Source organism: Sphingopyxis sp. H115 (assembly GCF_001468465.1).
Lineage (GTDB): Bacteria > Pseudomonadota > Alphaproteobacteria > Sphingomonadales > Sphingomonadaceae > Sphingopyxis.
On the sequence record NZ_LNSA01000004.1, the window covers coordinates 57,672 to 115,342 of the forward strand.

Annotated in this window: 45 protein-coding genes and 2 tRNA genes (2 of these 47 cut by a window edge); 18 read left to right on the forward strand and 29 right to left on the reverse strand. The window is 64.5% G+C overall.

The annotated features are described in order from the left end of the window. Positions 1–903: the 5' portion of an Eco57I restriction-modification methylase domain-containing protein gene (locus tag ATE71_RS04345; protein ID WP_235587912.1), read on the reverse strand. 696 nt of this gene lie to the left of the window's left edge; the window shows 903 of its 1,599 coding nt (coding positions 1–903); its start codon is at positions 901–903; the stop codon falls past the left edge of the window. On the opposite strand from ATE71_RS04345, the gene ATE71_RS22795 reads away from it, so the two are divergent. Further along, complete coding sequence (locus ATE71_RS22795; protein WP_235587914.1) at positions 811–1,098, forward strand: hypothetical protein; 288 nt, start codon at positions 811–813, stop codon at positions 1,096–1,098. The two genes, ATE71_RS04345 and ATE71_RS22795, sit on opposite strands and share 93 nt — an antisense overlap. 193 nt (positions 1,099–1,291) lie before the next feature. Here ATE71_RS22795 and ATE71_RS04350 read toward each other — a convergent pair whose 3' ends face one another. The 12 genes from ATE71_RS04350 to ATE71_RS04405 all read right to left on the reverse strand — a co-directional run bounded on the left by ATE71_RS04350 (position 1,292) and on the right by ATE71_RS04405 (position 12,533). Further along, positions 1,292–1,801 carry an RNA polymerase sigma factor gene (locus tag ATE71_RS04350; RefSeq protein ID WP_058802224.1) on the reverse strand — a complete coding sequence of 170 codons (510 nt, stop codon included), beginning with the start codon at positions 1,799–1,801 and terminating at the stop codon, positions 1,292–1,294. Beyond that, positions 1,798–2,289: a hypothetical protein gene (locus tag ATE71_RS04355; RefSeq protein WP_235587899.1), complete on the reverse strand. Its 492-nt coding sequence runs from the start codon at positions 2,287–2,289 to the stop codon at positions 1,798–1,800. Before ATE71_RS04355 ends, ATE71_RS04350 begins: the two co-directional genes overlap by 4 nt. Before the next feature lie 219 nt (positions 2,290–2,508). Continuing rightward, positions 2,509–3,429 (reverse strand): nucleotidyltransferase and HEPN domain-containing protein, encoded by a 921-nt coding sequence (locus ATE71_RS04360; RefSeq protein ID WP_058802225.1) that lies wholly within the window; start codon positions 3,427–3,429, stop codon positions 2,509–2,511. Positions 3,430–3,469: 40 nt separating this feature from the next. Further along, entirely contained in the window at positions 3,470–6,280 is a 2,811-nt protein-coding gene (gene mobF, locus ATE71_RS04365) for a MobF family relaxase (RefSeq protein WP_058802226.1), read from the reverse strand. Then, positions 6,280–8,178, reverse strand: coding sequence for a type IV secretion system DNA-binding domain-containing protein (locus tag ATE71_RS04370; protein ID WP_082665080.1), 1,899 nt, complete (start codon positions 8,176–8,178; stop codon positions 6,280–6,282). The genes mobF and ATE71_RS04370 overlap by 1 nt, the downstream gene beginning before the upstream one ends. Beyond that, positions 8,175–8,543, reverse strand: coding sequence for a hypothetical protein (locus ATE71_RS04375; RefSeq protein WP_058802227.1), 369 nt, complete (start codon positions 8,541–8,543; stop codon positions 8,175–8,177). The genes ATE71_RS04370 and ATE71_RS04375 overlap by 4 nt, the downstream gene beginning before the upstream one ends. Before the next feature lie 207 nt (positions 8,544–8,750). Beyond that, positions 8,751–9,278, reverse strand: a complete 528-nt coding sequence (locus ATE71_RS04380) for a hypothetical protein (protein WP_152998642.1) — start codon at positions 9,276–9,278, stop codon at positions 8,751–8,753. Between the two features lie 62 nt (positions 9,279–9,340). Then, positions 9,341–9,514, reverse strand: coding sequence for a helix-turn-helix domain-containing protein (locus tag ATE71_RS04385; RefSeq protein WP_058802229.1), 174 nt, complete (start codon positions 9,512–9,514; stop codon positions 9,341–9,343). 172 nt (positions 9,515–9,686) lie between these two features. Further along, positions 9,687–10,547 (reverse strand): hypothetical protein, encoded by an 861-nt coding sequence (locus tag ATE71_RS04390; RefSeq protein WP_058802230.1) that lies wholly within the window; start codon positions 10,545–10,547, stop codon positions 9,687–9,689. A 6-nt stretch (positions 10,548–10,553) separates the two neighbouring features. Further along, the gene (locus ATE71_RS04395; RefSeq protein ID WP_058802231.1) at positions 10,554–11,762 is read right to left on the reverse strand and encodes a tyrosine-type recombinase/integrase; all 1,209 of its coding nucleotides are present in this window, start codon (positions 11,760–11,762) and stop codon (positions 10,554–10,556) included. Between the two features lie 165 nt (positions 11,763–11,927). Beyond that, positions 11,928–12,001 (reverse strand) — tRNA-Gly (locus ATE71_RS04400). A 61-nt stretch (positions 12,002–12,062) separates the two neighbouring features. Beyond that, positions 12,063–12,533 (reverse strand): Lrp/AsnC family transcriptional regulator, encoded by a 471-nt coding sequence (locus tag ATE71_RS04405; RefSeq protein ID WP_058802232.1) that lies wholly within the window; start codon positions 12,531–12,533, stop codon positions 12,063–12,065. 97 nt (positions 12,534–12,630) lie between these two features. Between ATE71_RS04405 and putA the strand changes: the two genes are divergently transcribed. Continuing rightward, positions 12,631–15,726: a bifunctional proline dehydrogenase/L-glutamate gamma-semialdehyde dehydrogenase PutA gene (gene putA, locus ATE71_RS04410; RefSeq protein ID WP_235587900.1), complete on the forward strand. Its 3,096-nt coding sequence runs from the start codon at positions 12,631–12,633 to the stop codon at positions 15,724–15,726. A gap of 202 nt (positions 15,727–15,928) precedes the next feature. Here putA and ATE71_RS04415 read toward each other — a convergent pair whose 3' ends face one another. Next, positions 15,929–16,624, reverse strand: a complete 696-nt coding sequence (locus ATE71_RS04415; protein WP_058802234.1) for a hypothetical protein — start codon at positions 16,622–16,624, stop codon at positions 15,929–15,931. 21 nt (positions 16,625–16,645) lie between these two features. Further along, positions 16,646–17,572 (reverse strand): tetratricopeptide repeat protein, encoded by a 927-nt coding sequence (locus tag ATE71_RS04420; protein WP_058802235.1) that lies wholly within the window; start codon positions 17,570–17,572, stop codon positions 16,646–16,648. A gap of 157 nt (positions 17,573–17,729) precedes the next feature. Between ATE71_RS04420 and gdhA the strand changes: the two genes are divergently transcribed. From gdhA to ATE71_RS04445, 5 genes are read left to right on the forward strand one after another with little or no spacing between them, the layout of a single operon-like run. Continuing rightward, positions 17,730–19,085: an NADP-specific glutamate dehydrogenase gene (gdhA, locus tag ATE71_RS04425; RefSeq protein ID WP_058802236.1), complete on the forward strand. Its 1,356-nt coding sequence runs from the start codon at positions 17,730–17,732 to the stop codon at positions 19,083–19,085. A gap of 48 nt (positions 19,086–19,133) precedes the next feature. Then, positions 19,134–20,597: a multiheme c-type cytochrome gene (locus ATE71_RS04430; RefSeq protein ID WP_058802237.1), complete on the forward strand. Its 1,464-nt coding sequence runs from the start codon at positions 19,134–19,136 to the stop codon at positions 20,595–20,597. Positions 20,598–20,602: 5 nt separating this feature from the next. Beyond that, positions 20,603–22,576: a heme-binding protein gene (locus ATE71_RS04435; protein ID WP_058802238.1), complete on the forward strand. Its 1,974-nt coding sequence runs from the start codon at positions 20,603–20,605 to the stop codon at positions 22,574–22,576. Between the two features lie 3 nt (positions 22,577–22,579). Then, positions 22,580–24,511: a hypothetical protein gene (locus ATE71_RS04440; protein ID WP_235587901.1), complete on the forward strand. Its 1,932-nt coding sequence runs from the start codon at positions 22,580–22,582 to the stop codon at positions 24,509–24,511. Beyond that, positions 24,511–28,848 carry a hypothetical protein gene (locus ATE71_RS04445; RefSeq protein ID WP_058802239.1) on the forward strand — a complete coding sequence of 1,446 codons (4,338 nt, stop codon included), beginning with the start codon at positions 24,511–24,513 and terminating at the stop codon, positions 28,846–28,848. The genes ATE71_RS04440 and ATE71_RS04445 overlap by 1 nt, the downstream gene beginning before the upstream one ends. A gap of 46 nt (positions 28,849–28,894) precedes the next feature. Here the strand turns inward: ATE71_RS04445 and ATE71_RS04450 are convergent, their stop codons facing one another. Continuing rightward, positions 28,895–30,988 (reverse strand): RelA/SpoT family protein, encoded by a 2,094-nt coding sequence (locus ATE71_RS04450; RefSeq protein WP_058802240.1) that lies wholly within the window; start codon positions 30,986–30,988, stop codon positions 28,895–28,897. 127 nt (positions 30,989–31,115) lie between these two features. Here ATE71_RS04450 and ATE71_RS04455 point away from each other — a divergent pair, with 127 nt between their 5' ends. Next, positions 31,116–32,000, forward strand: coding sequence for a glycosyltransferase family 2 protein (locus ATE71_RS04455; protein WP_058802241.1), 885 nt, complete (start codon positions 31,116–31,118; stop codon positions 31,998–32,000). A gap of 83 nt (positions 32,001–32,083) precedes the next feature. Here ATE71_RS04455 and ATE71_RS04460 read toward each other — a convergent pair whose 3' ends face one another. Beyond that, on the reverse strand, positions 32,084–32,422 hold the full coding sequence (locus ATE71_RS04460) for a CC_3452 family protein (RefSeq protein ID WP_152998643.1): 339 nt from the start codon (positions 32,420–32,422) through the stop codon (positions 32,084–32,086). A gap of 125 nt (positions 32,423–32,547) precedes the next feature. Here ATE71_RS04460 and ATE71_RS04465 point away from each other — a divergent pair, with 125 nt between their 5' ends. Genes ATE71_RS04465 through ATE71_RS04475 form a run of 3 tightly spaced genes read left to right on the forward strand, consistent with a single transcriptional unit; the run spans position 32,548 to position 35,055 of the window. Continuing rightward, positions 32,548–33,069 (forward strand): winged helix-turn-helix transcriptional regulator, encoded by a 522-nt coding sequence (locus ATE71_RS04465; RefSeq protein ID WP_058802243.1) that lies wholly within the window; start codon positions 32,548–32,550, stop codon positions 33,067–33,069. A gap of 58 nt (positions 33,070–33,127) precedes the next feature. Continuing rightward, a complete protein-coding gene (locus ATE71_RS04470; protein WP_058802245.1) occupies positions 33,128–34,252 on the forward strand; it encodes a sensor histidine kinase in 1,125 nt (374 codons plus the stop codon). Continuing rightward, positions 34,249–35,055, forward strand: coding sequence for a LytR/AlgR family response regulator transcription factor (locus ATE71_RS04475; RefSeq protein WP_058802248.1), 807 nt, complete (start codon positions 34,249–34,251; stop codon positions 35,053–35,055). Before ATE71_RS04470 ends, ATE71_RS04475 begins: the two co-directional genes overlap by 4 nt. 48 nt (positions 35,056–35,103) lie before the next feature. On the opposite strand, the gene ribA is transcribed toward ATE71_RS04475, so the two are convergent. The 4 genes from ribA to ATE71_RS04495 all read right to left on the reverse strand — a co-directional run bounded on the left by ribA (position 35,104) and on the right by ATE71_RS04495 (position 40,499). Continuing rightward, positions 35,104–36,159 carry a GTP cyclohydrolase II gene (ribA, locus tag ATE71_RS04480; protein WP_058802250.1) on the reverse strand — a complete coding sequence of 352 codons (1,056 nt, stop codon included), beginning with the start codon at positions 36,157–36,159 and terminating at the stop codon, positions 35,104–35,106. After that, the gene (locus tag ATE71_RS04485; protein ID WP_058802251.1) at positions 36,156–36,950 is read right to left on the reverse strand and encodes an exodeoxyribonuclease III; all 795 of its coding nucleotides are present in this window, start codon (positions 36,948–36,950) and stop codon (positions 36,156–36,158) included. Before ATE71_RS04485 ends, ribA begins: the two co-directional genes overlap by 4 nt. Positions 36,951–37,417: 467 nt before the next feature. Then, positions 37,418–38,071 (reverse strand): LolA family protein, encoded by a 654-nt coding sequence (locus tag ATE71_RS04490; protein WP_058802253.1) that lies wholly within the window; start codon positions 38,069–38,071, stop codon positions 37,418–37,420. A 112-nt stretch (positions 38,072–38,183) separates the two neighbouring features. After that, a complete protein-coding gene (locus ATE71_RS04495) occupies positions 38,184–40,499 on the reverse strand; it encodes an FtsK/SpoIIIE family DNA translocase (protein ID WP_058802255.1) in 2,316 nt (771 codons plus the stop codon). A 122-nt stretch (positions 40,500–40,621) separates the two neighbouring features. Between ATE71_RS04495 and ATE71_RS04500 the strand changes: the two genes are divergently transcribed. Further along, the gene (locus tag ATE71_RS04500; protein WP_058802257.1) at positions 40,622–41,863 is read left to right on the forward strand and encodes an FAD-dependent monooxygenase; all 1,242 of its coding nucleotides are present in this window, start codon (positions 40,622–40,624) and stop codon (positions 41,861–41,863) included. Positions 41,864–41,958: 95 nt separating this feature from the next. Further along, complete coding sequence (locus ATE71_RS04505) at positions 41,959–42,657, forward strand: sigma factor (RefSeq protein WP_058802395.1); 699 nt, start codon at positions 41,959–41,961, stop codon at positions 42,655–42,657. Positions 42,658–42,661: 4 nt separating this feature from the next. Here the strand turns inward: ATE71_RS04505 and ATE71_RS04510 are convergent, their stop codons facing one another. Both ATE71_RS04510 and ATE71_RS04515 read right to left on the reverse strand, forming a co-directional pair. Then, positions 42,662–43,312: an LON peptidase substrate-binding domain-containing protein gene (locus ATE71_RS04510; RefSeq protein WP_058802259.1), complete on the reverse strand. Its 651-nt coding sequence runs from the start codon at positions 43,310–43,312 to the stop codon at positions 42,662–42,664. Next, entirely contained in the window at positions 43,312–44,223 is a 912-nt protein-coding gene (locus ATE71_RS04515) for a tetratricopeptide repeat protein (RefSeq protein ID WP_058802260.1), read from the reverse strand. Before ATE71_RS04515 ends, ATE71_RS04510 begins: the two co-directional genes overlap by 1 nt. A 191-nt stretch (positions 44,224–44,414) precedes the next feature. Between ATE71_RS04515 and ATE71_RS04520 the strand changes: the two genes are divergently transcribed. Next, positions 44,415–44,489 (forward strand) — tRNA-Gly (locus ATE71_RS04520). Between the two features lie 195 nt (positions 44,490–44,684). On the opposite strand, the gene ATE71_RS04525 is transcribed toward ATE71_RS04520, so the two are convergent. The 6 genes from ATE71_RS04525 to ATE71_RS04550 all read right to left on the reverse strand — a co-directional run bounded on the left by ATE71_RS04525 (position 44,685) and on the right by ATE71_RS04550 (position 51,900). Continuing rightward, positions 44,685–45,281: a cation transporter gene (locus ATE71_RS04525; RefSeq protein WP_058802262.1), complete on the reverse strand. Its 597-nt coding sequence runs from the start codon at positions 45,279–45,281 to the stop codon at positions 44,685–44,687. A gap of 117 nt (positions 45,282–45,398) precedes the next feature. After that, the gene (locus ATE71_RS04530; RefSeq protein ID WP_058802396.1) at positions 45,399–48,560 is read right to left on the reverse strand and encodes an efflux RND transporter permease subunit; all 3,162 of its coding nucleotides are present in this window, start codon (positions 48,558–48,560) and stop codon (positions 45,399–45,401) included. A gap of 17 nt (positions 48,561–48,577) precedes the next feature. Continuing rightward, positions 48,578–49,840, reverse strand: coding sequence for an efflux RND transporter periplasmic adaptor subunit (locus tag ATE71_RS04535; RefSeq protein WP_058802264.1), 1,263 nt, complete (start codon positions 49,838–49,840; stop codon positions 48,578–48,580). Beyond that, positions 49,837–51,072, reverse strand: a complete 1,236-nt coding sequence (locus ATE71_RS04540) for a TolC family protein (RefSeq protein WP_058802266.1) — start codon at positions 51,070–51,072, stop codon at positions 49,837–49,839. The genes ATE71_RS04535 and ATE71_RS04540 overlap by 4 nt, the downstream gene beginning before the upstream one ends. Positions 51,073–51,137: 65 nt before the next feature. Beyond that, entirely contained in the window at positions 51,138–51,476 is a 339-nt protein-coding gene (locus ATE71_RS04545; protein ID WP_058802268.1) for a hypothetical protein, read from the reverse strand. 49 nt (positions 51,477–51,525) lie between these two features. Next, positions 51,526–51,900: a DUF3703 domain-containing protein gene (locus ATE71_RS04550; protein ID WP_058802270.1), complete on the reverse strand. Its 375-nt coding sequence runs from the start codon at positions 51,898–51,900 to the stop codon at positions 51,526–51,528. 445 nt (positions 51,901–52,345) lie between these two features. Here ATE71_RS04550 and ATE71_RS04555 point away from each other — a divergent pair, with 445 nt between their 5' ends. The 4 genes from ATE71_RS04555 to ATE71_RS04570 form a co-directional block, all read left to right on the forward strand. Continuing rightward, complete coding sequence (locus ATE71_RS04555; RefSeq protein ID WP_058802272.1) at positions 52,346–52,708, forward strand: hypothetical protein; 363 nt, start codon at positions 52,346–52,348, stop codon at positions 52,706–52,708. 65 nt (positions 52,709–52,773) lie between these two features. After that, complete coding sequence (locus ATE71_RS04560; RefSeq protein ID WP_152998644.1) at positions 52,774–54,081, forward strand: TolC family protein; 1,308 nt, start codon at positions 52,774–52,776, stop codon at positions 54,079–54,081. A gap of 109 nt (positions 54,082–54,190) precedes the next feature. After that, positions 54,191–55,360 (forward strand): efflux RND transporter periplasmic adaptor subunit, encoded by a 1,170-nt coding sequence (locus ATE71_RS04565; protein ID WP_058802275.1) that lies wholly within the window; start codon positions 54,191–54,193, stop codon positions 55,358–55,360. 3 nt (positions 55,361–55,363) lie between these two features. After that, a protein-coding gene (locus ATE71_RS04570; protein WP_152998645.1) for an efflux RND transporter permease subunit crosses the window boundary here: on the forward strand, positions 55,364–57,671 show its 5' portion. Its footprint extends 935 nt past the window's final position; 2,308 of the gene's 3,243 nt are visible here — the first part of the coding sequence; the start codon lies at positions 55,364–55,366; its stop codon lies off the right edge, out of view.

Sequence of the window (57,671 nt, forward strand, 5' to 3'; positions counted from 1 at the left end):
GAGGCCATAGGTTTCGACGGTCTCGTCGGATACGAGGAAGAATTTGTTCGCACCGGTGACGATGCCGACGTCGACGCGCGCGATATCGTCGAAGCGATGAACGTCGGGATGGGCCTCGAGCTCGTCGAAAAGGTCTCGCGTTTCGAGATCGAGCAGCGCGCGGGTCCATTTACCTGCGACGGTCTTACCGTTAATCGCCTGCGGTGCGGCGAACAGCTCCGCCGGCGCGCGGCGAATGAACTCGCGGCCACGAACCGGCACCATGCCCAGCCCCTCGGCCTTGTCGCTAGGGCCGTGGCGCTTCTCAGCCATGAGAATCACGGCACCCTGGAGAGTGCCGTCGAACCAGAGCTCTTCGGGATCGATGATGACGAGGCGTCGGCACTCCTTGCCCAGATAGCTGCGCAGCGACTGGGCATGGGTGACGTGGATGATTTCGGCGGGGACAACCATCGCGAGCCGCCCGCCGGGGCGCAACAGCGACATCGACGCGAGGATGAACGGAACCCAGGCATTTGTGTGCTTCGTGAACTTGAGATCGAGCTCGTCAAAAATGCGTGCTGCGCGGGTCTGGAATGTCGGCGGAAGGAACTGGTACCGGACGAAGGGGGGATTACCGACGACCGCGTCGAAGCGCTTGCCACCTTTTCCCATATTGTCGATGGCCCAAGCTAGGAAGTCCTCGGACCGGATATCCGCATTGGGGAGGCCGAGGCTTTTCGCTCTCTGCGCGGCTTTGCGCGCTTCAGTCGGATCTAGTTCGAACCCCGTTATCTTAGCGCTTTTGAAACTTCCTACATCTGCCAAAGCTTGAAGGAACGCACCGTCGCCGCAGCTTGGTTCCAGAATATGATCGGGATCGAGATCCTTCACCCACCGCGAAATATACGCGGCAAGATCCAACGGTGTATAGTAACCGCCGCGCAGCTTTTGCTCGGTCTGATCTTCGATGAATTTCACGTTGCCTCCGATGGGAAGAACCTACCCCGTACCTCCGGAATCAGCAACGGAAATCGAGAAACTTCAGAGACTCAAGAGACTCTATTGCTACCTGTCGAGGAAGAACCTCTGGATGTGACGCCCGATTCTTTCCCGTGATCCATATCTTAGACAAGCGGTCCGGGTCCGGAAAGCGCCGCTGCGATTGATGGATAAAAATCATCCATCCCGGATGAGTTTCAATCGCTTTGAGCGGACCTTCCTCTGCCGCGCTCAACGTACATCTCAGGCTACCTTTTTTGTCTTCTTTTTGCCCAAACCCTCGAACCGAACCTTGGCACGACATTTAAGGTTAGTCCCACCGCGCAGTCGCCCGCCGGCACCGAGCCAAGGCTCGCATCATATGATACTCGACCCCCTTTTCGCCGACACCAATATGTTCCGAAATCTGCCGATAGGACATGCCCTTTAAACGATGCATCAGGAATATCCGCCGCGTCCGTCGCGGCAGGGCAAGTAGCGCGCGCCGATATGCCGCTCGAAGCTCCCGCCCCTCAATCTTCCATTCCTGTTCCGGCGGGAGAGGGGCATCGCGCGCTTCGTCGAGTGGATAAAGCACGCACCCTTTCCGGTGCCACGTCCGCGCCCGGTTGATCACCAGATTGCGAGCCGTCCGCGTCAAATAGCCATTGGGATTTTCGAGCCTATCGAAAGCCCCGCTTCGCAGCACACAGGTAAATGCCTCCTGCACGAGGTCCGGAGCTTCATCACGCCCAACTTTCCTCCGGAAGAAATGGAACATCCGATCGTGCTGCGCCCGGTAGAAGGCGTCGAATGTGGGGTAGGGTCCAGCGGTAGTCATAGCCGGTCTCCCCGGCGCTCACCCATGGGCAGCGACGCATCGCGCGACGCACGATAGAGGGCGATCCCGCCCTCGATCCGGTCGAGGATGAAAGTGTCGCGCTCCGCCTTCGCGGTACGAATGTCGGACTTCGAGTAAACCTCGATATCGACCGCGCAGCGATTGCCCAGCTCGCGGTCAATGGTTGCACGCGCGCGCCGCCAACAACGCTCGTCGGTGTAGAGCGGATGATTGATGACGACCCAGAATTCATAATCGGAAAATTCGATCGTCCGGCTGTCTTCGTACCAGGATCGCCGTGCGTAGGGACCGATGAGGATGATCCGCTTGATCCGTCCCGGCTCGGGCGCTTGGATCTGCGACGGGTCGAACAGGCCGCGCAGGATGCGCGTGATGCGCTCGATTTCGCGCTGCTTGCGCCGGATGAGATGGCCAACGCGCGCCATCACGACCTCGCGCGCGTAAACGTCGGTGGTTGGGGGTGTCATTTGCAGCTCGTACCGCGGCGGTCCGCGCGATTGCGCGCGGATGGGCAAGCGGTGTTCGCTGTGGTGCCGCCGAAGCGGCGATCAGCAACTGTCCGACACGCGGCCGGACCTACATGATGCCTGGCAGGATTATCCCCGGAATGGCCGCCAGTCGTTCCATTCCGTGCCGACGACTATACCAGAATCCGGGAGTCCCGGCAAGCGGCGGCACTCAAACGCCTATTGGCGCGCCGCCGTCTCGAGCTCGGCGATCTTGTCCAAGCAGACCTGGTGGACCACGCGGCCGAGTTCCTCGACGCGATCGGTAAGCCAGTACAGCTCTTCTTCGCTAATTTTGTAGTGCTTCGCGTATCTGGCCTTCGTGTAAGCTTCCTTCAGCTTCTGGAACATCGCTCGCTCGCGATGCGTCGCTTCGGGCCAGATGCCGTAGAGACGACGGTCAAGTCCTTCGGCGAGTGACCGCAGGAACGCGAGGTTATGATTGTACGGCGTGTAGAAGGTCAGGGTAAGCAATAAGCATCCGTAAAGACGTTCAGTCGCTTGGTGCAGTTGGAAAGCAGATTCCTTAAGTCTGCCGCGGCTACGCGCATATTTCGAGGTGTCGAGAAAACCGGCTGCGCTCGGCATCCATTCCTCAAAATATTCTCGTGCCGTTTCGAGCGCCTGTTCCGGCGTCTTTGGCTTCGGCGTAGCCAGCTCTCGGTCATCGGCTTCATAAAGTGCGATCCCGTCCTTCGCGACCTCCATGAAGAAGACGCGACCATGCGAGAGCCCGTCATTCACCTCATGCAGGCTGTGGACGATGAAGTTGACCGGCGTGTGGAGCGTCTTCTCGATCGTGTAGGCGCGAATGAGACGTTCCTCGGCGGTCGCCCAATAGGCGGCGCGGTCGGTCATCTCCTTCTGGCTGACGATGACGAGAATGTCATAGTCCGATTTATACTGGTTCGCCGACAGCGGCGCATCGACCCAGTCGCCGCGCGCGTGGCTGCCGAACAGGATAATCTTGAGGATACGCGCACCCTTGCGCGGTCCCGTCGCATTCTCGGTCGCGCCCCGAAACTCCTCGAAGATCGTCTCGACGATCCGTTCGAGTTCGCGCTGCTTGGCGGCGGGAAGATGGGTAAGATCGGTACGCATGTAGCGGAATCTTCGGGAAGATCGCATGCTTTGGCAAGAGCTAAAGCCCCATGCCGGGCAGCGAGGCCGCCGCTTGCGAGACCGCCGCGCTGATCGCCTTGTCGGCGGCGGGCGCGGCGATGGCGGCTTGCACCATGGCGGCCCCCGCCGCAGGTGCCTGTGAAAGTGCAGTCTGGACGACCCCGGCGCGTGCATTGATCGCCGATGTCAGTTTCGCGCGATCATCAGTAAGGATTGTCGCCGACTCCTTCGCGCGCGAAATGCCGACGTAGAAGCTTTTCTGGTCGACCAGATTGGTCGCCTTGCTGTCGGCGTGGATGATCACATGATCGGCGGTGCGCCCCTGCGCGGCGAAGGCGGTGTCGACATAGGCATGGGCGATATGCCGGTCGCGCGCCGCGTCGAGGTCGAGAGTCTGCACCTGACCGCGAGCGCTAAGCACCGTCGCCGTCCGCGCCTTCTCGTCGATCGCGGTGACTTCGCCGCGCGCCCCATTGATCCGCCCGGCCTCGCGATCATTGCGGGTAAAGCGGATGCTGTCGCCGGTCCTGACGTCCATATTCTGGGGCGCGAACACCTGCACCTTGCCGGCGCCCCATTGGCGAAGCCGCCAATCGACCTCACGTCCGTCTTCGGACCTCAGCGCAATGGCGGCCTTGGCTGGATCGACCGCCTCGACACGATAGGCTTCGCCCCGCGCGACACCCTTGTCGGCATAATCGCTGGTGAACCGCACAACGTCGCCCCGGTCGTAGCTGAGCGGGTCACGTGCCTCAGCGCGGGTGAGCCCCTTGTTGACGAGGCTTTCGATGGCGACGGCGGGACCGGAAAGCGCGCCCGACCTGACAAGCGCCGTGCGGATGTCGGCCGTCAGCACATCGCGGCCCTCGCGCGAGGGCTCGATGACAAGCGTGCGGGACCGCGCCGCCTTGTCGAGTTCGGCATAGCGTTCGGCGATGGCGGCGAAGCGGTCTGCGCGGTCGGCATGTTCGACGATCTGGCCGCCGCCGCGATCGAGCGCGGCGAGCGCCTTCCTCGCATCGCCCTCAATCGACGCGAGCACCGCTTCTTTGGTCGCCGCGTTGCTCTGCCGGACGATCTCGCCGAGCGTGGTGGTTTCCATGCCGGCGCCTTGGAGTTGCGCGAATGCCGCGCCGGCCTCGACCGATCCGAGCTGCTTAACATCACCCACAAGGATGACGCGCGCATCATGCTGCTCGGCCAGATCGAACAGACGCGCGGTATCGCGCGCCGACAAGAGCGAAGCCTCATCGACGATCCATGCGACCGGCTGACCGGGCGCCGAAACTTCCGGCACGAGCAAATGACGCGCCACAGTATCGCCGCGCGTGCCGAGCGCCTCGCCAAGCGTCATCGCCGCCGATGCGGTCGGCGCCAGCGCGACAACCGTTACGCCGCGTGCTTCGGCTTCGCGCGCGAAGGTGGCGAGCACGGTCGTGGTCTTCGCCGTTCCGGCATAACCCTGCACTGCGGTGACCCGATTGCGGCTGGTAAGGAGCTGTTCGGTCGCGGCCTTCTGGTCAGCATTCCAGCCAAAGCCGGACCGCTCCGCCTTTGCAGCCGCACCTGCTACTGCCTTGGCGGCGGCTAGCGGTGATGCGATGGGAGCGAACGCGCCGCGCCCGTGCGTTTCAATCCGAAGCAGTGTCTTCTCGGCGGCTATATTCTGCCGCGTCGTGAACCCGGCGAACGCGGCGCCGCGCCGATCGAGGAAAGTACGGTCGACCAACTCGCCCTCCTTTGCAGCCCGCCCTATCGCTTCGCCGATCTCGGCATAGCCGACCTTCCCAAGGCCAACCCGCCCGGCTTCCTCGTGGAGCGACGCGACCGAGAACACCGACTGCCGCTCGCCAAGCTTGTCGGCGGCATGAGCGACGGCGCGATCGGCGATCGATGGATAGGGAAGATGAATCCCGTCCGCCGCTCTGGCTTGGGCCTCGCGCACCAACGCCAGTCGGATCTCTGCATCGAATCCCGCCCGGTCGGCGGTCTCGCGCCAGTCGGCGACAAGCGCGCCATGATCGGTCGCGACCTTCACTTGCCGAGTATCGAGCGCGGCGACCTGCTTCTCAGCGGCGCTGGCTTCTTCGCGCGAAGTTCCGCGCTCGCCGAGTGCCGCTTCGATCTCGGCGCTGCGCGTGCTGAACGCCGCCATCACATCCGCCGACACGCCATTGATCTCGAACATCGATTCCTTGCCCGGTGCAATCTCATAGCCGAGCTCGCGGACCTTCAAGGCCAGCTCCTGCCGATAGATGGCGCCGATCTGCTTCTGGAGCTGATAGATCGCGCGTGGTTCGAGACTCCGCCACGAGCCATCCTCGCCCTGCGTCGCATTCATCATGACATTGTGCGTGTGTAGCTGCGGGTCCTGCGCTCGGCTCGTCCCGTGCTGAAAGCTCGCGATAACGAGATTGCCGGTGGCTTCGCGGGTCACGCTGCCGCCATGCCGAACGCGGGTCGCGGCCATATGCGCCTCAACATGCGCGAGCGCGGTCTTCACCGCTTGGCTATGCGCTCCGATCAACCGCCGGTCGCCCGCAACCTCGGCCATGATCGACACCGACTTGGGCGCACTCAGCGTCACATCCCAGCCGGGGCGATGTTCGAGATGACCGTCTCGGACCGTGCCGAGCTGCTGACCCGCGACCTTGCCATCGAGCAATTCCCGAAATCGGTCGCGATCGACATCGCCCGATAGTCCAAGTTCCTCGGCACCCTTGCCGTGCCATTCGGACGGCGACAGCCCGCCCTCGGCGTAATAATCGTCAGCCTCATAATAGCTGCTCGCCTGCGCTGAGTTCGTCAGCGCCGATACCGACGCGACCATCAGATCGGTCCACCGTCGTCTGCGGGCGGGGATGCCGGCGGCTTCTTCCTTGCCTTGGGCTTTTCGACGACCGGCTCCTCGGACGGTGATGGCACTGCGCTATCTGGCTCTTCTTTGGGTGCCACCTCCGACGGCCGGTGCCAGAGGCTCGTCTCGGGATTCGCCGCGACAAAGGCAGGCTGGCGCGGCTCGCCCCGCTTATCGATATGGTCGGCGGTGAGCGCGATACGCGCGACCGGCAATCCGTCGGGGAACAGCAAATAGCCCTCAAAGCGCGCGAGGCGGAGTTCGCTTTCGAACACGGCGGGACGGGTCTTGCGCTGGCGACCGAGCGTCATCCGTGGCTTGTCGTCGCTCTCGCCAAGCGCGCCGGTCATGGTCTGGATCTCGACCTCGCAGGTGCCGATCGTGTCGCTCGCCCAGCGCCGGGACTCGCCGTCGCCCATCTGGAGGAACAGCTTGGTATTGCAGCAACCGAGCATGGATTCGGCAAGGTCGTCGCCGTAGCGATGCCGCATCTGGCCGACGCCCTGGAAGGTCAGCACAACCGCTGCCCCGAACTTGCGGCCCTCGGGCAGCAGGCGCGTCAGATTGTCGACTCGGGGCAGGTCGGCAAGTTCGTCGAGAAGAAACCAGACGCGCCGATCCGATGACGGAGCAAGACCCAGCATGGCGCTAGCGGCGCACTCGAGCCAGCATGCGAGCAAGGGCTTGAGCGCCGCAAATTGCTCTTCCTTTCGCGGCACGAAGATCCAAGGCTTGCCGCCCTTCGTCTCGTCGAGGCCGGCGATGAACCCCCGGAAGGAAAAGGTCTTCTCGCCCTCTTCGGGCATCCGAAGAAACTGGATCAGGTTCGCGGCCTTCGCGAGCATGAAGAGTACGCTGCCGGTGGCGCGGTCGGCGTCGTCAGAGAAGGTGCGCGCTGACGAGGTGTCCTTGAGCCAGGCCTTGAGCTTGTCCTTGTCCATCTTTTGAAGCGCTTCGAGCAGGTCTGGCAGCGTGCATTTCTTCTCCTTCCACAGTTCCCGGATCATGTTGGCGACGAGGATGCGGCTTGTTTCCAGCCAGACGTCGTCGTCCTGCTTTCCGGTTTCAGTGACGAGTTGCTGCGCGATGCGATCAGCGTCGGCGGGGTGGGCGATCTCGGCGAAGGGCGACCAATAAACGCAGCGGGCGTCGAACGGATTGAGGATGATGTCGCCGCACTCGGGCCGGAAGTAATGGGCGATGAACTCGCCGCTGGTGTCATAGACCAGCGCCGCTTCCCCGCGCGCCGCGATCCCGTCGAGCATCTGGCGCAGCACCGTCGTCTTGCCGCTGCCGGTCGTGCCGACCATTGCCATGTGCCGGGTTTCGAGGCGGCGGGGAAAGGGGACGGGACCGATCGCCAGCGGATGTGAACCGGCTTCGGCTCGCGCCAGCTTCACAAGCTCCTTCTCGCTCGTAACCTTGGTGCCATCGATCACGCGATCCCGAAGCGCGCGTTCACGCCTGCGCGCGGCGACATCACGGAGCAGGAGCAGGCCGGACAGCCATGCAATGAATCCCAGCATGGCGCCGCGCATGACAAACGACTTGGCGATGCTCGCCCGACGAACAAAATAGGGATCGGTCGCGACCGTGCGGGCGGGGGTCAGATAGTCGGCTCCCTCGTAACGGATGACTATCCCGGGATCGCCGCCGTCGCCTGCAAACCATGACAGCATCTTCGCGTGATAATGGGTGCCGGTGTCCCGAAGGATGCTCGGGTCGAGCATCAGATAGGGCGCCGCCAAACCGCCCAGCGCGATCGACGAGACCATCATCGCGAACTGCCGTTTGAACCGCCGCGTCTGACTATAGCGAAGATGACGCCGCAGCGTCTCGGCATGGAGCCGGAGATCGTAAGGCTCGCTCATGACCGATCCTCCGCTGCCGCCCGTTGCCGGTCATAAGCCCGCTTCGTCTCGGCGGTTATGACCTCGTCGCTCTTGCCGCCTCCCATCGCGGCGCTGCGTGCATAGCAATAGGCGGCGCAGGCCGTGTGCAAGGTGCGGTCGAGCAGGCGTTCGACATCGGCGAGCCGCGTGCTCATCGATGCCACCTCGGCGATAAGTTCGCGGTCGCCTGAACTGATGACGATAGGGTTTTCCTGCCCGTCGATCCCTGTCTTCACGCAGCGGCGGAGCATCGCGTAAACCGTCTTGCCCTGCCGGTCGGCGAGCGCGCGAAGCGCCGTGTCCAGTGCTGCGGGCAGGCGGACGGAATGTTGAACGGTCTTCATCGCGCCGCCCCCCTGAGGGTGCGGATCGCACCCTCAAATTTTGGCGGAATAGCGTCACTTCGGCGAAGCAATTGCGGGGCGCACTCTGATCGCACCCTCAAAAAGTGGCGGAAAAGCTGGATGCACCCGTGCGTGAGGTGTGTATCCAAATTACGGGTCCGATGCGTAGCATCGCGGCCCTGCGACCTTGCTTGAAATACAGCCGTGTCAGACATGATCCGGGCCCTCCGTGACGGGGTGCTTCACTTCCCCGCGAGTAACCCAGTCAGCGATCATTGCCTTGGCTTCGAGGTCGGCTGTTTGGCGGTCATATGGATTTACGGCTGGCAAAAGTTTGCGGCGGCCATTGTCCGCAAGCCAGGCCAGGATCGCGCGTTCGATAGCTCCTCTCATATGATCACGAAGGTCGTTGGCCTCGAAAGGATCGAGATTAATCGTGACGCCGTTGCTGAAGATTTCTCCGCCCAAGGGAAGTGCAAAGTCACCGGCCAGTTGAAGCGGACCATCGATGTGGCAGTGGCTCACGTCGCCATCGTAGACTGCCAGCGGTGGCCGCTCGGCGTAACGCCAGAAATTGACTGCGGCGCGGTACGTGTCACCGTCCTCGCCGTTGGCGAGCAACTTTTCGATGATTGGCCACATGTAGACGGCGGTCTGGACATCGGCGTCGACGTGCATGTTGGGATTTCGGACCTGAGAAAAGAGACGAGCGAAGGCTTTGCGAAGAACGGACATGTCTTGTCCTCCTGAGTCGAAATGTGATCGGGATGCGCGGGCGGCAATTCGCCGCGTCGAAATCAAGTCTCGGGGCGAGCCTGGGTGAGCCGTGCGATGGATGCGGTCGTGATCAGCGTTCGCGTGCCGATCTTCAGCGCATCGACTTGGCCGGTCTTGATGAGCTTGTAGATTGTGCTCCGGCCGACGCCGAGCGCCTGGGCAGTGCGGTTTATCGAATATGCGAGTTCATCCATTGTCGCCTCCGTTGGAGTGCCGCGATGCGGCGGGCGACAGGACCATTTGCAGCTAAGCGCGGGCAGTTCCAACGGTGTGCGAATGTACCAGAAAACCGCCGTTCGTGGCCGTTCCCCGGTAATTGGTCCCGATTAGACACCGCGCAATTGCGTGGTTTCTCGGTAATTCAGGCTAGGGTTTAGACGAGCGATTTTTCGCAATCGTCTCCAAAATCTGCTTTGCATAAGAAGAAAGCTGAGTTCTGCTTGGGATTTCACGGCGGCGGCTGTCGTACCAATCTTCCAGCAGCTCGATAATCCGAGTCTGATTTCCGCGCTTCTTGGTGATGTCGATCGCCCGAACTTCGGGATGCTCGATCAATGAGATGACTGCGTCGGTGTAATCATATTTCTTGGGCGCTCCGGCGCGATTTGGCTCGGCTTTGGCGTCAGCAATGAGCTTGTCGATGTCTGCCTCAAGGAACAGCTCGCGGTCGAACCAGAGTCCGACTGGACCGAAGAGTGCGCTGCGGATCGTGTTGTCCTTGGCTACATGCGCGGCGCGAAGCTTCCCGAAGAAGTAGCGGTGGTCAACATATCGACGCGCGCCATTGCGGGAGTAGTAGAAAGGGCGTGGCGTCGATTCGAGCTGGAGAATGGCGAACAGGCGTTCCAGGTTGCGAACGGCCAAGTCAGACGGGTCCGCGTAAACGGGGCTCTGGGGCGATCTCGCTTTCATCCCGCCATACTGAAACACGCGCCACGACGCTCCAATCGCGATCATCAACGCGGCGCCGCCAAGTCCAAGCAGCGTGGCCAAATCCGCGCCCGGCGCCTTGCCAACCGTAAGGGCGCCACCAATGAGAACAGCGCCGGCTGTTACTACTGCCGTCGTCATAAACGAGGACGTCCAGATCCAATATCGCTTCTGGATGATGCGCCACGCTTCCGCCGTGATACGGTCGAGCTCGGCAAGTCCCGTTTGGTCATCCGTGCTAATGAATCGAGCCGCGACGATGCGGAGCGGCAACACTTCCTTCCGGTCGTCCACCATCTTCTCCTAGAGAGGGAAGGCCACATTGCCTCCATCACGGAGCTGACACAAATAATCACTCCACCACTGGGCCATCTCGACGCGTTCCGCCCAATAGGCCGACTGGTTATATATGCGCCTAATGCTCCCCGCGACCAAGTGAGCGAGCGCGCGTTCGATGGCATCGGGATTCCACTTGCCCGACTCGTTGAGCAGCGAGGAGGCGGAGGTTCGGAATCCGTGGGCCGTCATTTGCTCCTTGGAATAGCCAAGACGACGAAGCGCTGCGTTGATCGTATTGTCGCTGATCGGCCGCGCCCGTGTTCGTACCGAGGGGAACACATATTTGCCGTTACCAGAAAGCCCACGCATACTTTCCAAAATCGCGAGTGCTTGGCGTGACAGTGGCACCGCGTGCGGTTGACGCATCTTCATCTTGGAAGCGGGTAACGTCCATACCGCCTTCACGAAGTCGATTTCTGTCCATTCCATCTGGCGCAGTTCGCCGGGCCTCTGAAAGACATGCGGGGTCAGCTTTAGCGCATGCATCACTGCTGGATCGCCCACATATCCGTCAATCGCCCGGAGTAGGGCGCCAAACTCCGATGGGTCAGTGATCGCCGCGAAATGCTTTACGGTCGGTTGGATGAGCGCGCCGAGCAACATCTGCGCGGGATCGCACTCGGCTCGTGCCGTAGCGGCGGCGTAGCGGAAAACGCGGCTCGCGAAACCCCGGACCTGCTTGGCCGCCTCTAGCCGCCCGCGCCGTTCCTGCTTCTTCAACTCGTGAAGTAACTCCGCAGGCGTGATGTCGGCCACCGGCCGCCGCCCGAACTCTGTGCCTAGCAAACGTAAAAGCCAGCGATGCTTTTCTAGCGTCGCGGGTGCGACACCTTCCTTCTCGCGCTTCGCTATCAGCTCTTCGGCCACCGCCGCGAAGCTGTTGCCTGCGCTGATACTCGCAGCGATTCGAGCCTGCCGCTTGGCAGTGTTGGGATCGACGGCATGGGCGAGCTGCTTTTTCGCATCGTCCCTAGCCGCTCGCGCTTCGGCGAGCGTAATTGCGGGATAGGCGCCGAGCGCCAGTTTACGCTCCACTCCATGAAGGCGATACTTAACGCGCCAAAGCTTGCTGCCGATCGGATTGACCAAGAGATAAAGGCCGCCCGAATCCGAGACTTTATATGGCTTATCTTTTGGCTTCGCTTTGCGGATCGCGGTGTCGGTAAGCGCCATTTGGGGGCCTCGTAAATCAGGGGCTTTGGAAAGGCCCCCGGATATGCCCCCGAATCGTCTAGCTACGTGCGATCATGGGCAGTCACCGGAAGCCAGTGAATGCTCAAAAAATATCGGATTTTCAGGGTTTTTTCAACCATCAGCGGCTGCGCGTGGGCAGCAAGATGGAGCGGGTGAAGGGAATCGAACCCTCGTCGTAAGCTTGGGAAGCTTCTGCTCTACCATTGAGCTACACCCGCGTCGGAAGCGCGATTGGCACAGGCGCGGGCGGCGGTCAATCTCCCGCATCGCCGGCCTGCGTCAGCGCGCCGCCTCGCGGATCGTCTCCATCGCGACGAAGGTCGAGGTGCTCGCGACGTGCGGCAAGCTCGAGATTTTCTCGCCCAGCACGATACGATAACGACGGATATCGGGGGTGCGGACCTTGAGCAGATAATCGAAGCTGCTCGCGATCATATGGCATTCCTCGACCTCGGGAATCTGCCGCACGGCCCTATTGAACTGCTTGAGCGCCTCTTCGCGGGTGTCCGACAGCTTGACTTCGGTGAAGGCGACATGGTCGAGCCCCACCTTGGCGGGATCGACGATCGCGCGAAAACCGATGATCAACCCGCTGTCGACGAGGCGCTTCACGCGCTGCTGGCACGGCGTTTTCGAAAGACCGACCTGCAACGCGAGTTCGGTAAAGGTGATCCGCCCGTCACGCCCCAGAATCGCGAGGATCTTACGATCGAATTCATCAATTTGGGCTTCAAATGGGGAGTTTTTCATTCGGATTGACTAGTATTGATCATGAAATTGGTCAATTAATATAAATATCCGGTGAAAACAAGTCTGATCGACTTCGAGTGACATGGTATCAGGCGACATGATCCAAAGCCCCGACCGCGCCGCCGTCCGCGCCCTCGCCCGCCGCAGCGAATCCGACATTGTCGCCGAACTGCGCAGCGCCCTTGCAACGTCGCCCGCCAGTGTCCAAGCCGTGACACAGCGCGGTCTCGAACTGATCCGCAAGGCGAAGGCCGATGGCGAGCGCGAGACGCTCGTCGCGCAGCTGATGAACCGCTATCGCCTGTCGACCGAGGAAGGCGTCGTGCTTATGTGCCTTGCCGAGGCGCTGCTGCGTGTCCCCGACAATGCGACCGCCAATGCGCTGATCCGCGACAAGATCGCCGGGCGCCACTGGAAGGATGGCGAAGAGGAAGACAGCCCGCTGATCGTTGCGCTGTCGTCGCGCGGGCTGTCGCTCGGCTCGGCGACGCTAATGCTCGATGCGATGGGAAGCAAGGCGAACCCGCTGACGCTGATCAAGTCGATGGTCCGCCGTTCGGGCGAGCCGGTGATCCGGCAGGCCGCGCTCGCGGCGATGAAGATGCTCGGCCAGCAATTCGTGATGGGCGAGACGATCGATGCCGCGGTCAAGCGCGCCAACAGGGAGAAATCCGAACTCGCGAGCTTCGACATGCTCGGCGAGGCGGCGCGCACCGCCGAAGATGCGCGGCGCTATTGCGAAAGCTATGCGAATGCCATCGCGCGGATCGGCAGGGATGCGAAACCGGGCGACCCGCACGCCAACCACGGTATTTCGATCAAGCTGTCGGCGCTCCACCCCCGCTACGAATATCTGCAGGCCGCGCGCATCCAGCGCGAGTTGATCCCGCACGTCATCGAACTCGCCAAGGCGGCGCGCGCAGTGAACATCCCCCTGATGATCGACGCCGAAGAAAGCGACCGGCTCGAACCGCATATGGATGTGTTCGCGGCGCTGATCGACGCGGGCATCGCCGATGGCTGGACCGGGCTCGGCATCGTGATCCAGGCGTATCAGAAGCGCGCGCCCGCGGTGATCGACTGGCTGGCGAACCGCGCGCGGACGCGCGGCGTCAGGCTGTCGATGCGCCTCGTAAAAGGGGCCTATTGGGACACCGAGATCAAGCGCGCGCAGACGCTGGGGCTTGGCGACTTTCCGGTGTTCACCGCGAAGCTCCACACCGACCTCAACTATATGCGCTGCGCGCAGCTTTTGCGCGACTACCAGGATTGCATCTATCCGGCGTTCGCGAGCCATAATGCGATGACGCTGGCCTATGTGTCCGAGCTGTTCGCGGGCGCCGATTACGAGTTGCAGCGGCTGCACGGCATGGGCGAGGGCGCGCACGACGCGCTCGTCGCGCTGTTCCCGCCGCCGCGCCCGGTGCGCGTCTATGCGCCGGTCGGCACGCACCGCGACCTGCTGGCCTATCTCGTCCGCCGCCTGCTCGAAAATGGCGCGAACTCCAGCTTCGTCCACCAATTCTCCGACCCCGGCGTGACCGCCGAAGAGCTGGCGGTCGATCCGCGCAGCGTCGCGAGCGCGGCATCCTCCAACATCGCGACCGGCCTCGGCCTGTTCGATCCGGAGCGGCGCAATTCGCGCGGCTACGACCTTGGCGAGCCCGGCGTGCCCGAGGCGCTGGTTTCGGCGATCGGCGCGGCGCGGCGTAGCGATCTCGTCGCGGCGCCGATCGTCGGCGGCGTCGCGCGCAGCGGCGAGGCCGAGCCCGTGCGCAATCCCGCGACGGGCGCGGTCGTCGGACAGGTGATCGAGGCCGATGCGGCCGCGGTCGCCGATGCCGTCGCCGCGGCGCGCAAGGCGCAGGGCGACTGGAGCCTTGCCGGCGGGGCTTTCCGGGCCGAGCGGCTCGAACGCGCCGCCGATTTGCTCGAAGAACATGACGCGCTCTTCATCGGCCTCGCGATCGACGAGGCGGGCAAGACGCTCGTCGACGCCGTCGCCGAAGTGCGCGAGGCGGTCGATTTCCTGCGCTATTATGCGCGCCAAGCGCGCGCCGACTTCACCTATCCCGTCGCGCTGCCCGGCCCGACGGGTGAGCGCAACGAATTGATGCTCGAGGGCAAGGGCGTGTTCGTCGCGATCAGCCCGTGGAACTTCCCGCTCGCGATCTTCCTGGGGCAGGTGTCGGCGGCGCTCGCCGCAGGCAATGCGGTGCTCGCCAAGCCTGCCGAACAGACCCCGCTAATCGCGCACGCCGCGGTCGAGCTGCTGCTCGAAGCGGGCATTCCCGGCGACGTGCTCCATTATCTCCCCGGCCGCGGCGAAAGTGTCGGCGCGGCATTGACGAGCCATGACGACATCATCGGCGTCGCCTTCACCGGATCGACCGAGGTCGCACGGATGATCAACCGCAGCCTCGCCGGGCGCGACGGTCCGATCGCGACCTTGATTGCCGAAACCGGCGGTGCGAACGCGATGATCGTCGATTCGACCGCGCTGCCCGAACAGGTCGCACGCGATGCCGTTGCCTCGGCCTTCCAGTCGGCGGGGCAGCGTTGCTCGGCGCTGCGGCTGCTTTGCGTGCAGGAAGATGTCGCCGATACGATGATCGACATGGTCGCGGGCGCGATGGCCGAGCTCAACGTCGGCGATCCGTCGATCCTTGCGACCGATGTGGGCCCGATCATCGACGAGGAGGCGCGGGCGAACATCGCCGCCTATGTCGCCGAAGCGCGCGCTGCGGGCCGCCTTATCGCCGAAGCCGGGCGGACGAACCTGCCCCCGAACGGCCAATTCGTGCCGCCCACCCTGATCCGGCTCGACCATGTCACCGACCTGAAGCGCGAGATTTTCGGCCCTGTCCTGCACGTCGCAACATGGAAGGGCGGCGAGCTGGATGCGCTGATCGATGCAATCAACGCGTCGGGCTATGGGCTGACGCTCGGCGTCCACACGCGCATCGACGGCGTGGCGGCGCACATTGCGGCGCGGGCGGCAGTCGGCAACGTCTATGTCAACCGCAACCAGATCGGCGCAATCGTCGGCTCGCAGCCCTTTGGCGGCCGCGGCCTGTCGGGAACCGGCCCGAAGGCCGGCGGCCCGCATTATCTGCATCGCTTTGCAGAGGAAAAGTCGATCAGTACCGACATTACCGCCGCCGGCGGCAATGCGGCGCTGATGGCAGGCTAGGGCGAAGGAAAAGGCGCGGGTCGATGGCCCGCGCCGTCCGGTCCGGCTGACCGCGAGGCCCGATACAGAGTGGACGGCTGTCCCGGGCGATACGTCCGAAAGCGACTCGCGGCGCTTTTGCCGCGGCGACCTTATGTTCTGTCCCCCCGCAGCACCGCCATCATATCCTTTACCCGGGGATGTGCCAAGCGATTCGCGAGGCTCAATTGGCCCGGCCGTCGGTCGCTTTCAGCCGCTCGGCGATCCACCGCGTGCGTTGCAGCAGCGCCGCCCCGCTGTTCGGTTTCACCGGGTCGTCATAGGCATAAACGAACAGGATATGGCCCGCGACCACCGTCCCGCAGCCGCCGACCGCAATCGGATAGGATGCGAATTCGCTGCGAACCTCGAGTTCGCCGCCCATATAGATGCAAACCGTGTCGGCGCCGCGCGGCCGGATCTCGCCGCTAAGGTCCACCTTGGTACCCAGCGCGGTCGACAGATTATCGCCCGCCTTGCCAATCTCGGGCCGGGTCGCGTGGCCGCTCTGATAGGCCGGAAGCTTCAGTTCCTCGGTCATCAACGCGATAAATTCGGCCCGCTTCATCGCGGGCGACTGGGCATGCGGCGACTTGACCAGATAATAGTCATATTTGGTGCCGCCTACCTTGTTCCGCTGGTCGCAGCGGATCAGCATCGCGTGGGTCTGATTGTCCGGGTCGCCCTTCGCGAGCATATCCGCCGCCGCCTTGTCGGCGCCGGTCGGCAGGCAATAGCCGTCGGGAATGACACCCTTGACCGGCACATCGCCAAGACGGAGCGACAGCGGATCGGCGGCGTGACCGACCCCCGGCAATAGCGCCGGGCCGGCCGCGAGCATCGCCGCCGCCGCGGCGGCGCGCATCGTCTTCCTCTTCATTTCATTCCCCCCTCGATCAAGTCATGCCCCCGGCACGCCCAATAATTGCGCCTGCGCTTTCAGCCGCGCCGCCCCCGCCGGATTGGCGGCAATGCCGTCCTTCAGCGCCTGCGCGGCCTTCGCCGTTTCGCCAAGCGTCATACGGCTGCGCATCAGCATGATCCAGCGGTCGACGTCGGCCGGGTTGGCCTTCAGCTTGGCCTCAAGCCCGTTCACCATGCCCTCGATCATCGCGTCCTGCTGCCCCTTGGGCAGCTGCGACGCGGCCTCCATATCGGCGCGGCTCGGCCCCGGGATCGCGCGGGCCGCCACCGGCATTTCGTCGGAGGTCAGCGGGCGCGCCTGCGTCGCGGCTAGCCGGGCGGCAACGTCGATCTTGTGAATCTGTGCGACCTGTTCGATCGTGCGGCGCAGGTCGCCCTCCCACGGCGCGCCCTGCGGCGTGTCGGCAAGCAGCGCGAACCAATCGTCGATCGCGCCCTTGTGATCGCCGCCGATGTCCTTCTTCACCGCAAGGAAATAGCGTGCGCGCGGGTCCTTGGCGTCGAGCGCGATCGCCTTGTCGAAGGCTTGCGAAGCGGCGGACGGCATCGGATCGCCGTCGCTCGCCATCACCCGCGCTTCGCCGAGCGCCGACCAGAGCCCCGCCGAATCGGGCGACAAACCGACGGCTTTTTCATAGGCGGCGGCGGCGGCGGCAAAATCGCCGAGGTCGAATCGCGCCGCCCCGAGCGCGGTCCATGCGTCGGCGCTATCCGGTTCGCGGCGCGTCCGGGCTTCGAGTTCGGCGAGCTGATCGGTGGGGCCAGCGACATCCTGCGTCAGCGTATCGGCAGCGGAAGGCGAGGAATCGCGCCAGATTGCATAGCCCACCGCCGCCGCCAGCAGGATGAAGGCCGCAACCAGGATTGCGCGGTTGGTCCCCGTCATGCCCTTGCTCTCGCTCATTTTTGCCCCTCTTGCGCGCGCCACGAAAAAGTACGGCCTGTGCGCGCTGTCATATTGCCTTTGTTTCGCGATGGTGTAGCCTTTGGCATACGAGGTCGGTCAACGATAAAATCGTCAGGGGTCGCACCGGCTTTCCCAGTCATCAGGGGAGGGGTGCATGGCAGTTTCGGATCACGTCGATTTTGCGACGTTCATGGAAGGCGTGAAAAAACGGAACCCGGGTCAGCCCGAGTTCGTGCAGGCGGTGCAGGAAGTGTCCGAGGACATTTTCGATTTCATCGCCGACAAGGAAGAATATCACGCGCAGCAGATCCTGCGCCGCATCGCCGAACCCGACCGGGTCGTGTCTTTCCGCGTCTGCTGGGAGGACGACAATGGCAATATCCGCGTCCAGCGCGGCTGGCGCGTCCAGAACAATAATGCGATCGGGCCGTATAAGGGCGGTATCCGTTTCCACCCGAGCGTCACCGAAAGCGTGCTCAAGTTCCTGGCGTTCGAACAGACGTTCAAAAATGCGCTGACCGGCCTCCCGATGGGCGGCGGCAAGGGCGGGTCGAACTTCAACCCCAAGGGCAAGAGCGTGCGCGAGATCATGCGCTTTTGCCAGAGCTTCATGACCGAACTCTATCGCCATATCGGCGCCGACGTCGATGTCCCCGCCGGCGACATCGGCGTGGGCGGACGCGAAATCGGCTTCATGTTCGGCCAGTATAAGCGGATAACCAACGAATTCACCGGGGTGCTGACCGGCAAGGGGCTCGAATGGGGCGGATCGCTGATCCGCACCGAGGCGACGGGTTACGGCGCGGTCTATTTTCTCGCCAACATGCTCGCCGCGAAGGGGCAGGACCTTGTCGGCAAGACGGCCGTTATTTCGGGATCGGGCAATGTCGCGACCCACGCCGCCGAAAAGATCGTCCAGCTCGGCGGCAAGGTGCTGACGCTGTCCGATTCGGGCGGCTTCATCCACGATCCCGACGGCATCACGCAGGAAAAGATCGACTGGGTGAAGGCGCACAAGACGCATCGCCGCGGCCGGATCGAGGAATATTGCGAGGAGTATAAATCGGCGAGCTTCACCGCGGGCAAGACGCCGTGGGGTGTCCCCTGCGACGTCGCGCTGCCGTGCGCGACGCAGAACGAACTGCTTGGCGACGATGCCAAGGCCCTGGTCGCCAATGGCTGTATCGCGGTCAGCGAAGGCGCGAACATGCCGACGAACCTTGAAGGCGTGCATGTCTTCAAGGATGCTAAGATCATGTTCGCGCCCGGCAAGGCGGCAAATGCCGGCGGCGTCGCGGTCTCGGGCCTTGAAATGAGCCAGAACAGCGGCCGTCGCAGCTGGAACGAAAGCGAATTGCAGCAGATGCTCAAGGATATCATGGACGGCATCCACGCGCGCTGCCTGACCTATGGCGATCGCGGCGACGGCTATATCGACTATGTGCGGGGCGCGAACATCGCCGGTTTCAAGAAGGTGGCCGATGCGATGCTGGCATTCGGGGTGGTGTAAATCGATCCAAGGCGTAAAAGCGCCGGGTTGGGGAAAAGGGGTATTGCGATGACGGCGCACGCTGGAAAGGAGCGCGGCGATCGGCCTTGGGCGGCGTTTGCCGTCCCCGTGCCCGGACGTTCGGCATTTGCCGTCCTTGCCGCCATGCTGTGCGCGCTGGCGATCGCCGCCTTTGTCTATGCCCCCCCTGCGCAATCGCAGGGCGAAAGCGGCGCGCGCTACACCGGGGTCGCCTCGTGCGCGGGATCGACCTGCCATGGCCGGATGGAAGGCGACGGCACCGTCGTCCGTCAGGACGAGCTGATGCGCTGGCAGGAGCCCTCGACCCCCGGCGGCGCGCACAGCCGCGCGTGGGCCGTACTGAACAACAACCGAAGCCAGTTCATCGCGCGCAACCTGGGCATCGGCAATCCCGCCAAGGCGCAAATGTGCCTCGGCTGCCACAGTACCGCGGGCACCGCGCGCGCGGTTCCGGCCGAGGATGGCGTCGGATGCGAATCGTGCCACGGCGCAGCCGGCGGCTGGCTTGCGAGCCACTATGCCGGGGTGGGCACCAACGCCGATCCCGACCGCGAAATGCGGACCAAGCATCTCGCCAACCTGTCGGCGGGGCTGAAGAAGCTCGAGGATCCGGTCGTTCGCGCGGGCGTGTGCGTCGACTGCCATTTCGGTTCGGCCGCCGACGGCCAGTTCGTCACGCACCGGATCATGGCGGCGGGGCATCCGCGCATTTCGTTCGAGCTGGACCTTTTCTCGTCGCTCCAGGCGCATCATCAGGAGGATGCGGATTATGGCTGGCGCAAGTTCGGCGCGGCGGGCCGGCGCACCGACCATGTCCAGATGTGGGCGGTCGGACAGGCGACCGCGATCGAACGCAGCCTCGCGCTGTTCCAGTCGCGGCGCGGGACCGAGGGCATGTTCCCCGAATTTTACTTCCTCGACTGCCACAGCTGCCACCGGCGTATCTTCGACCAGGCAAAGCCGGTACGCACCGGCCTCGACAATCCGGGGCGCAACCTGCCCGAGGGCATGCCCCCCTATAATGACGAAAATCTGATCATGCTCGCCGCCGCGGCGCGGCTTGCCGCCCCCGCCCTCGCCGACCAGCTCGCCGCGCGCACCGCCGCATTCCACAGGGCAATGGCGACCGACCGCCACAGCGCGATCGCCGCGGCGGCGCAGCTGTCGCAGACGGTCGCGGCGCTCAAAGGCGCCTTCGCGTCGCGGAGCTTCTCGGGCGCCGACGCCTTTCAAATGGTCGAGGCGATTTCGGCAAAAGCGACCAGCGATCGCTACACCGACTATTCGGGATCGCAGCAGGCGGTGATGGGGGTCGATACCTTGCTCAACGCCATGGTGTCGTCGGGGCGGATCACCGTCGGCGCCGCCGCCGGTATCCGCGGCGATATCGACCGCGCCTATGCGGCTGTGAAGGACCCCAACGCATACAAGCCTTCGGAATTCCAGGCGTCGTTCGGCAGTGCGGTCCGCGCGATCGGGGCGCTGCGGTAGAGATCATGCGAAAAATGACCCCTCTTTCCCGCTCGGCCGCCCTTTCCGCGATGGGGGCGTTGTTGCTGACATCGTGCGGAGGCGGTGGCGGCGGCAGTACATCGACCCCGACGCCCACACCGACACCGACGCCGACCCCCACGCCGACATCGGTCTACACCCCGCCCCCCGCCGAAGCGCTGACCACGGCCGACGTCGAGCGCGTGCTGGCGCAGGCGATATCCGAAGCACAGGCGCGCGGCCTGCCGTCGGTGATTGCGGTGACCGACCGCGTCGGCAATGTGCTCGGAGTGTTTCGCATGACCGGCGCGCGCGCCACCGCGACGACTTCGGCGGCCCCCAATGGCATGAACATCGACGCGCAGAATGTCACCTTCCCGGCCGAGGGCGGTGCGATCGCGAAAGCAGTGACCGGCGCCTATCTCTCGAGCGGCGGGAACGCCTTTTCGACCCGCACCGCAAGCCAGATCGTCCAGGAACATTTCCCGCCGGCGCCGACCACCGTCGGGCTCGAAAGCGGGCCCCTGTTCGGCGTGCAGTTCAGCCAGCTGCCGTGCAGCGACCTGTCGGCGCGCTTCGGCGCGCCCGGCGCGGCCGCGCTCATCGGACCCAAACGCTCGCCGCTCGGCCTCGCCGCCGACCCCGGCGGGTTGCCGCTCTACAAGAATGGCGTGCTTGTCGGCGGCATCGGCGTCATGGGCGACGGCGTTTACGGCAGCGATCCCAACATCCTCGACATCGACAATGATGCCGAAGAGTTCATCGCGCTCGCGGGCACGCGCGGGTTCGAGGCACCGGACACGATCACCGCCGACAAAATCACGGTCGACGGAACGAGCCTGCGCTTTTCGGACGCGACCTTCGCCGGGGTGATGTCGAGCGGCGGCGCAAGCTTCGCCAGCCTCAACGGCAGCGCGGGCAATCTCGTCGCGGTGATCGGCTACGCCAATGCCGCGGTGACGGCGGGGATCGCCTATGGCACCGAAGCGTCGGGCATTCGCGCTTCGACCCCGGCCGAATTTGCAAACCGCGACGCCTTTGTCCTGACCGATGGCAGCGGGACGAACCGCTATCCGATCCGCGCCGGTACCGATGGCGCGACCAATTCGGCTCCGCTGACGCAGGCCGAAGCGCGCGCGGTGCTCGAAGAGGCCTTCGCCGTGATGAGCCGCGCGCGCGCGCAGATCCGCCGCCCGCTCGACAGCCGCGCGCAGGTGACGATCAGCATCGTCGACACGCACGGCGCGGTGCTCGGCATCGTGCGCTCGCCCGACGCGCCGATCTTCGGCACCGACGTCAGCTTGCAGAAAGCGCGGACCGCAGCCTTCTTCTCGGGCGCGCAGGCGGGCAGCGAACTCGGCGCCAACGCGAGCGCCGACGTCCGCCAGTTCGTGCCCGCCGTGCGGACCTTCCTGAACGACCCCGCCGCCCTGACGGGCACGATCGCCTTTGCCGATCGGTCGGGCGGCAACCTGTCGCGTCCCTATTTCCCCGACGGCGAGGTCGGCCGCCCGCACGGTCCGCTGTCGCGCCCGATCGAACAGTTCAACCCCTTCTCGACCGGACTGCAATCGGCGCTGATCATCGGCAATCTCGGCGCGCATCTGGGCTTCGTCTCGGGCGCGAGCGCGACCGACACGCCGGCGCGCTGCACGACCTTACCCGACGTCGCGCCGGGGCAGAACCGGCTACAGAACGGCATCCAGATCTTTCCCGGATCGGTCCCCATCTATCGCGGCAGCCAGCTGGTGGGCGCGATCGGCGTATCGGGCGACGGTATCGACCAGGACGATATGATCAGCTTTTTGGGCACCCACAATGGCGGCGCGCGCGTCGGCGGCATCGGCAATGCGCCCAAGGCGATTCGCGCCGATACCATCGTCGTGAATGTCGGTGCCGGGGTGCGCCTGCGCTATATCAGCTGCCCCTTTGCTCCGTTCCTCGACACGGCGCAGCAAAATGTCTGTGACGGGCTATAAGCGATGATGACGGGGGGCAGCCTTTGGCCGGTCATCGCGACGCTCGCAGCGCAGGGCGCGCCGGGGGCCGAAGCATTGCCGCCGCCCCCCGCGCCCGAGGGGCCGCCGGTCGCGGGCGACACGGCGCCGCCCGAACAGCCGGCCGAGGAATTGATCCCGCCACCGCCACCGGTCGACTGGCAGGACATGGTCAAGGACGACCTGGTCACCCAGATTATCGAGGGGCGCCGCCGCCCCGGCTATCGCCCCGACCTTCCCGACGCCTTGAGTCAGGACAATGTCGGCGCACTGCGCCCGCCGCCGCCGCAGGCCTTTCCGGGCATGGACGACCAACTGCCCGTCCCCGACCGCTGGCGCCTGATCGAGACGCTCGGCGTGGTCAAGGAACGCTGGTTCGATCCCTATCACCAGAATACGTACAAGGGCGACCGCGCAATCGACCGCAGCAAGGTTAAATGGCTGCCGATCAAGGGCGACGACTGGTTTTTCGTCGCCAATGCGGTGTCCGACACGGTGTTCGAACCGCGCACCTTCCCCATCCCCGTCGGCGTCCAGACGACCGAGCGGCCCGGCAGCCTCGACGTGTTCGGCAAGGACCGCAGCTTCGTCTTTGCGCAGACCTTCATCGCCGGCGCGGCGCTGATCAAGGGATCGACGGCGTTCAAGCCGCCCGATATCGAATATCGCGTCACGCTTGCGTACCAGGCCAATTATGTCGACGTGCCCGAGAGGCGCGTGCTTGACGTGCGTCCGTCGAAGGCGAGCCATCGCTATGACTCATTCCTCGGCGTGCAGGAATTGTTCGTCGACAAGCATCTCGGCAACACGTCGGATCGCTATGATTTTTACTCGATCCGCCTCGGCATCCAGCCGTTCCAGAGCGACTTCCGCGGTTTCCTGTTCAACGACAGCCAGCTCGGCATCCGCCTGTTCGGCAACCGCGACAACAACCGCTTCCAATATAATCTCGCGGCCTTCTGGCGGCTCGAAAAGGATACCAACAGCGGCCTCAACGATATCACGCAGACGCCGCGCAGCGACTTCATCTTTACCGGCAACCTCTATCGCCAGGATTTCCCGGTCGTCGGGCTGACCAGCCAGGTCAGCGTCACCTACAATATGAACCGCGAAAAGAACGACGTGCAGATCGACCATAATGGGTTCCCGGTGCGCCCCGCGCTGCTCGGCGACCTGCGCGGGCGCGAATATGACGTCGTCTACCTCGGCTACAGCGCCGACGGACGCATCGGACGGATCAACCTCACGGCGAGCTTCTATGCCGCGCTCGGCGAAGACCGGAACAGCTTTTTCACGAGCAAACCCGCCGAAATCCGCGCAGGATTCGGCGCGGTCGAACTCAGCTACGACCAGGACTGGATGCGCTTCCGCCTGTCGGGGCTCTATGCGACCGGCGACGGCGACCCCTATAACGACACCGAGGGCGGGTTCGACGCGATTTTCGAAAATCCGATCTTCGGGGGCGCCGACACCAGCTATTGGATCCGCCAGACGATCCCATTCGCCGGGGGCGGACGCGTCATCTCGATCAACGGCCGCAACGGCATATTGAATTCGCTGCGCTCGTCGAAAGAAGAGGGACAGTCGAACTTCAACAATCCGGGCACCGTCTTCATCGGTGCGGGCGCCGATTTCGACCTGACCCCCGAATTTCGTGTCAGCACCAATTTCAACCATCTGTGGTTCGAAAATACGTCGAGCCTGCAAGTCCTGCGCAGCGAAGGCTCGATTCCCAAGGATATCGGCTTCGACCTGTCGCTCGCGACAATATGGCGCCCGAAAGCGACGCAGAATATCGTCGGCCGCCTGAGCGCTGCGGTGTTGCTGCCCGGCAAGGGGTTCAAGGATCTGTTCGATAACAAGAAAAAGAATGACGCCTATGTCTCTATCCTCGCCAATGTGATCTTGAGCTTCTGATGCTGCTGCGCAAACTCTTCACCCTGCTCGCCTTCGTGACGATGTGCGCCGCGTTCGGTGCGAGCGTCGGCCGCGCCGCGGAGGAGGAGAAGCCGCTCAAGATCGAATATCGCTTCACCCCGCCCGCCCCGCGCGAGCAGAGCGACGCCGAGGTAAGCGCGAAATCGGAAGGCTGCTACAGCTGCCACACGCGCACCGACCAGCCCTCGATGCACGCGACCCCGGCGGTGAAGCTTGGCTGTACCGACTGTCATGGCGGCGACGCCAGCCAGCGCGGGACGCCGAGCCTCGGCTACCGGCATCCGACGAACAAGGCGGTGATGAAGCTCGCGCACCCGCAGCCGACGCTGCCCGGTGCCTGGCACGACAGTTCGGCGAACCCCGAGCGCAGCTATACTTTGCTCAATAAGGAATCACCCGAATTCATCCGCTTCGTGAACCCCAGCGATTACCGCGTGGCGCGCGAGGCGTGCGGCGCCTGCCATCTGGAGGTGATCGAGGCGACCGAACGCTCGCTGATGTCGACGTCTGCGATGCTGTGGGGCGGGGCGGCGTATAACAATGGCATCGTGCCGTATAAAAATTACGTGTTCGGAGAGGCTTATACGCGCGACGGCAAGCCCGCGTGCATCCTCTCGCCCTCGTCGCGGCTGACGAAAGAGGAATATGCCGAAGCCTGCAAGCCGAGCTTCGGCTTCGACAAGATCCTGACCGATGACGAGAAAAAGCGCGGCGCGCTCGCCAAAATGTATCCGCTGCCGCGCTGGAGCGTGATCCCGCCGGGCGACGTGTTCCGCGTGTTCGAACGCGGCGGTCGCAACATCAACACGCAATTCCCCGAAATCGGCCTGCCCAACCCGACGGGCAGCATCCAGCGGCTCGAGGAGCCGGGGCGCCCCGATCTCAAACAGTCGAACCGGGGCCCGGGAACCGGCCTGCGCGTCGCAATTCCCGTACTCAACATCCACAAGACGCGTCTCAACGATCCGCTGATGTGGTTCATGGGGACGAACGACCAGCCCGGCGACTATCGTCATTCGGGCTGTTCGGGGTGCCACGTTATCTACGCCAACGACCGCGAACCGCGGCACAGCCTGACCTATGCCAAATATGGCCGCGACGGCGAAACCGACACGGTCGATCCGACGATCCGCGAAAAATTATGGGCGGGCGATGATCATGGCGATGGTCATGGCGGCGACAAGCAGCCGGCGGGCGGTCATGCCGCCGCATCGCATGGCGCCCCCGATGATGGCTTCGTTGGCGGCACCGGGCATGGCGCGCTGATCGACCCAGCCGCCGCAGCACCGGGCGCGCCGCAACGCGAGCCGCGCCCACGCCGCGAATCGGGACATCCGATCAGCCACGCCTTCACGCGTGCGATCCCGACCTCGCAGTGCATGACCTGCCACATGCACCAGCCGAACATCTTCCTGAATAGCTACCTCGGCTACACGATGTGGGACTATGAATCGGATGCGCCGCAAATGTGGCCGGGCCCGGACAATAGCGCGCCGCGCCCGCCGGGAATGAGCGACGCAGAATATCAGAAGAAATACAAGCAGCAGCGCTATCCGACCGCCGCCGAAGCCCACAAGGTGCTCGAACGCAACCCCGAAGGCGCGGCGACGCGCGGCCTCTGGGCCGATGTCGAATTCCTGCGCGACGTCTACGACGTCAACGACAGCAACAAGGATACGCAATTCGCCGACTATCACGGCCACGGCTGGAACTTCCGCGGCATCTTCAAGCGCGACCGCAACGGGAATCTGCTGAGCGCCGACGGCAATATGTCGACCTATGGCACCGACACTGCGAACATCATCGACCCCAAGGACCCCGAAAAGTGGCGCAAGAGTTGTAGCCACTACAGCGATCCCAAGGAACGTGACCTGTGCCTGTCGAGCGCCGACCCTGAACGACCGGGCGTCGAGGGCAAGTTTGTGCCGCCGGGCCTCAACCCCGGCAAGTCGGTCCATATGATGGACATCCACGCCGAAAAAGGGATGCAATGCGCCGACTGCCATTTTGCGCAGGACGCGCACGGCAACGGCTATATCCAGGGCGAAGTCGCAAACGCGGTCGAGATCAGTTGCAAGGATTGCCACGGCACCGCCGACGCTTTCCCGAACCTGCTGACCTCGAACGTCGCCGCGCGGCCGCAGGGGAACAACCTCGCGCTGCTCCGCAACCCCGACGGGCGCCGCCGCTTCGAATTCCAGTATAACGACGATGCCGAGGTGATCGGCCTGATCCAGCGCTCGATCGTCGATCCAAAGCTCGAATGGCAGGTCAGTCTCGTCAAGCAGGCGGTGACCCCGGGACCGCATTTCAACGCCAAGGCGGCGCGCGCCAAGCTGATGGCACGCAGCGGTGCCGAGGACGGCAAGTTCGAATGGGGGCCAGGCGTCGCGAAGGAAGATCGCGCGCACGGCGACGACAAGATGACCTGCTTCACCTGCCACCTCAGCTGGACCACCAGTTGCGGCGGTTGCCATTTGCCGATCGAGGCGAACTGGAAAACCAAGATGCACCATTTCGAGGGGGAGGAGACGCGTAATTTTGCGACCTACAACCCGCAGGTGGCGCGCGACGAAATGTTCCAGCTCGGCCGGCACCAGCTGACCAAGCCGGGTGAACCGGGGCCCGATGGCGAGGTGCGCGGCATCATCACCCCGGTGCGCTCGACCTCGGCGCTGATCCTGTCGTCGACGAATATCAACCGCGAGCGCATCTATGTGCAGCAGCCGCCGATCAGCTCGGCGGGCTATTCGAGTCAGGCTTTTGCTCCGCACTTCCCGCACACCGTCCGCCGGTCCGAAACCAAGCAGTGCAGCGACTGCCATTTGTCGGCGAACGACGACAATAATGCGATCATGGCGCAGTTGAACCTGCTCGGCACCAACTTCGTCAATTTCGTCGGTCTGAATGTCTGGTCGGGGCAGGAAAACAGCTTTCAGGCCACGCGCGTCACCGAATGGGACGAACCGCAGGCGGTGATCGGCAGCTATCTCCAGAAATATGCCTATCCCGACTATTGGAAGCTGCACGTCGATCAAAATGGGCGCGAGCTCAAGAACTGGGTGCGCGGCAAGACCTTTGACAAGAAACTCTCGGGCGAAACCCATTCGCTCGAGGAATTCGCCAATATCGTCCAAGGCACGGGCGGGCGCGTGAACTGCCTGCAACAGCGCGGCGAATATATGTTCGTCGCAGAAGGCAAGGGCGGCTTCCGCGTCTATGACGTCGCCTCGATCGGCAACAAGGGGTTCTCCGAACGCATCATCCGCGCCCCCTTCTCCGCGCTCGGGCACGACACGCATGTGAAGACGAAGAATGCGACGTGCATGGCGATCGCGACGACCCAGCCGATCAGCGTGTCGCGCAACGAGAATATCGTGAAGAATTTCCCTGAAAATCACGAACAGGTGATGCACGACATCTATCGCTACGCGGTCATCACCGACAGTGTCGAAGGGCTGATCCTCGTCGATATCGACACGATGGCTGACGGCGAGTTCCGCAACAACAAGCTGAAGCGCGCGCTGACGTGGAACGAAGGCAATGTGCTGGCGGGCGCGCGCCACATCACGCTTGCGGGCAGCATGGCCTATGTCACGACCGACGCCGGGCTCGTCGTGCTCGACCTCAGCACGCCACTCGCTCCCAAAGTCACCGCGCAGCTTCCGCTGACCGACGCCCGCGCAAGCGCGCTGCAATTCCGTTATCTCTGGGTCACCGATGCAGAGGGCGTGAAACTGTTCGACGTCACCAATCTTGCGCAGCCGGTCGCGGTGCCGGAAGGCACGGTTCGCCTGACCAACGCGCGCAAAATCTACCTCGCGCGGACCTATATGTATGTCGCGGCGAAAGCCGACGGGCTCGTGATCGTCGATGTCACACGCCCCGCGGCGCCGGTCGTCTGGCCGGGGCTCACCTTCGGCGGCACGCTCAACGATGCCGAGGATGTGATCGTCGCGTCGACCAACGCGTCGCTGTTCGGATATGTCGCCGACGGGCGGAACGGCATCAAGGTGCTCCAGCTGACCAGCCCCGACAACCCTGGCCTCTATGGCTTCTCGCCCAAGCCGACGCCCGAGTTGATCGCCTGGGCCAAGACGCCGTCGCCGGCGCTCGCGCTGTCGAAGGGTCTCGACCGCGACCGCGCGGTCGACGAGACGGGCGGGCAGATGGCGGTATTCGGCCGCCTCGGCTCGCGCCCCTTCACGCGGCCCGAAATGGAGAAGCTGTTCCTGAACAGCAAGGGCATGGTCTACAAGGTCCGCGACGAGGTCGACGAAAACGCGTGGCGCCCGCCGCTGCTGTACGCGGGTTGAAGGGAGGCGGCGGCCGGTTTCGACCGTAAGCCGAAAAAGCGCTTCCTTAGAGCCGTTCGGCCTGAACCACCGTGTCCGACGCGCGCAACGCCGACAATATGCGCATCACATGCTGGACGTCGCGCACCTCGACGACGACGTCATAGGTGTGAAATCCCCCCTCGCGGTTCGACAGCCGCAAGTTGGTGATATTCGCCGAATTCGCCGCGAGGATGCCCGACATTTCGGCGAGCGTGCCGGGTTCGTTCAGGATCACGATGCACAGCCGCGCATTGCCGCCTTCGCTGTCTTCCTGCCAGCGCAGGTCGATCCAGTCGGCGTCGATCCCGTCGGCGAGCCGGGGGCAGTCGATGACATGCACTTCGATCCCCTCGCCGGGGCGCGACAGGCCGACGATGCGATCGCCCGGCACCGGATGGCAACAATCGGCGAGCTGGTAGGCGACGCCGGGAGTCAGGCCCGCGATCGACACTGCCGCGCCCTGGACCAGCTTTCCGGGCTTGGTTTTCATCTCGGCGGTAATGCCGGGGACGAGCGCCTCGAGGACCGCATTGTCGTTAAGGCGCTGCTTGGCGATCGCAACGTAAAGCGCCGTATCGTCATCGAGCTTCAGCCGTTCGCGCGCCGCGGCGCGCGCCTTGTCGCCGACCTTGTTCGGCAGCCGCGCGACCATCTCGTCGTACATCTTGCGGCCGAGCGCGGCGAGTTCGACCTTTTCCTTCGAGCGGACATGGCGGCGAATCGCCGCGCGCGCCTTGCCCGTCACCGAAAAACCAAGCCAGGCGGGCTGCGGCGTCTGCTTGTCGGATGACAGGATTTCGACCGTGTCGCCATTGCTCAGCTGGGTGCGCAGCGGCACCAGTCGCCCGTTGACCTTGGCGCCGACGGTGCGGTCGCCGAGCCCGGTGTGGACGGCGTAGGCGAAATCGACCGGCGTCGCGCCCTTTGGCAGCTGGTGCAAACTGCCCTTCGGCGTGAAAGCGAAGATGCGGTCCTGATACATCGCGATGCGCGTGTTCTCGAGAAACTCTTCGGGATCGTGCGTCTGTTCAAGGATTTCGATGAGGTCGCGGATCCACCCCGCCTGGCCGTCGGGCGCCGAGCCGCCCTGCTTGTAAGCCCAATGCGCGGCGAGCCCGAATTCGGACTGCTGGTGCATGCCGAGGCTGCGGATCTGGATTTCGATCCGCATATTCTGCTGGTGCATGATCGTCGTGTGCAGCGACTTGTAACCGTTGCGTTTCGGGGTGGAGATATAGTCCTTGAACCGGCCAGGAACCATTTTCCACTTGCGATGGATCAGCCCCAGCGCGGCATAGCAGTCGGCATCGGTCGGGGTGACGATGCGGAACGCGATGATGTCGGTCACCTGCTCGAAACTGACGTGGCGTTCCTGCATCTTGCGCCAGATCGAATAGGGATGTTTTTCGCGCCCCGACACCTCGGCGTTGATGCCGTTCTTGGTGAGCAAATCCTTGAATTCTCGGCTGATCGCGGCGACCTGGTCCTTGCCGCCCGCGGTCAGCTTCGCAAGCCGGCCGGTGATCGTCGCATAGGCCTCAGGCTCGAGTTCGCTGAACGCGAGCAGTTGCATCTCGCGCATATATTCATACATGCCGATCCGCTCGGCGAGCGGGGCGTAGATATCCATCGTCTCCTTGGCGATGCGCCGCCTTTTTTCGGGATTCTTGATGAAATGCAGCGTGCGCATGTTGTGCAGCCGGTCGGCGAGCTTGACGAGCAGCACGCGGATGTCGTCCGACATGGCGAGCAGGAATTTGCGCAGATTTTCCGCCGCGCGCTCATTCTCGGTCTGCGCTTCGATCTTACTGAGCTTGGTCACGCCGTCGACGAGCCGTCCGACGTCGCTGCCAAACAGGCGCTCGATCTCCTCGGGGGTCGTCAGCGTATCCTCGAGCGTGTCGTGGAGCAGCGCGGTGACGATCGTCTCGCTGTCGAGATGCAGGTCGGTCAGGATTCCCGCGACCTCGACCGGATGGCTGAAATAAGGATCGCCCGACGCGCGTTTCTGGCTACCATGCTTTTGCACGGTGAAGACATAGGCGCGGTTGAGCAGCGCCTCGTCGACGTCGGGATCATAAGCGCGCACGCGCTCGACAAGTTCATATTGCCTTAGCATCACACTCAATGTCGTTCATGATGCATATATTGCAATGCGAAATTTGATTGCGCCCGGCGCCAATATGTTAGCAACTTTGGTAAAGCCGATTGGAAGCATCGGTCGCCACCGTTAGGACTGCCGGTTGATGGGGACCGAAGCTCTCGATTCGACGGCGCCGCCGCGGGTGTCGATGGTGATGCCCGTGCATAATGGCGCGCGCTGGCTGGACGAAGCCATCGATTCGATACTGGCGCAGGATTTCACCGATTTCGAACTGATCCTTGTCGACGATGCTTCGCGCGATGCATCGCCCGCAATCATGGCGAAGGCGGCGGCGCGCGATCCGCGTGTGCGGTTGCTGCGGCTCGCCACCAACGTCGGACTTCCCGCCGCGCTCAACCATGGCTTTGCCGCGGCGCGGGGCGACCTGCACAGCTGGACCTCGGACGATAATCTGCTGCGGCCGCCGATGCTGACGCGCCTCGTCGCCACGCTCGATGCGCACCCCGAGGCCCAGATCGTCCACGCCGATTTCACGCTGATCGATGACGAAGGCGTCGAACTCGGCCGATCGCGCATCGGCCCCGTCGAACGGCTGCTCTATGGCAATAATGTCGGCGCCTGCTTCCTGTACCGCGCGATCGTGACCGAGGCGCTCGGCGGCTATGACACGCGACTGTTCGGGGTCGAGGATTACGACTTCTGGCTTCGCGCCGCGCAGCGCTTCAAATTCGTCGCGCTGCACGAAGATCTGTATCTCTATCGCAAACATGGCGGCAGCCTGACGAGCCAACGCGCCGAACAGATCCAGGCGCTGACCGCCGAAATCGTCGAGCGTGCCTTGCCCGAAACCCTGCCCGCGCGCAGCCGCAGCGAAATCCTGCTGGGCCTGGCGCTGCGCAGCAGCCGACGGTGGCGGTTCGACCTGGTCGGGCGTGCCGTTCGCGCCGACCCCCGCTACGTCGCGATGCAATTGCCCGCGCTGGCGCGTTGGTCGCTGGTCGTTGCCCGGAACCGCCTTACCGGCTGATCCGGTCGCTTCGACGGGCCGCCGCATCCTTGCAGGCACGGCGGCCGCCGTTCGTCATTGACCGGACGGATCGACCGGCCCGGTCACTTCACCGCAGCGTTACAGCGGGCAAGGGCATCGGCATCGAGCGTCTTGTCGCCCGCCGCGAAGCTCACGACCGGTCCCGCCGCCTTGGCAAGCGACGAACACATGACGAGCGGACGGCTTGTTCCCTGCCGGGCAACGCATTCGGCGCCCTTGCACGCCCAGACGACGTCGCGCGCGACAAAGCGCGTTTCGGGGGCCGGCCCGGCCAGTTCGGCGCGATAATAGGTGCCGCCCGGCGCGGCCGATGCGACCACCCCGAATGCAAGGCTGCCGACCGCCATGGCGCCGGCGAACGACAGTGAACGGATGAGGGGAGAAAATTCATATGCGGCCATCTGGACCTCCTGTTTTTGCGCAACCGAAAGGTTGCGAAACGCCACCTAGCGTTTGGGTTGCGAAATGCAACGGAGGTCCTATATTTTTTTGGCGCATAGGGTGATTTTACGTTAGGGCATGGGTCATGGGAAAATTACGCGAAGTCTTGAACGACATGAACGGGGGCAATTGCGCCCTGCCTCTGGCGCTGGAAGCGATGGGCGAACGATGGTCGTTCATGATCCTGCGCGCGGCGTTTAACGGCGTTCATCATTTCGAGGAATTCCAGCAGGAACTGAGTATCGCGCGCAACATCCTGTCGAACCGGCTGTCGCGGCTGGTGGACCATGGCATCATGGCGCGCGAAGTGATGACCGAGGACCGGCGCAAGGTGCGTTACCAGCTCACCGAAAAGGGGATCGAACTGCTCCCTGCGATGATCGCGCTGCGCCAATGGGGCGAAAAATGGGGGGCCGGCGTCCCGTCGACCCCGGTGTTGGTCGACGCCCGCGACGAACAGCCGATCGGCCCCGTCACCCTGACCGCGCACGACGGCCGGGTGATCGGGTACAAGGAATTGCTTTGGAAGCATCGCGCCGAGTTGCAACCGCTCGGCCAAGCGCGGATACGCAGCGACGGTGCCATGACACCGGTCGCGGCGGAATGACCGGTCGCGCCGGTTTCCGCCGACCGCGGTCGCCGATCTTCGCATAATCTGGACCGCCATGCCGCTGTTTCGACTGTCATCGCCCGGGCCCTTTTTCGATAACAAGGTCAGGGCGTTCTGGAATCTGCAAATCCTCGGCTGGACCGCATGGCTCGGCCTGCGCGGGGTGTCGGGGCTTGCCAACGGCCAGCCGCTGACCTTCCTGATCCCGATGCTGATTTCGGCGATTACCGGCTTTTCGCTGACGCTGATCCTGTCGGTCTGCTACCGCGCGCTGATCAACCGCCGCCCCATTTTGATGTGGGGGGTCAGTTTCGGGCTCGCGGGGCTGGCGACAGCGCTCTGGGCGTTCATCGATGCATGGGTTGCGCAAATCCAGAATCCGGCAAGCGAGCTTGGCTTCACCGGGCTTTTGCTCGGCAGCTTCTATATCGATGCGACCTCGCTCGGCGCCTGGTCGGCGCTCTATTTCGCGATCAACTATTTCCTCCAGCTCGAGGAACAGAATGACCGCGTCATCCGGCTCGAGGCGCAGGCGGCGTCGGCGCAGCTCGCGATGCTGCGCTATCAGCTCAATCCGCACTTCCTGTTCAACACGCTGAACAGCATCTCGACGCTGGTTCTGCTCAAACAGTCAGAGCCCGCGAATGCGATGCTGTCGCGCCTGTCGGCGTTCCTGCGCTACACGCTTGCGAACGAGCCGACCGCACAGGTGACGCTGGCGCAAGAAATCGAGACGCTGAAGCTTTATCTCGATATTGAAAAGATGCGGTTCGAGGAACGGCTGCGTCCACATTTCGCGATCGATCCGGTGGTCGCGCGCGCGCGGCTGCCGTCGCTTCTCCTCCAACCGCTCGTCGAAAATGCGATCAAATATGCGGTGACGCCGCAGGAAGATGGCGCCGATATTACGATTTCCGCACAGTTGGCCGGTCAAAATGTTCGGATTGCCGTGTCCGACACCGGCGCGGGATTGTCAGCCGACCGCACCGACCCCACCACAGGCGTTGCAACGGAATCGACCGGCGTGGGTTTAGCCAATATCAGAGACCGGTTGGCGCAGGCTTTTGGCGACCAGCACCGGTTCGACGTCCAGGCAGGCGCTGAGAGCGGCTTCACGGTGGTGATCGAGTTTCCGTTCCAGCCCGATGGGCAAATGACGATTGGAACCGAGAGAACATGACGATCAGAACCATCCTGGTGGATGATGAGAAACTGGCCACCCAAGGCCTGCAACTGCGGCTGGAACCGCACAGCGATGTCGAAGTCGTCGACACCGCCCAGAACGGCCGCGAGGCCATACGCAAGATCAAGACGCACAAGCCCGACCTCGTCTTTCTGGACATCCAGATGCCGGGTTTCGACGGTTTTTCGGTCATCCAGGGACTGATGGAGGTCGAACCGCCGCTGGTCGTGTTCGTCACGGCCTATTCGGATCACGCGATCCGCGCATTCGAAGCGCAGGCGGTCGACTATCTGGTCAAACCGGTCGAGCCCGAACGGCTGGCCGATGCACTCGACCGAGTCCGCCAGCGCCTCACCGAAAAGCGCGGCGCGGCCGAGGTCGAACGGCTGAAGACCGTGCTCGCCGAAGTCGCGCCCGAAGCGGTCGAAGATTATGACGCCGAGACCCAGCCCGACACGCACGCCGCCGACCGCTATGAAAAGATGATCAACATCAAGGATCGCGGGCAGATTTTCCGCGTCGATGTCGACAGCATCGAACGCATCGACGCCGCGGGCGACTATATGTGCATCTATACCGCCGACAACAGCCTGATCCTGCGCGAAACGATGAAGGATCTGGAAAAGCGGCTCGACCCGCGCAATTTCCAGCGCGTCCACCGCTCGACGATCGTCAACCTGAGCCAAGTCAAGCAGGTCAAGCCGCACACCAACGGCGAATGCTTCCTCGTGCTGGGATCGGGCGCGCAGGTGAAGGTCAGCCGCAGCTATCGCGACGTCGTCGCGCGCTTCGTGCATTAAGAAAGTGCATTAGACAAACCATCGCCCCCGCCTTCGCGGAGGCGATGGTTATAACTGGTGCCCGGTCCTATCGCGCTTCGTCGCGAGATATTGCTCGTTATATTTGTTCGTGGGCAGCGCGAGCGGCAGGCGCTCGACGACCTCGACACCCTCCTTTTCCAGCCGCGCGACCTTTTCAGGATTGTTCGTCATCAGCCGGATACGCGAGATGTTCAGCAATTCGAGCATCCGGCCGGCGATCGCGAAATCGCGCGCCTCGACCGGAAAGCCGAGCCGCAGATTGGCGTCTACCGTGTCATAGCCCTGATCCTGCAGCGCATAGGCGCGCAGCTTGTTGACGAGGCCGATACCCCGGCCCTCCTGCCTGAGATAGAGCAGCACGCCCCACGGCGCGTCCGCCATCGCGTGGAGCGCGGCGTGAAGCTGCGGGCCGCAATCGCATTTGAGGCTGCCGAGCACGTCGCCGGTCAGGCATTCGCTATGCAGCCGGACAACGGGCGGGTTCGCGTCGCGCTTTCCGATGACCAGCGCGACATGGTCCGAAGCCTCTTCGGGCGACCGGAAGGCGACGATCTCGGCACTTTCGCTGGCCTCGACCGGAAGACGCGCACGCGCCGCGACGGCCAGCCGCGCGGGGTCGAGCAGCGCGGCGATATCGTCGACGCTGCACGCCGTTTCGGCGTCGCCTGCCGCGCCGCGCACGAAAAAGGCGGGGAGCAGGCCGGCGTGGCGCGCCATCGTCATCGCCGCCGCCGCCGCGCCTTCGCCGCCCGTGGCAACCGTCCTGAACGGACCCTTCAGCGGATTGGCGAGATCGAGCGCCGGATCAGCGATCGCGAGCGCCGCAGCGACCGTTTCCGCGGCGTCCGCGAGGCGGACCGGTCCCGGCGTTGCCGCGGCGCGCTGGTTGGTAAGCTTCAATGTGACGGCGCGTTCGCCCGAAAGCAGGACGTCGCGGCCGGCGAATTCGGCCAGGGCCTCATCACTCGCGCTTTCGACCGCCAGCAGGTCGAGCGCGCCGTCGCCGCCCGCGACGCGGAACTGCCAACCGCGGCGGAGCGCGTCGATCGCGCGCGCAGCCTGCCGGGCGCCAAAAGGGCTCAAAAGTCGAACTCGGTGATCAGCGGGATATGATCCGACGGCCGTTCCCAGCTGCGCGCCGGCTGGACGATGCGGTGCGACACCGCTTTCGGCATCAGGTCGGGCGTCACCCACATATGGTCGAGCCGGCGGCCGCGGTTCGACGCTTCCCAGTCCTTCGCGCGGTAACTCCACCAGGTGTAGAGCGGCGTCGGCGCTTCGATGAAATGGCGCCCGAGATCGACCCAGTTCGATGCCGCCTGCAAACGCGCGAGCGTTTCGACCTCGATCGGGGTGTGGCTGACGACGTCGAGCAGCGCCTTGTGGTTCCACACGTCGCTTTCGAGCGGCGCGACGTTGAAGTCGCCAGTCAGCACCGTCGGCGTGCCATTGAGTGCCCCCGACCATTCGGTCATACGGCCGAAGAAATCGAGTTTCTGCCCGAATTTGGGGTTCAATTCGCGGTCGGGAATGTCGCCGCCGGCCGGAATATAGACGTTGTCGAGCCGGACCCCCGACGGCAGCGTCACCCCGACGTGGCGTGCCTCGCCATTCGCCTGCCAGTCATATTTGCGCACGTCGGTCAGCGGCACCTTGCTCACGATCGCAACGCCATGGTGCATGCGCTGGCCGTGGGTGACGATATGCTCATATCCCAGACGCCGGAACATCTCGGGCGGGAACAGGCCGCATTCGACCTTGGTTTCCTGGAGGCACAGGATGTCGGGGGCTTCTTCGCGCAGGAATTTTTCGACGATGCCGATGCGCGCGCGGACGCTGTTGATATTCCACGATGCAATGCTGGTGCGAGTCATGGGGTCGGCTCTATCGGCGCGGAAGGTTGTTCGCAATGCGATTGCGGCGCCGGCTCGCTCCCCCGCCCAGCTTCCATTTCAAGATATGCTGTTGGGAGGCCGGGGGAGGAGCGGGCCGGCGCCGCGTGCCGCGTGCCGCGTCAGCGGCCGAAAACATGCCGGACACATTAAACCCCCGTCCCAGGGGCGGTGGAACGGGGGTTCAAGGTCAGCGTTCGTCACGCTCTTGAATGAAGGTGCCTGGCGATCCGGGTGGGGCAACAGGGGGAAACCCAAATCCCGAGGCCGTGTCGGCGCCTTCGAGAGTTGAAATAGACACCCTTCCCTGTCGCCAAGCTGAACGAAAGGCCCGGTGCGGCGCCGTTCTGGCAGTTCGTCGATGCGGGACGTCCGTTGGTCTGGAAAAAACGCGCCGAACCGCTTTTGGGGTTCGGCGCGCTGTTTGAGCGACCGTCGGTTGGGGGGCGTCAGCCTGCGCGGCCGCGTTGTTTCGGACGCGGGTCGGTCCATTTGAAGGCCGAATCGGCCACGACGACATTGAACTTCTGGTTGCTGAGGTCGATGCGCGTGCGGTTGTTCTGCGAATCGAGCGCGACCCAGCCGCGCAGGCGCAACCCGCCCGGCGCCGCCCGGTCGCGGACGAACACCATCGTGATCGTCCCATATTCGGGACGCTTCGGGTCCTTGACCTCGACACTCAGCACGTCGTCATTGCCGGTCGGCATGATCTTGGCATATTTCGATAGGTCGCGGTCGGGATCGAGCAACGCGCCGAGCGGCGAATTTTTGACCGGCCAGCGCTGCACCTGTTTCACTTCATAGTCGATCATCGTCAGCGAACTGCCGTCGCCGACGATCAGCAGCGGTACGCCCTTTTGATACTGGAACCGGATCTTGCCGGGACGCTTCAGGGTCAGCTGGCCGCTCAGCCGTTGTCCGTTGCGGTCGGTCTGGACGAAATTCGCCGTCATCGAATTGGTCGACTTCAGATGCGACTGCACCGATGCGAGCGCACTCGACGACGACTGCGCGATCGCGGGCGCGCCGACCGCAAGGCCGGCGACGGCGACGGGAGCGAGCGCAAAAGCGGCGAAGCGCGTGAGTTGTGTCTTCAGGTTCATCTGGCTCTCATTCTTGATTGATCGGCCCTGTCCGTGGCAGGCAGGCATTGAACCCGCGCTGAACCCGGCGGTTAGATGCTGTTCAAGTCGCAGCCACGCGAAAGGTTCCGCCTTAGCGTTGCTGCCCATATTGGTCGGTCAGCACGTCGCGGCGGCCGACATGGTTGGGCGGACTGACCAAGCCTTCGTCCTCCATCCGCTCGATCAGCCGCGCCGCGCTGTTGTAGCCGATCCGCAATTGCCGTTGGAGCCAGCTCGTCGACGCCTTCTGGCTTTCGACGACGATCTGGCAAGCCTTTGCATACATCCGGTCCTCGGCGCTGTCGCCGCCCGCAGGCGCACCCTCCATCGCGAAGCCGCCATCCTCGGGATCCTCGGTGACGCTTTCGATATAGTCGGGGCGCCCCTGCGCCTTCCAGTGATCGGCGACCGCACGCACCTCGTCGTCGGACACGAAGGGGCCGTGGATGCGCGTGATCTGCTTGCCGCCGGGGACGTAGAGCATGTCGCCCTTGCCGAGCAGCTGCTCGGCGCCGGCTTCGCCCAAAATCGTGCGGCTGTCGATCTTCGACGTGACGTTGAAGCTGATGCGCGTCGGTAAATTTGCCTTGATGACGCCGGTGATGACGTCGACCGACGGGCGCTGCGTCGCAAGGATCAGGTGGATGCCCGCCGCGCGCGCCTTTTGCGCGAGCCGCTGGATCAGGAATTCGACTTCCTTGCCCGCGGTCATCATCAAATCGGCGAGTTCGTCGACGACGACAACGATTTGCGGCAGCGGCTGGTAATCGAGCGTCTCTTCCTCATAGACCGGCTGGCCGGTGTCGGGATCGTAGCCCGTCTGGACGCGGCGGCCCAGCGACTTGCCCTTAGCAAGCGCGCCGCGCACCTTGTCGTTGTAGCTCGCGAGATTGCGCACCGACAGCGACGACATCATCCGGTAGCGGTCTTCCATCTGCTCGACCGCCCATTTCAAGGCGCGGATCGCCTTCTTGGGTTCGGTAACGACGGGCGCGAGCAGGTGCGGAATGTCGTCATAGACGCTGAGCTCGAGCATCTTCGGGTCGATCATGATCATCTTCACCTGGTCGGGGCCGAGGCGATAGAGCAAGGACAGGATCATCGCGTTCAAACCGACCGACTTGCCCGAACCCGTGGTGCCCGCGATCAAGAGGTGCGGCATCGGCGCAAGGTCGGCGATCATCGCGTCGCCGCTGATATTCTTGCCGAGGATGATCGGCAGCGCGCCGGTCTGGTCCTGGAACAGCGCGCTGCCGATGATTTCGTGCAGCACGACCGATTCGCGGTGCGCGTTGGGCAGTTCGATGCCGATCACCGTCCGGCCGGGGATCGGCGCGATACGCGCCGACAGCGCCGACATGTTGCGCGCGATATCGTCGGCGAGGTTCGATACGCGGCTCGCCTTGGTGCCCGGCGCGGGTTCGAGCTCGTACATGGTGACGACGGGGCCGGGGCGGACCGCGGTGACGACGCCCTTGACCTGGAAATCCTCGAGCACCGATTCGAGCAGGCGCGCGTTGCGTTCCAGCCCCGCCTTGTCGATCTGGCCGGTCGGGCCCGGAGGAGGCGGTGCGAGAAGGTCGATCGACGGTAGCTGGTAATTGGTGAACAGCTCGGTCTGCGGCTTGGCTTTGGGCTTCGATGGCGCGGTTCGCGCGGCGGGGTCGGCGATTTCGGGCGGCGCACGGTCGCTCGGCTCGGCCACCGCGCGTGGCCGCACGACACGCTCCATCAGGTTCGGCGCCCTCGACTCTTCGCTTGCCGGCCGCGCGGGTTCGACGACGCGCCGGGAACCTTCGGCCGATGGCAGTTTGAGCCGCGCGGTCCAGCCCTTTTCGAGCCGCAACGCGCGATAGGCGAGCCAGAGCCCGATTGCGGCGAGCAGCAGGATCGCAGCGATGCGGATCAGCGCGGCCGCCGGGTCGCCGACCCGGGTCAGCGGCGGGTCGATGACGCCGCCAAGGATCAACGCAATGATCCCGCCCCATCCGGCGGGCAAATGGGCATTGCTGTCCTGCATCAACAGCTGCGCGCCGAGGCCGACGAGCAGGATGCCGATGAAAGCGTAGATCAGCTGGCGCAGCCAGTAGGGTTGCGGCACCCCCGCCCACAGCCGCCACGCAAAGATGCCGAGCAGCGGGACGAGCAAGACGATCGGCGCGCCGCCGATGAAAAGTCCCATGTCGGCGAACCGCGCGCCCGCGCCGCCCATCAAATTGGTCGGGCTGCCGCCCGCCGCGGTGTTGAAGGCCGAGTCAGTCGCATCATATGTGAGGAATGCAAGGGTCAGGAACAGCGTGAACAGGCCGAGCAAAGCTGCCGCCACGATCACGAGCGACCGGGCGATGCTCTGGCGGAAAACGGTACGCCAATCGGCCTTTCCGGGTGTGGCCTTGCGGCTTGCCATGCTCTTTGGGTCCCTGTCAGTTAACCTCGGCGATATGCGCATGGGGCGGAGTCGCCGTCAAGCATGGCCCGGCACTTGACCGCGGCCTTTCCAACCGCCCTGCCGCGCGCTAGGGCATCGGCATGAGCGAAACGCAGCGCAGCGATGTCCTGATTTCGGGTGGCGGCCTCGTCGGCCAGACCCTCGCCCTCGCCCTCGCCCGACACGGCCTGTCGGTGCAGGTGGTCGACCCCGCCGATCCCGTCGCGACGATCGCGCCCGGCTTCGACGGCCGCGCCTCGGCGATCGCGAGCGCGACGTGGCAGATGTTCGAGATACTGGCGATTGCCGATCGCCTGGCGGGCCATGGTTGCCCGATCCGCGCGATCAAGGTGGGCGACGGCGCGCCCGACAGCGGGCGCGGCGGCGAACTCGATTTCGTCACCGCCGACGGCGACCCGCCGCTCGGAACGATGGTCGAAAACCGCCAGCTGCGCCTTGCACTCGCCGCCGCGCTTGCCGACACGCCGCTCGTTCGCCTCACGATGCCTGCGGCGGTCGCGTCGCGCGAAGTCGACGCGCATGGCGTAACGCTGACACTCGCCGACGGAACAAGGCTGGCGGCGCCGCTGCTCATCGTTGCCGAAGGCCGCCGGTCTCCGACGCGCGATGCCGAGGGATTCAGCATCGCCAGCTGGTCCTATCACCATCATGCGATGATCGGCGCGGTCGCGCATGAAAGGCCGCACGGCCATGTCGCGCACGAAATTTTCTATCCTTCGGGCCCCTTCGCGCTTCTCCCGCTCGTCGACGATCCGCAGGGGCGGCACCGCTCGGCGTTCGTCTGGACGGTGTCGGAAAAGGACGGCCCCGGCTTCGCCAAGCTCGGTGAACGCGGTTTCGTCGCCGAGTTGCAGAAACGCGCGGGCGGTGTCCTTGGCGCGATGGAGCTCGTCGCGCCGCGCATGACCTATCCGCTGGGTTTTCACCACAGCGCGTCGATCGTCGCGAACCGCATCGCACTTGTTGGCGATGCCGCGCACGGCATCCATCCGATCGCGGGACAGGGGCTCAATCTGGGCCTGCGCGACGTCGCGGCGCTGACCGAAGTGCTCGTCGAGGGCGCACGGCTCGGACTCGACCTTGGCGATGCGGCGCTGCTCGCGCGTTACCAGCGCTGGCGCGGGCTCGACAATATGATGGTCAGCCTGGCGACCGACGGGCTCACCCGCCTGTTCGGCATACCCGGTCGCACGGCCGCCGCCGTCCGGCGGACCGGGCTCGGCGCGGTGCAACGCATGCCGATGCTCAAACGCTTTTTCATGGACGAGGCGCGCGGCGAGGCAGGCGACCTGCCGCGCCTGCTCGCCGGCGCCGAAATCTAGGTATTACTACCTAGGGTTGCGGCAGCGCCGCGCTAAGCATGTCCGTCTATCCCTGTCTTCGCGGCGACCGTGCCGCGGCAAGATGGGGCAGGACCATGTCGGCAAAGAGCGACGCGCTCGAACGGGCGGTAACCGATTATATCCAGGCGCGAACCGCGCTCGACAGCGCGCCGGGCGCCCGGGCGAGGGCGCTCGCCGACCGGATGTTCGCGCGGGTCGCGGCGCTCGCGGCACCGCGCATCCGCTACTTCACCCGCGCCTACGGCCTCGCCGACGTGGCCGAGGATGCCGCGCAAGTGTGTGCGATTGCCCTCCACCGGGCGGCCGAGCGGTACGATCCGGCGCGCGCCCGCTTCACGACCTATGTCAACTGGCAGCTCCGCGCCGAATTGCAGGCGCTGCGCCACCGGCTCCACGGCGACCAGCGCTGCGCCGGCCGCCGGCAGGTCGCCGCAATCTTGTCGCTCGACGCCTTGCACGACGACGGCGATGACGCGTGGCTGGTCGACCCGGCGGCCGAGGCGGCCGCCGAGCGGGGGGCCGCCGACGGGCTTGCCGACCGCGTCGCCGACCGGCTGGTGGAAGATTGGGCGGGGCGACGACGCGCCGGGCTGGCGCGCGCATCGTCCGACAACCGCCGCGTCGAAACACGGGTCGCAGCGGAACAGACGTTGGTGCGGGGCCAGTTGATGATGATCGACGCGGTCGAGCGGTTGCGCGAAAGCGACCGCCATGTCGTCCGCCGCGCGATCGCCGACATCGTCCGTCACGCCGGAACGGCGACGCCGGGCTGACCGGCTATTGCAGCGTTGCGCGACCGTCGTCGCTGTCGAAACGGCCGAAAAATTGCATCATCTGGACCACCAGCTCGGCGCGCGCGTCGATCGGCGACGCTTCGAGCAGCGCCTGTTTCGCGGCGGCGTCGAATGGCGCGACCTGCGCGATGCCGTTGACGAGCGTCGCATCGTCGAGCTGCCCGACCGAATCCCAGTCGACGACATAGCCCTGCCGCGCCGCGAAGCGCTTGGCCTCGCGCTCGAGGCTGGCGCGCTCGATGCTCGCAAGCACCGCCCGCTCCTCGCTCTCGACTTCGATTTCGGCCTCGACCTGCCGGAACGGCGTCGTGACGTCGAGTTCGCGGCGGACGCGGAAGCGCGCGACGCCTTCGAGGACAAGATTGAAGCGTCCCTCGTCGAGCGCCTCGACATCGATGATGCGCCCGACGCAGCCGACGTCGTAAAGCGAAGGCGGCTCGCGGTCTTCCTCGCCCGGCAGCTGGCGCGGCTGGATCATGCCGATCTGCCGGTCGCGCGCCAGCACCTCCTGCACCATCGCCGAATAGCGCGGCTCGAAGATGTGGAGCGGCAGGTGAAGGCCCGGGAACAGCACCGCGCCGGTAAGCGGGAAGATCGCGATCCGCTGAATAGTTAAAGGCGCGTCGGTGTTCATCAGCCGAAAAGAATCAGCGACAGGCGGCGGCGCTGCGCGGCGACCCATGCGTCCTCGAGCCCAACGGCTTCGAACAGCGACAGCAATTTGGCGCGTGCCGCGCCTTCGTTCCATTCGCGGTCGGCGGCGACGATATGGAGCAGGTTGTCGGCGGCGGGATCGCGCCGCCCGGCGCCGATCTGCGCACTGGCGAGGTCGTACCGCGCCTGATGATCGTCGGGATTCGCCGCAACCGCGGCCTCGAAGCCCGCCAGTTCGTCCGCGTCGGGCGCGTCTACCGCCAGCGCGAGCGCGCTGCGCGCCTGCGCAATCGCGGGATCTTCGGCGATCTCGGCCGGGACCATCGCGAGCGCGGCCTGCGCGCCGTCGATATCGTCCGCCAGCACCAGCGCGCGCACCAGCCCGCCGTGCGCCGCGGCATTGTCCGGCGCCATGTCGAGGATCTGCGCAAAGATGCTCGCCGCGCGCGCGCCATCGCCTTCGGCCAGCACCGCTTCGCCCATGTCGATCAGCGGCGCGATCTCGACGGCCAGATCCTTCGCCGCGCTCTCGATCGGCAACTGCGCGAGCAACTGGTCGAGAATCGCCTTCAACTGGCTTTCGGTGCGCGCATTGGTCAGGTTGGCGACCGGCTGTCCCTGGAAGATCGCATAGACGGTGGGAATCGACTGCACCTGAAATTGTCCGGCGATGAAGCGATTCGCATCGACGTCGACCTTCACCAGCACGACGCCCTTGTCGGCATAATCCCCGGCGACCTTTTCGAGCACGGGCCCCAATTGTTTGCACGGCCCGCACCATTCGGCCCAGAAATCGAGGATGACGAGGCTGGTCATCGACGGTTCGACGACGTCGCGGCGGAACGCTTCGACGGCTTCCTTTTCCTGCGGATTCAGACCGAGAGTGGCCACGAAAGATGCTCCTGTTTCCGGTTTTCTACCATTCCCGCCAACGCGGGACGGGCTCTTACGCGCTTATGTGGGATTTATCGGCGATATGCCAACCCTTCGGAGAAAATGCGCAAACAGGGCTTGCCGAGTCCAAAAGCCGGTGCTAATCGCCCGCCTCACCCGCTGGAACCGACCGGTTTCCAGCCGCCAGAGCGGGCGTAGCTCAGGGGTAGAGCACAACCTTGCCAAGGTTGGGGTCGAGGGTTCGAATCCCTTCGCCCGCTCCAGTTTTCCTAACAATTTGAGATACTTACGCCGAATGGCGACGTAATATGCGTCGTTACGCGGGCTCGATTTTTGCCTCGCGTAATAAGGACGTAATATGATGGGAGCGAGCTGTCGGGTGCCTCTAGGGCAGGATCGGCGACGTTGTTCGCAGAGGTTCGAACATTCATCCGCCGACCCGAGACGCCTCACATGCTCTAGCCTCTCTGCTGTTTGGCCTCTTGGCGGGCGTCGCGGAGGATTTCGATCCCGCCCTTGATCGCGATCAGCGCAGCCGCAAATCCAACCAGAAGGTCCGGCCAGTTCGTACCGAGCCACCAGACGAGGACACCCGCGATCAGGATGCCGCCGTTCGAGATGAAGTCGTTGTAGCTGAAGGTTGTCGCGGCTCTGAGGTTGACGTCCGGATCCTGAATGCGCTGCAAGAGCTTCAGGCAAGCATAGTTCACCACCGCGGCGACCGCCGACATGATCATCATCGTCGGACCGATCGGTTCGCTGCCTTCGAAATAGCGGCGTCCTACATCGAACAGGACGCCGGCCGCGAAGACCAGCAGCATGACGCCCGATGCCGTGGCAGCACGGGTTTTCCATTTCAGGCCGTGGCTGAGCGCAACGAGGCTCAAGGCATAGACCGCGGCGTCGGACAGATTGTCGAGCCCATTGGCGATGAGCGCGCTTGAATCACCGAGCCCGCCCGTCACGAGGAAGGCGATCGCGATAGCCGCGTTCAGGACGAGAACGATCTGGAGCGTTCGCTTTTCGCGTTCCCTCCCGGATGCTTTTTCATTCATTGCAAGCTCCTCAATCCTCACCATCCCTAAAAGGAGGCGGAACCCGCTTGGGTTCCGCCTCAGTCAGCACTCCCGGTTGCCGCCGACAGGGGGGAATGGCGGCTGGCCGGGAGGGGCTCAGCCTGCGGGGCTGGGCACGCCGCTCGGAGGCGCCAACTCTTCCTCTTCGGCCTTCGCGGTCCGTCGATGGACCAAAAGGTAGAGCGCAGGCAGCACCAGCAAAGTCAGGATCGTCGAAGAGATGATCCCGCCGATGACGACAGTCGCCAGCGGCCGCTGCACCTCGGACCCAGCCCCGACATTGAGCGCCATCGGTACGAACCCGAGCGACGCCACCAGCGCGGTCATCATCACCGGTCTGAGGCGGGTCAGCGCGCCTTCGCGGATCGCCTCGACGAGCGCTTTTCCGCGTTCGCGCAAATCCTTGATGAACGACAGCATCACCACGCCGTTCAGCACCGCGACCCCGGACAATGCGATGAAGCCGACGCCCGCCGAGATCGAGAGCGGAATGTCGCGCAGCGCCAGCGCCGCGACCCCTCCCGTCAGCGCCAGCGGCACGCCCGAGAAGACGATCGCAGCATCGCGCACCGTGCCGAACAGCATGAACAACAGGCCGAAGATCAGCAGCAGCACCAGCGGCACGACGATCTGGAGTCGCTCGGTTGCGGACTGAAGCTGCTCGAACGTCCCGCCATATTCGATGTAGTAACCATCGGGCAGCACGACCTCAGCTTCGACCTTTTGCGTGAGCTCGTCGATGAACGAACCCAGATCGCGCCCACGGACATTGGCCGTGATCACCGCGCGGCGCTTGCCATTTTCGCGGCTGATCTGGTTCGGCCCCGCCGCGAGCGATATCTCCGCCAGTTCCGAAAGCGGCACGAAGCCGCCGGCCGGAAGTGCGACGGGGAGATTGCCGAGCGACGCGAGATCGGTGCGAATGGCCTCGGGAAGCCGGACGATGACGTCGAAGCGGCGGTCACCCTCGAAAAGCTCGCCCGCCTGACGGCCGCCGGTTGCGGTCGAGACCGCATCCTGCACCGTTTCCATGCTGACGCCGTAGCGCGCGAGCTTGTCGCGGTCGGGCGTGACCGAGAGCATCGGAAGGCCGGTGACCTGTTCGAGCTTCACGTCCTGCGCGCCCGCAATTCCGCCCGCGACTTCCTCGATCGCCTGCCCCGATTCGAGCAACTGATCGAGATCGTCGCCGAACAGCTTGATCGCCACGTCGGCGCGAACGCCGGCGATCAGCTCGTTCATGCGCATCTTCACCGGCTGGGTGAACTCATAATTGTTCCCCGGCACTTCGTTCACCGCCTTGTTGAGCTCGGCGACGAGCTGGTCGCGCGGCTTCCTTGGGTCGGGCCACTCCTTCCGGTCCTTGAGCATGATGAAATTGTCGGCGACCGACGGCGGCATCGGATCGGTCGCGACTTCGGGCGTGCCGATCTTCGCGAACACCCGTTCGACTTCGGGGAACTGCCTGATCCTCTTCTCGAGGGCCTCCTGCATGGCGATCGATTGTGTCAGGCTCGTTCCCGGAATGCGCATCGCGTGCATCGCGATATCGCCTTCGTCGAGGTCCGGGATGAACTCGGACCCGAGACTGGTTGCCGCCACGCCGCTGAGCGCGACGAGCAGCAGGGCGCCCGAGAGCGCAGCCTTCGGCCAATTGAGGACGCGGTCGAGCATCGGACGATAGCCCTTGCCGAGACCGCGCATCAGCCAATTTTCCTTTTCCTCGACCTTGCCAGTCACGAACAGCGCCACCGCGGCCGGAACCAGGGTGAGCGACAGCAGCAGAGCGGCGGTAAGCGCGAGGACGACGGTGATCGCCATCGGATGGAAGGTTTTGCCCTCGACGCCCTCGAGCGCGAAGATCGGCAGATAGACGGCAGTGATGATGATGATGCCGAAAATGCTCGGCTTGATCACCTCTGCACTCGCCGAAGCGACGAGACCGAAGCGTTCGTCGCGGTCGAGCAGGCGCCCGAGCCTGTGCTGAGCCTCGCCGAGCCGGCGGAGGCAGTTCTCGACGATGATGACGGCCCCGTCGACGATGAGGCCGAAGTCGAGCGCCCCGAGGCTCATGAGGTTTGCCGATGTCCGCGTCTGGAGCATGCCCGTCAGCGTCATCAGCATCGCGACCGGAATGACCGCCGCCGTGATCAGCGCCGCCCGGAAATTGCCGAGCAGGAGGAACAGGATCACGATGACGAGGAGCGCGCCTTCGGCCAAGTTCTTCTGCACCGTCGAGATCGTCCGCTCGACGAGCGCGGTGCGATCGTAGAGCGGCTTGGCAACGACGCCCTTCGGCAACGCACGCGAAGCCTCGACGAGACGTTCGGCCGAGGCCTGCGCGACCACGCGCGGATTCTCGCCGATCAGCATCGAGACCGTGGCAAGGACGACTTCCTCGCCATTTTCCGTCGCGGCGCCTGTGCGGAGCCCCGAGCCGATCGCGACATCGGCGACGTCGGCGATCCGGATCGGAACCCCGCCGCGAGTGGTGACGATGATCTGCGACAGGTCGCGCTCATTATTGGCCTGACCCGGCACGCGGATCAGAATCTGCTCGCCGCTGCGCTCGACATAACCGGCCCCGCGATTGGCATTATTGGCCTCGAGTGCGGTGACGACATCGTTGAGCGAGAGATTGAGCGAGGCAAGCGAGGCCGGGTTGGGGGTCACATGATATTGGCGGGCGTAGCCGCCGATCGTGTTGATCTCGGCGACCCCCGGGATCGTTCGCATCTGCGGCCGGATGACCCAGTCGGACATCGTCCGGAGGTCTTCCGCCGTATAAGGCGAACCGTCGGGTTTTCGCGCGCCCGGTTCGGCCTCGATCGAGAACATGAAGATTTCGCCGAGGCCCGTCGAGATCGGGCCCATTTCGGGTTCCATCCCGGGTGGAAGCTGGCCGCGCGCGGCCTGGAGCCGCTCGTTGACCTGCTGGCGCGCGAAATAGATGTCGGTCCCGTCCTCGAAAACGACGGTGACCTGGCTGAGTCCGTAGCGCGAGATCGATCTGGTATAGTTGAGGTTCGGGATGCCCGCGATCGCGGTCTCGATCGGATAGGTGATGCGCTGCTCGGATTCGAGCGGCGAATAGCCTTCCGCCTTGGTGTTGATCTGGAGCTGGACGTTGGTGATGTCGGGAACGGCGTCGATGGGCAATTTGGTCGCGCTCCACGCGCCGACCGCGCAGAGGAGCGCGACCACCGCGAGGACGAGCCATCGTTGCCGGATCGAAAAGCCTATGGTTCTGGCTAGCATGTTATTCTGCTCCCCGATCAATGGTCGTGGCCCGCGCCGGACTTTTCGATGTCGGCGCGAACCAGGAAACTGCCCTTGGTGACATAGGCGGTGCCGGGCTTGATGCCCGACAGGACCTCGGTCCATTCGGGCGACGAACGGCCGAGCTTCAGCATCCGGACCTCATAGTCCTGCCCGAAATTGGCATAGACCACCTTGAAGTCGCGGAAGGGCTGGATCGCCTCGGTGCGCACGGCGAGCGGCACGGTGACGGGGTTGACCATCACGCGGCCGCGCAAGGCCATGCCGGGGCGGAGCGTTCCCGAGCGGTTCGGGATGGTCGCGCGGATGAGCGCGGTGCCCGCCTCAACATTGCCGTCGGGCAGGAACTGCCCGAGCGGCGCGGCCGCGATTTCGGCGCCGTCCTGCGTCTCCACCGTCACCCGCATGCCCGGACGGATAATCGCGAGGTCGCGGGGGAAGATGTTGAAGACGACCGTGGTCTGCGCCGGGTCGGTGACCACATAGAGTGCGCGCCCGTCGGTGACGTCGCCGGGGTTGGCGTTGCGCTCGGCGATCACGCCGCCGACCGTCGCATAGACCGGATAGACCTGGAGGCTCTCGCTCGACTCGATGCGCGCGAGAAGCTCTCCGCGGCGGACGCTATCGCCCACCGCCTTGGTCACCGAGACGACGCGGCCGGGGAACTGGCCGCGAATTTCGGAGCGGGCGGTCGGCGACAGTTGGACGGTGCCGTAGAGTTCGCGCATCTCGCCCACCGTCGCCGGTCCGACGACCGCGGTTTCGATGCCGCCGGCCTTCGCGGCGTCCGTCGCGATCCGGGTGCGCCCTTCGGGGTTCGCATATTTCCAGACGTGCCGCTTGCCGCCCGTTACCGCGACGACCTCGACGTCGAAGCTGTGCGGTTCGGTGACGACACCTTGCCCTGCGAGGAATTTGCCTTGCGGGCGGAAGGTGAAGCGATCGACGTCGCCGCCAAGCCGCGTGAGGGTGATGGCGAGCTGGACATCCTTGGGGTCGACCGGCTTGCCGTCCCGCGTCGCGAAAACGCGGAATTGCGGCTCGGTGCCGTTCTCGAAGATCGTGACCTCGACCGCGAAATCGCCATTCTTGAGCAATTTGCCACCGTTCGGGCCTTTGGCATCTTCCTCGCCTTCGCCCTCGGCGTGGCTTTCGCCTTCTTCATGCTTGTCTTCGCCCTCGGCTCCGCCGCCGCAGGCAGCGAGAGGCACGGCAAGGAACAGCGCCGCAGCCGCGACGGGAAATGGAAACTTCTTCATGGAATATTCTCCGCAAGGGGAGCCGCATCGAAGCGGCCGGTCAGGCGATCGATCTCCGCGAGCAAATCGCGGTAGCGCGTCATGGCCTCGGCCCACTGACCCTGGATCTGGATGATGACGTCGGCGGCATCCTGTACGTCGGCGAACAGAAATCCGCCGCGGGCATAGCCTTCGCGCACCTGGCCGAGCGTCTTCACCGCCTTGGGATAGACGTCGTTCATGATGCCCTCGGCCCGGACGCGTGCGGCGTCGGCGTCGGCGCGCAGCGACGCGAGGCGCCGCAACCGCTCGAGCCGGCTCGCTTCGGATTGGAACTCGAGCTGCCGCCGTTCGGCCTGCGCCCGGGCGATATTGCCCTGGTTGCGGTCGAACCGTCCGAGCGGGATCGAGATGCCGCCAAGAACGGCGACATCGTTGGTCTCGCGAAGAAAACGCGTGCCGCCCGAGACCGTATAGTCCTGGTGCGCCCGGCTCTGCTCGACGACGACCTTCGCGCGGGCCCGGTCGACGGCTGCGTCGAAGACCGCCGCGTCGGCTTCGGCAAGCGGCGGATCGCGCGGGTCGGGTTTCTCGATCCCCTCGGCGATAACGAGGCTGTCAGGAGCGCCGCCCCAGAAGGAGGCGAGCAATGCGCGTGCGGACTGCCGCTTCGCCTGGGCTTCCTTCAGGGCCAGCTCGGCTTCGAGAATGCGGGCATCGGCGCGCGTCTCGACGAAGAGCGGATCCTTGTAGCCGCGCACGCGCCGGATCGCTTCGGTCCGCATCTCCTTTTCGAGTTTGACGCGATCCTCTGCGATCCAGACCATCTGCTCGGCTATCTGGACATCGATATAGGCGCGCTGCACTTGCTGGGCGATGTCGAGCCGGACGAGCCGCCACTGCGCCTCGGCGAGAACGACACCGCGCTCGGCAAGCGCCATCCGCGCCTCGCGCTTGCCCCCGCGTTCGAGCGGCTGCGAATAGGTGACGGTGAGTTCCGATTGCCGGAACAGGCCATAGCCGCCCGTCCCGACGCCATTGTCCATGTCGACCGACACGGTCGGATTAGGACGGACGCGGGCTTGCAGCTGGTCGGCGCGCGCGGCGTCGACCCCCGCTTCGCCCGCTCTAAGCTCGGGCGATGCAGCGATGGCCCGCCCGACCGCCTGGTCGAGCGTTAGCGGCTGGGCCCAAACGGACCCCGCCAGCAGCGCAGCCCCGGCCAACAGGGCGGCGCGCATATGGATATGCATGAATGATCACTCCTGAACGGTTCGACTGAGCGCAGGCCGAAAAGGGGCCGCGCGGCAGGCGTCGTTCAGGCGAGGGGAGGGTTCAGGGGCGGTGCGAGCGCGCGCGAAGCGAGGCGCGTCGCGGGCAGCGCAAAGTGCAGGCCGCCGGAAAAACAGGACAGATCGTCATGACCCGAAAGGGCCTGATCGGATGCGACCGGGCAATTATGGTGACTGCCGTGGAGGTCGGCGTCCTGCTGACCTTTTTGCGTGTCCTTGTCCGACGCATGGCCCGGCTCGACATGGTGCGAAAGATGCGAATCCGTCGCATGGTGCGTCATGCCCGCCATCGCCGGCGCAGCATTGTGGAGCCCGCTGAGCAGCAGGATGAACACAAGCAACAGGCGAAGGGGAGCGCCGGACATGGTCGCGCCCCTAACAGCGAATGACCTGTTCCGGAAGTCCAAAACCGGATCAATCGGTTCGCGCAGCGCCGCTCTCCCTCGATCGGGCCGCTTCGATCAGCGCTTCCAGGGCGTTCGGCATTGGCATCGGCTCGAAGGCGCTCACCCGCGCGCGGCCATTATTCCCTGCGGGGAGGCGGCCGGTCAGCGAACCGAGCGGGACGAGCAGGAACCGCATCGCCTGACCGGCAGCTTCGCGGGCATCCCCGAGCTCGATCGCATAGCGAAACATGTGCCAGTGGGAGGCGAGATGCGCGCCCATATAGGGCTGGCTCAATATATGTTCCCATTCCAGCGCCTGCCACGCAGCGGCTTCATCTCCGATTCGGCGTGATTCGCAGAACAGGCGATATTGATCGCGCAGCAGCGGCTCGATGACGGCCATGCTCACGGGATTTACTGTCGGCGTCACCATCCTCTTTCCCCTTTTTTGTCCAGGGCAGGCTTTTGCACCCTGTAGTAGATACAGGGTCAAGCCCTGATGTTCCGGCAGGACGCTGTGCTTCTCGGCTTCCGATTTACCCCCTCGTCTCACGGGAAGCATATCGCTCGAATGTCGTCACGAACAAAGGAGGCGGGAGCCAATAGCGAAGCGATAGAAATAACAGCAAAAGACAATCGTAGAATTATTGTGCTTAACGCGCGATTGTTCGGCGGATATACTGTTTCTTTAGACGCTTCTGCAACTATAGAGGGGCAAGATGCACTGCTCCCTTACCTGCATGAGATAATATTACGGAGCCGGTTCGGGGGTTCGAAGAGTGCCGCCGAAGTTGATTGAAAATCTTCTACTTTTCACCGCGCCGTTTCGATGCTAGGGGCCGGTTTCAATGCGACGGGTGATCCTCTTCCTCCTGACCCTTCTCCTTGCATCCGGAACGGTTGCGGGGTCGCTCGCACATGCGACCGAGGATCGGGCCGAAGCGAGCCTTTTTATCGCGGCGATCGAAGCCGGCTGCTTTTCCGCACCGGCGACCGAAAGCGCCGAAGTCGACAAGAAAAAATCCTCTCCCGGCGAAAAGCAGCAGGTGCCAGCCGCCGCTCATGGTTGCCATGGTCACCATTCGGGCGTCCCGGCGGAAACGCTGTCGGCAGCGACCGAAACGCCTGCCCCTGAAGCGCATACGCGCATCCTGACGGCCGCCTTGCCGCCCGTCGCCTATATCGGGACGTTCCGCCCTCCAATCGCCTGACGCTCTAGGTCTGCGCGCGCCCTTCGCGTGCGCTTCTCCCTGGAAACGTCAGGAGTCTCTTTTTCATGAAATCCATAGTTGTCGCCGCGAGTCTCGTGGCGCTCGTTGCAGGCGCAAATTCCGCGCCCGCCGCTGCCCAGTCGGCAGCGACGGAGCTGGTGGGACCGCCTTCTTCCGCAGGCGAGGCCGTGCGTACCGGCCCGCTTCCCGCTCGATTGTCCCTCGCGCAGGCGATGGAGGAAGCCGACGCGCGCTCGCCGCGCGTGGTTGCCGCCGAAGCCGAAGTGGAGGCCGCCCGCGGTCGCCAGCGTCAGGCGGGCTACCGCTACAATCCAACGCTCAATGTCGATGTCGAGAATTTCGCGGGCACCGGCCCCTATTCGGGCCTCAACGGTCTCGAAACGACCGTCTCGGTAAACCAGCGCCTCGATATCGGGGGCCGGCGCCGGGCGCGCATGACGCTCGCCGACGCCGAGTTTCTGGCCGCGAAGTACAGGTTGGAGATTGCACGCGCAGATCTTGCGCTCGATGTCCGCAACCAGTTCGCGACCGCTCTCGCGGCGCGCGATAGCCTCGCGCTCGCACGGGAAAATGAAGCGCGTGCCCGTGAACTCGTCCGCGTGGCACAGGCCATGGTCGATACCGGCAACGAGCCGCCGCTCCGCGCATTCCGCGCCAATGCGGCTCTCGTTCAGGCCACCGCCGAGCTACGCACGGCCGAGGCCGAAGAAAGGACCGCCCGGCGTTCGCTCGCGGCGCTCCTCGGAAGCTCGGTCCCGCCTGCCGAGTTAATGGAAGGCGATATGTGGGTGGCACCGGAGACGGTGGACTCGCTCGCGACGCTCGACGTTCGCTTGGCCGAAACCGAGAAGCTGATTGCCGAAGCGCGGCTCCAGGGACAGCGCGCCGATGGCCGGCTCGACCCGTCGGTCGGCTTCGGGGTGCGTCAGCTTCGCGACACTGGCGATCGCGCATTGATCGCCAATGTTTCCGTGCCGCTCCCCGTCTTCGACCGCAACCGCGGCAACATCTCGGCGGCCAAGTCCGATGTCGCTGCCGCCATTGCGCAGCGCGAGAATGCGGTGGTCAATGCTCAGGCGGAGATCGCCAATGCGCAGGCCGAACTCGAAGCCGCAGAAGCCCGCCTCGCGGCGCTTGAGGGCAGCGGCATCGAGCAGGCGCGTGAAGGTGTCCGGCTCGCCGAACTCAGCTACCGCGCCGGCAAGTCCTCGCTCGTCGAATATATCGACGCGCAGCAGGCCTATGCGGCGACCCAAGCCGAGCTGATCGCGGCGCGCCAGGCCCGGGCCGAAGCCCGCGCCATCCTCTCGCGCCAGGCAGCCGCCGACGGCGATGCGGACCATCAGCCATGAGCGCGCCGAGCCTTCCAGTGGACGGAGGCGCCTTCGCCATCGTCCTTCCAAGTCAACAGGGGTGCGCCGCCGGTCGGCGCGCGAACCGCATCAACAGCGGAGATAGAATATGATCACCAAGGACAAGCGTCTCCTCGGCACTGTCGCGGGCGCCATGATACTCGCTGCCGTCACGGGCTTCGGCGTTGCACGCTGCACCGCCGACCCGGCCGCCGCGCCGGCTGCCGAAGGCGAAAAGGAAGCGGCGAGCGAAGCCCTTCCGAGCAGCCTCGCCATCACGCCCGAAGCGATCAAGGCCGCCGAAATCGGCGTCGAGACGATCGGCGCCGGCGGACTCGGTTCGGAAATCCTCTCGCAAGCGACCGTTACCGCCGCGCCGAGCGGCGAGGCGATCGTCACCGCCCGTGCGGGCGGCGCGGTCACCCGTCTCTTCAAGCGGCTCGGCGATCCGGTCAGCGCCGGTGAGACGATCGCCATCGTGCAAAGCCGCGACGCCGCCCAGATTGCGGCCGAACGGATTGCTGCCGATGCGCGCTCGACGCTTGCGCAGAAAAATCTGCACCGCGAGAAGACCCTGTTCGACCAGAAGGTGTCGGCGCGCGTCGACTATGAGCAGGCGCAAGCCGAAGCCGCGGCCGCCGCGGCCGAAGCGCAGCGCGCGCGTGCCGCAGCGAGCGCCGCGCAGGTCACGCGCGATGGCAGCAGCGTCATCGTGGCAAGCCCGATCTCGGGACGGATCACGGCCGAGAACGCCAGCCTTGGCGCCTTCGTTCAGCCCGAAACCGAATTGTTCCGCGTTGCCGATCCCAGCAAGGTGCAGATCGAGGCCGCCGTCGGTCCGGCCGATGCCCAGCGGCTCTCGCCCGGAGACCGTGCGATCATCGAACTTCCCGACGGACGGACGATCGATGCCCGCGTGCGCGCCGTCACGCCCGGCCTGTCGGGCGACACGCGCTCGGCAACCGCCGTGCTCGACGTACCCGGGGCGCTCCAGCCGGGCTTGGCGGTCCGGGTGCGGCTGCTTCCGAGCCGCGGCGCCGAAACCGGTGGGCCGGCCCGTATCGTGATCGCGGACGAAGCCCTCCAGACGCTCGAAGGCCGCGACGTGGTGTTCGTCCGCACGAAGGACGGCTTCCGCGCGCAGCAGGTGACCGTCGGCCAGCGCAGCGCGGGCCGTGTCGAAATCCTCGCCGGGCTGAAGCCGGGCCAGATCGTCGCGACCAAGAACGCTTTCCTGCTCAAGGCCGAACTCGGCAAGGGCGCGGGCGAGGAGGAATAAACCGTGATCGCGAAACTGATGGCGCTATCCGTCCGCGCGCGCTGGGCGGTCCTTTTTCTCTTCCTCGTGATAGCCGGGCTCGGCGTATGGCAGCTCACCAAGCTGCCGATCGACGCGGTTCCCGACATCACCAACAAGCAGGTGCAAATCAACACGATCGATCCGCGTCTCTCGCCGGTCGAAATCGAGAAGCTCGTAACCTATCCGATCGAAATCTCGCTCGCCGGCATTCCGGGGCTCGAGACGACACGCTCGATCTCGCGCAACGGCTTCAGCCAGGTGACGGCAATCTTCACCGATGAAACCGACCTCTATTTCGCGCGCCAGCAGGTGGGCGAACGGCTTCTCCAGGCGGGCGAGAATCTTCCCGACGGGGCCCAGCCGCAGATCGGTCCCGTCACGACGGGTCTCGGCGAGGTCGTCATGTACACCGTCGGCTACAAAAATCCCGACGGGAAGGGCGCCAAGAAGGTCGCGGGCCAACCAGGTTGGCAACCCGACGGCAGCTATCTGACCCCCGAGGGCGATATCCTCACCGACGAGATCGCCAAATCGGGCTATCTTCGCACGGTCCAGGACTGGATCGTCAGCCCGCAATTGAAGTCGGTGGGCGGCGTCGCCGGCGTCGACTCGATCGGCGGCTATGCCAAGACCTTCGTGGTCGAACCCGATCCGACCCGCCTCACCAGCTACGGCATTTCCTATAGCGAACTGGGCGAAGCCCTCGAACGCGCCAACCTTGCGGTCGGTGCCAACTATTACAACCGGGCCGGCGAGGCCTATCTCGTGCGCGTCGATGCGCGCGTTCGCTCGGTCGACGAAATCCGCAACGCCGTCGTCGCGACACGCGGGGGCGTGCCGGTCACCGTCGCACAGCTCGCCAATGTGAAGATCGGCGGCGACCTTAGAACCGGTGCGGGCAGCATGAACGGCAAGGAGGCGGTTATCGGCACCGTGCTCATGCTGATCGGCCAGAACAGCCGCACTGTTGCGGAGGATGTTTCGGCGAAGCTCGCGCAGGTGTCGAAGACCCTGCCACCCGGCGTAGAAGTGAAGGTGGTGCTAGACCGCGCCAAGCTCGTGAACGCGACTGTCGGGACGGTTGAAAAGAACCTCACGGAAGGCGCGCTGCTCGTGGCGGCGGCGCTCTTCTTCCTGCTCGGCAACTGGCGCGCCGCGATCATCGCGGTGCTCGTCATCCCCTTTTCCTTCCTGATGATGGCGATGGGCATGAATGCTTTCCGGGTGCCCGGTAACCTGATGAGCCTCGGCGCGCTTGACTTCGGTCTGATCGTCGACGGTGCGGTGATCATCATCGAAAACTGCCTCGCCAGATTGGCGCACCGGCAGGAACATGAAGGGAGATTGCTCAATCTGCGCGAACGTCTCGAGGAGACGATGCGCGCCAGCCAGGAGATGATTAAACCGACCGTCTTCGGGCAGGCAATCATCCTTCTCGCCTTCGCGCCGCTGTTGATGTTCACGGGCGTCGAGGGCAAGACCTTCTCGCCGATGGCCATCACCATCATGCTCGCGCTCGTTGCGGCCTTCATTCTCGCGATCACCCTGGTTCCGGCGCTTGTCGCGCTGATGATTCGCGGCAAGGTTGCCGAGAAGGAAGTCTGGGCGATCCGCAAGTCGAAGGAGCGCTACCTGCCCTTGCTCGACAAGGCGCTCGCCAAGCCGTGGGCTTTCATCGCCGGCGGCTTTGCCTTCTTCGTCCTTGCGATCCCGGCGTTCGGACTGCTCGGCTCGGAATTCATTCCGCAGCTCGACGAGAAGAATATGGCGCTTGCCTCGACGCGCGTGCCTTCGGTGAGCCTCGAACAGTCTCTGGTCATGCAGCGCAACGTCGAGACGGCGATCTCGAGCCTGCCCGAAGTCGAGCTGATGTTCTCGAAGACGGGTACGGCCGAGGTGGCGACCGATCCGATGCCGCCGAACATCTCCGACGGCTTCGTGATCCTGAAACCCCAGGATCAGTGGCCGGCAGGTGTCGATTCGAAGGCCGATGTCGTCGAGCGTATCGAGAAAGCCGCTGGCGGCCAGCTCGGCCAGCTTTATGAAGTCAGCCAGCCGATCCAGCTTCGTTTCAACGAACTGATCGCGGGCGTTCGCGGCGACGTGGCCATCAAGCTCTACGGGGACGACCTCGACAAGATGTCGCTCGCGGCGAACGAGATGGTGCGCGTGCTCCAGGGCATACCGGGTGCGGGCAGCGTCAAGGCCGACCAGGTGGGCGGCGCTCCGACGCTCGACGTGAAGCTCGATCGCAATGCGATCGCGCGCTACGGTCTCTCGGTACAGGAGG

Bases quoted from the DNA above. Each gene is read 5' to 3' on its own strand.
- ATE71_RS04350 (WP_058802224.1), bottom strand. From the start codon at position 1,801: ATGACTACCGCTGGACCCTACCCCACATTCGACGCCTTCTACCGGGCG.
- ATE71_RS04355 (WP_235587899.1), bottom strand. From the start codon at position 2,289: ATGACACCCCCAACCACCGACGTTTACGCGCGCGAGGTCGTGATGGCG.
- ATE71_RS04360 (WP_058802225.1), bottom strand. From the start codon at position 3,429: ATGCGTACCGATCTTACCCATCTTCCCGCCGCCAAGCAGCGCGAACTC.
- mobF (WP_058802226.1), bottom strand. From the start codon at position 6,280: ATGGTCGCGTCGGTATCGGCGCTGACGAACTCAGCGCAGGCGAGCAGC.
- ATE71_RS04370 (WP_082665080.1), bottom strand. From the start codon at position 8,178: ATGAGCGAGCCTTACGATCTCCGGCTCCATGCCGAGACGCTGCGGCGT.
- ATE71_RS04375 (WP_058802227.1), bottom strand. From the start codon at position 8,543: ATGAAGACCGTTCAACATTCCGTCCGCCTGCCCGCAGCACTGGACACG.
- ATE71_RS04380 (WP_152998642.1), bottom strand. From the start codon at position 9,278: ATGTCCGTTCTTCGCAAAGCCTTCGCTCGTCTCTTTTCTCAGGTCCGA.
- ATE71_RS04385 (WP_058802229.1), bottom strand. From the start codon at position 9,514: ATGGATGAACTCGCATATTCGATAAACCGCACTGCCCAGGCGCTCGGC.
- ATE71_RS04390 (WP_058802230.1), bottom strand. From the start codon at position 10,547: ATGGTGGACGACCGGAAGGAAGTGTTGCCGCTCCGCATCGTCGCGGCT.
- ATE71_RS04395 (WP_058802231.1), bottom strand. From the start codon at position 11,762: ATGGCGCTTACCGACACCGCGATCCGCAAAGCGAAGCCAAAAGATAAG.
- ATE71_RS04405 (WP_058802232.1), bottom strand. From the start codon at position 12,533: ATGAAAAACTCCCCATTTGAAGCCCAAATTGATGAATTCGATCGTAAG.
- putA (WP_235587900.1), top strand. From the start codon at position 12,631: ATGATCCAAAGCCCCGACCGCGCCGCCGTCCGCGCCCTCGCCCGCCGC.
- ATE71_RS04415 (WP_058802234.1), bottom strand. From the start codon at position 16,624: ATGAAGAGGAAGACGATGCGCGCCGCCGCGGCGGCGGCGATGCTCGCG.
- ATE71_RS04420 (WP_058802235.1), bottom strand. From the start codon at position 17,572: ATGAGCGAGAGCAAGGGCATGACGGGGACCAACCGCGCAATCCTGGTT.
- gdhA (WP_058802236.1), top strand. From the start codon at position 17,730: ATGGCAGTTTCGGATCACGTCGATTTTGCGACGTTCATGGAAGGCGTG.
- ATE71_RS04430 (WP_058802237.1), top strand. From the start codon at position 19,134: ATGACGGCGCACGCTGGAAAGGAGCGCGGCGATCGGCCTTGGGCGGCG.
- ATE71_RS04435 (WP_058802238.1), top strand. From the start codon at position 20,603: ATGCGAAAAATGACCCCTCTTTCCCGCTCGGCCGCCCTTTCCGCGATG.
- ATE71_RS04440 (WP_235587901.1), top strand. From the start codon at position 22,580: ATGATGACGGGGGGCAGCCTTTGGCCGGTCATCGCGACGCTCGCAGCG.
- ATE71_RS04445 (WP_058802239.1), top strand. From the start codon at position 24,511: ATGCTGCTGCGCAAACTCTTCACCCTGCTCGCCTTCGTGACGATGTGC.
- ATE71_RS04450 (WP_058802240.1), bottom strand. From the start codon at position 30,988: ATGCTAAGGCAATATGAACTTGTCGAGCGCGTGCGCGCTTATGATCCC.
- ATE71_RS04455 (WP_058802241.1), top strand. From the start codon at position 31,116: ATGGGGACCGAAGCTCTCGATTCGACGGCGCCGCCGCGGGTGTCGATG.
- ATE71_RS04460 (WP_152998643.1), bottom strand. From the start codon at position 32,422: ATGGCCGCATATGAATTTTCTCCCCTCATCCGTTCACTGTCGTTCGCC.
- ATE71_RS04465 (WP_058802243.1), top strand. From the start codon at position 32,548: ATGGGAAAATTACGCGAAGTCTTGAACGACATGAACGGGGGCAATTGC.
- ATE71_RS04470 (WP_058802245.1), top strand. From the start codon at position 33,128: ATGCCGCTGTTTCGACTGTCATCGCCCGGGCCCTTTTTCGATAACAAG.
- ATE71_RS04475 (WP_058802248.1), top strand. From the start codon at position 34,249: ATGACGATCAGAACCATCCTGGTGGATGATGAGAAACTGGCCACCCAA.
- ATE71_RS04485 (WP_058802251.1), bottom strand. From the start codon at position 36,950: ATGACTCGCACCAGCATTGCATCGTGGAATATCAACAGCGTCCGCGCG.
- ATE71_RS04490 (WP_058802253.1), bottom strand. From the start codon at position 38,071: ATGAACCTGAAGACACAACTCACGCGCTTCGCCGCTTTTGCGCTCGCT.
- ATE71_RS04495 (WP_058802255.1), bottom strand. From the start codon at position 40,499: ATGGCAAGCCGCAAGGCCACACCCGGAAAGGCCGATTGGCGTACCGTT.
- ATE71_RS04500 (WP_058802257.1), top strand. From the start codon at position 40,622: ATGAGCGAAACGCAGCGCAGCGATGTCCTGATTTCGGGTGGCGGCCTC.
- ATE71_RS04505 (WP_058802395.1), top strand. From the start codon at position 41,959: ATGTCGGCAAAGAGCGACGCGCTCGAACGGGCGGTAACCGATTATATC.
- ATE71_RS04510 (WP_058802259.1), bottom strand. From the start codon at position 43,312: ATGAACACCGACGCGCCTTTAACTATTCAGCGGATCGCGATCTTCCCG.
- ATE71_RS04525 (WP_058802262.1), bottom strand. From the start codon at position 45,281: ATGAATGAAAAAGCATCCGGGAGGGAACGCGAAAAGCGAACGCTCCAG.
- ATE71_RS04530 (WP_058802396.1), bottom strand. From the start codon at position 48,560: ATGCTAGCCAGAACCATAGGCTTTTCGATCCGGCAACGATGGCTCGTC.
- ATE71_RS04535 (WP_058802264.1), bottom strand. From the start codon at position 49,840: ATGAAGAAGTTTCCATTTCCCGTCGCGGCTGCGGCGCTGTTCCTTGCC.
- ATE71_RS04540 (WP_058802266.1), bottom strand. From the start codon at position 51,072: ATGCATATCCATATGCGCGCCGCCCTGTTGGCCGGGGCTGCGCTGCTG.
- ATE71_RS04545 (WP_058802268.1), bottom strand. From the start codon at position 51,476: ATGTCCGGCGCTCCCCTTCGCCTGTTGCTTGTGTTCATCCTGCTGCTC.
- ATE71_RS04550 (WP_058802270.1), bottom strand. From the start codon at position 51,900: ATGGCCGTCATCGAGCCGCTGCTGCGCGATCAATATCGCCTGTTCTGC.
- ATE71_RS04555 (WP_058802272.1), top strand. From the start codon at position 52,346: ATGCGACGGGTGATCCTCTTCCTCCTGACCCTTCTCCTTGCATCCGGA.
- ATE71_RS04560 (WP_152998644.1), top strand. From the start codon at position 52,774: ATGAAATCCATAGTTGTCGCCGCGAGTCTCGTGGCGCTCGTTGCAGGC.
- ATE71_RS04565 (WP_058802275.1), top strand. From the start codon at position 54,191: ATGATCACCAAGGACAAGCGTCTCCTCGGCACTGTCGCGGGCGCCATG.